Annotated in this window: 61 protein-coding genes; 5 read left to right on the top strand and 56 right to left on the bottom strand. The window is 29.4% G+C overall.

Translation table 11 applies throughout. The annotated features are described in order from the left end of the window. The 35 genes from spo0A to dapF all read right to left on the bottom strand — a co-directional run. Positions 1 to 784: sporulation transcription factor Spo0A (gene spo0A / locus J418_RS0110970; protein ID WP_017895576.1), on the bottom strand; the 784-nt coding region annotated here is incomplete at its 3' end. A gap of 176 nt (positions 785 to 960) precedes the next feature. Then, entirely contained in the window at positions 961 to 2154 is a 1194-nt protein-coding gene (spoIVB, locus tag J418_RS0110965) for a SpoIVB peptidase (protein ID WP_017750751.1), read from the bottom strand. 196 nt (positions 2155 to 2350) lie between these two features. Then, on the bottom strand, positions 2351 to 4048 hold the full coding sequence (recN, locus tag J418_RS0110960; RefSeq protein ID WP_017895575.1) for a DNA repair protein RecN: 1698 nt from the start codon (positions 4046 to 4048) through the stop codon (positions 2351 to 2353). Positions 4049 to 4060: 12 nt separating this feature from the next. Continuing rightward, positions 4061 to 4513 (bottom strand): arginine repressor, encoded by a 453-nt coding sequence (locus J418_RS0110955; RefSeq protein WP_017750752.1) that lies wholly within the window; start codon positions 4511 to 4513, stop codon positions 4061 to 4063. Further along, the gene (locus J418_RS0110950) at positions 4500 to 5363 is read right to left on the bottom strand and encodes an NAD(+)/NADH kinase (RefSeq protein ID WP_017750753.1); all 864 of its coding nucleotides are present in this window, start codon (positions 5361 to 5363) and stop codon (positions 4500 to 4502) included. The genes J418_RS0110955 and J418_RS0110950 overlap by 14 nt, the downstream gene beginning before the upstream one ends. Then, positions 5360 to 6184: a TlyA family RNA methyltransferase gene (locus J418_RS0110945; RefSeq protein ID WP_017750754.1), complete on the bottom strand. Its 825-nt coding sequence runs from the start codon at positions 6182 to 6184 to the stop codon at positions 5360 to 5362. Before J418_RS0110945 ends, J418_RS0110950 begins: the two co-directional genes overlap by 4 nt. Beyond that, entirely contained in the window at positions 6171 to 8054 is a 1884-nt protein-coding gene (gene dxs / locus J418_RS0110940) for a 1-deoxy-D-xylulose-5-phosphate synthase (RefSeq protein ID WP_017895574.1), read from the bottom strand. Before dxs ends, J418_RS0110945 begins: the two co-directional genes overlap by 14 nt. 149 nt (positions 8055 to 8203) lie before the next feature. Next, positions 8204 to 9094 (bottom strand): polyprenyl synthetase family protein, encoded by an 891-nt coding sequence (locus J418_RS0110935; RefSeq protein WP_017750756.1) that lies wholly within the window; start codon positions 9092 to 9094, stop codon positions 8204 to 8206. Positions 9095 to 9123: 29 nt separating this feature from the next. Then, positions 9124 to 9336, bottom strand: a complete 213-nt coding sequence (locus tag J418_RS0110930) for an exodeoxyribonuclease VII small subunit (RefSeq protein WP_017750757.1) — start codon at positions 9334 to 9336, stop codon at positions 9124 to 9126. 12 nt (positions 9337 to 9348) lie between these two features. Next, on the bottom strand, positions 9349 to 10557 hold the full coding sequence (xseA, locus tag J418_RS0110925) for an exodeoxyribonuclease VII large subunit (RefSeq protein ID WP_026142648.1): 1209 nt from the start codon (positions 10555 to 10557) through the stop codon (positions 9349 to 9351). A gap of 5 nt (positions 10558 to 10562) precedes the next feature. Continuing rightward, positions 10563 to 10970 (bottom strand): transcription antitermination factor NusB, encoded by a 408-nt coding sequence (gene nusB, locus J418_RS0110920; protein ID WP_017750759.1) that lies wholly within the window; start codon positions 10968 to 10970, stop codon positions 10563 to 10565. Between the two features lie 129 nt (positions 10971 to 11099). Next, positions 11100 to 11501, bottom strand: a complete 402-nt coding sequence (locus tag J418_RS0110915) for an Asp23/Gls24 family envelope stress response protein (RefSeq protein WP_017750760.1) — start codon at positions 11499 to 11501, stop codon at positions 11100 to 11102. 89 nt (positions 11502 to 11590) lie between these two features. Beyond that, positions 11591 to 12121 carry a SpoIIIAH-like family protein gene (locus J418_RS0110910; protein ID WP_017750761.1) on the bottom strand — a complete coding sequence of 177 codons (531 nt, stop codon included), beginning with the start codon at positions 12119 to 12121 and terminating at the stop codon, positions 11591 to 11593. Between the two features lie 55 nt (positions 12122 to 12176). Further along, positions 12177 to 12803 carry a stage III sporulation protein AG gene (gene spoIIIAG / locus J418_RS0110905; protein WP_017750762.1) on the bottom strand — a complete coding sequence of 209 codons (627 nt, stop codon included), beginning with the start codon at positions 12801 to 12803 and terminating at the stop codon, positions 12177 to 12179. Positions 12804 to 12827: 24 nt separating this feature from the next. Then, complete coding sequence (gene spoIIIAF, locus J418_RS0110900; protein ID WP_136710687.1) at positions 12828 to 13412, bottom strand: stage III sporulation protein AF; 585 nt, start codon at positions 13410 to 13412, stop codon at positions 12828 to 12830. Between the two features lie 21 nt (positions 13413 to 13433). After that, the gene (gene spoIIIAE / locus J418_RS0110895) at positions 13434 to 14657 is read right to left on the bottom strand and encodes a stage III sporulation protein AE (RefSeq protein ID WP_017750764.1); all 1224 of its coding nucleotides are present in this window, start codon (positions 14655 to 14657) and stop codon (positions 13434 to 13436) included. 8 nt (positions 14658 to 14665) lie between these two features. Then, positions 14666 to 15052 carry a stage III sporulation protein AD gene (spoIIIAD, locus tag J418_RS0110890; protein WP_017750765.1) on the bottom strand — a complete coding sequence of 129 codons (387 nt, stop codon included), beginning with the start codon at positions 15050 to 15052 and terminating at the stop codon, positions 14666 to 14668. Positions 15053 to 15061: 9 nt separating this feature from the next. Next, positions 15062 to 15259, bottom strand: coding sequence for a stage III sporulation protein AC (gene spoIIIAC, locus J418_RS0110885; protein ID WP_017750766.1), 198 nt, complete (start codon positions 15257 to 15259; stop codon positions 15062 to 15064). A gap of 33 nt (positions 15260 to 15292) precedes the next feature. After that, positions 15293 to 15811, bottom strand: coding sequence for a stage III sporulation protein SpoIIIAB (spoIIIAB, locus tag J418_RS0110880; protein ID WP_017750767.1), 519 nt, complete (start codon positions 15809 to 15811; stop codon positions 15293 to 15295). Beyond that, positions 15804 to 16730 carry a stage III sporulation protein AA gene (gene spoIIIAA, locus J418_RS0110875; RefSeq protein WP_017895571.1) on the bottom strand — a complete coding sequence of 309 codons (927 nt, stop codon included), beginning with the start codon at positions 16728 to 16730 and terminating at the stop codon, positions 15804 to 15806. The genes spoIIIAB and spoIIIAA overlap by 8 nt, the downstream gene beginning before the upstream one ends. Positions 16731 to 16887: 157 nt before the next feature. Next, positions 16888 to 17292, bottom strand: coding sequence for a CD1247 N-terminal domain-containing protein (locus J418_RS0110870; RefSeq protein ID WP_017895570.1), 405 nt, complete (start codon positions 17290 to 17292; stop codon positions 16888 to 16890). A gap of 83 nt (positions 17293 to 17375) precedes the next feature. After that, on the bottom strand, positions 17376 to 17936 hold the full coding sequence (efp, locus tag J418_RS0110865) for an elongation factor P (protein WP_017750770.1): 561 nt from the start codon (positions 17934 to 17936) through the stop codon (positions 17376 to 17378). A gap of 345 nt (positions 17937 to 18281) precedes the next feature. Next, entirely contained in the window at positions 18282 to 19358 is a 1077-nt protein-coding gene (locus J418_RS0110860) for a M24 family metallopeptidase (RefSeq protein ID WP_017750771.1), read from the bottom strand. Positions 19359 to 19557: 199 nt separating this feature from the next. Then, positions 19558 to 19962 (bottom strand): hypothetical protein, encoded by a 405-nt coding sequence (locus J418_RS0110855; RefSeq protein ID WP_017895569.1) that lies wholly within the window; start codon positions 19960 to 19962, stop codon positions 19558 to 19560. 12 nt (positions 19963 to 19974) lie between these two features. After that, a complete protein-coding gene (locus tag J418_RS0110850; protein WP_017750773.1) occupies positions 19975 to 20436 on the bottom strand; it encodes a hypothetical protein in 462 nt (153 codons plus the stop codon). Then, positions 20433 to 21101 (bottom strand): hypothetical protein, encoded by a 669-nt coding sequence (locus tag J418_RS0110845; protein WP_017895568.1) that lies wholly within the window; start codon positions 21099 to 21101, stop codon positions 20433 to 20435. Before J418_RS0110845 ends, J418_RS0110850 begins: the two co-directional genes overlap by 4 nt. A gap of 41 nt (positions 21102 to 21142) precedes the next feature. Beyond that, a complete protein-coding gene (locus J418_RS0110840) occupies positions 21143 to 21466 on the bottom strand; it encodes a hypothetical protein (RefSeq protein WP_235806999.1) in 324 nt (107 codons plus the stop codon). A 68-nt stretch (positions 21467 to 21534) separates the two neighbouring features. Continuing rightward, on the bottom strand, positions 21535 to 22023 hold the full coding sequence (locus J418_RS0110835) for a prepilin-type N-terminal cleavage/methylation domain-containing protein (RefSeq protein WP_017750776.1): 489 nt from the start codon (positions 22021 to 22023) through the stop codon (positions 21535 to 21537). Further along, positions 21992 to 22453 carry a type II secretion system protein gene (locus J418_RS0110830; RefSeq protein WP_235806998.1) on the bottom strand — a complete coding sequence of 154 codons (462 nt, stop codon included), beginning with the start codon at positions 22451 to 22453 and terminating at the stop codon, positions 21992 to 21994. Before J418_RS0110830 ends, J418_RS0110835 begins: the two co-directional genes overlap by 32 nt. Continuing rightward, entirely contained in the window at positions 22434 to 22886 is a 453-nt protein-coding gene (locus J418_RS0110825; protein ID WP_017750778.1) for a prepilin-type N-terminal cleavage/methylation domain-containing protein, read from the bottom strand. Before J418_RS0110825 ends, J418_RS0110830 begins: the two co-directional genes overlap by 20 nt. 27 nt (positions 22887 to 22913) lie before the next feature. Beyond that, complete coding sequence (locus J418_RS0110820) at positions 22914 to 23318, bottom strand: type II secretion system protein (RefSeq protein WP_017750779.1); 405 nt, start codon at positions 23316 to 23318, stop codon at positions 22914 to 22916. A gap of 16 nt (positions 23319 to 23334) precedes the next feature. Then, positions 23335 to 24426, bottom strand: coding sequence for a type II secretion system F family protein (locus J418_RS0110815; protein WP_017750780.1), 1092 nt, complete (start codon positions 24424 to 24426; stop codon positions 23335 to 23337). Between the two features lie 29 nt (positions 24427 to 24455). Next, the gene (locus J418_RS0110810) at positions 24456 to 25865 is read right to left on the bottom strand and encodes a GspE/PulE family protein (protein WP_235806997.1); all 1410 of its coding nucleotides are present in this window, start codon (positions 25863 to 25865) and stop codon (positions 24456 to 24458) included. A 179-nt stretch (positions 25866 to 26044) separates the two neighbouring features. After that, a complete protein-coding gene (locus J418_RS0110805; RefSeq protein WP_017895567.1) occupies positions 26045 to 27106 on the bottom strand; it encodes a hypothetical protein in 1062 nt (353 codons plus the stop codon). Beyond that, positions 27106 to 27927, bottom strand: coding sequence for a diaminopimelate epimerase (dapF, locus tag J418_RS0110800; protein ID WP_017895566.1), 822 nt, complete (start codon positions 27925 to 27927; stop codon positions 27106 to 27108). The genes J418_RS0110805 and dapF overlap by 1 nt, the downstream gene beginning before the upstream one ends. Positions 27928 to 28074: 147 nt before the next feature. Between dapF and J418_RS0110795 the strand changes: the two genes are divergently transcribed. From J418_RS0110795 to J418_RS0110780, 4 genes are all read left to right on the top strand, one after another. Further along, positions 28075 to 29811 carry an Rqc2 family fibronectin-binding protein gene (locus tag J418_RS0110795; RefSeq protein WP_017750784.1) on the top strand — a complete coding sequence of 579 codons (1737 nt, stop codon included), beginning with the start codon at positions 28075 to 28077 and terminating at the stop codon, positions 29809 to 29811. A 170-nt stretch (positions 29812 to 29981) separates the two neighbouring features. Then, the gene (gene pyrR, locus J418_RS0110790; RefSeq protein WP_017750785.1) at positions 29982 to 30527 is read left to right on the top strand and encodes a bifunctional pyr operon transcriptional regulator/uracil phosphoribosyltransferase PyrR; all 546 of its coding nucleotides are present in this window, start codon (positions 29982 to 29984) and stop codon (positions 30525 to 30527) included. A 16-nt stretch (positions 30528 to 30543) separates the two neighbouring features. Further along, positions 30544 to 31842, top strand: coding sequence for a uracil permease (gene uraA / locus J418_RS0110785; RefSeq protein ID WP_017750786.1), 1299 nt, complete (start codon positions 30544 to 30546; stop codon positions 31840 to 31842). 29 nt (positions 31843 to 31871) lie between these two features. Continuing rightward, complete coding sequence (locus J418_RS0110780; protein WP_017895565.1) at positions 31872 to 32633, top strand: exodeoxyribonuclease III; 762 nt, start codon at positions 31872 to 31874, stop codon at positions 32631 to 32633. Between the two features lie 34 nt (positions 32634 to 32667). On the opposite strand, the gene J418_RS0110775 is transcribed toward J418_RS0110780, so the two are convergent. The 21 genes from J418_RS0110775 to mraZ form a co-directional block, all read right to left on the bottom strand. After that, the gene (locus tag J418_RS0110775) at positions 32668 to 33579 is read right to left on the bottom strand and encodes an RluA family pseudouridine synthase (RefSeq protein ID WP_017895564.1); all 912 of its coding nucleotides are present in this window, start codon (positions 33577 to 33579) and stop codon (positions 32668 to 32670) included. Next, positions 33569 to 34024, bottom strand: coding sequence for a signal peptidase II (gene lspA / locus J418_RS0110770; protein ID WP_017895563.1), 456 nt, complete (start codon positions 34022 to 34024; stop codon positions 33569 to 33571). Before lspA ends, J418_RS0110775 begins: the two co-directional genes overlap by 11 nt. Before the next feature lie 28 nt (positions 34025 to 34052). Further along, complete coding sequence (locus J418_RS0110765) at positions 34053 to 34745, bottom strand: 5'-methylthioadenosine/adenosylhomocysteine nucleosidase (RefSeq protein WP_017895562.1); 693 nt, start codon at positions 34743 to 34745, stop codon at positions 34053 to 34055. Positions 34746 to 34766: 21 nt separating this feature from the next. Next, the gene (gene aroB, locus J418_RS0110760; RefSeq protein WP_017895561.1) at positions 34767 to 35843 is read right to left on the bottom strand and encodes a 3-dehydroquinate synthase; all 1077 of its coding nucleotides are present in this window, start codon (positions 35841 to 35843) and stop codon (positions 34767 to 34769) included. Between the two features lie 69 nt (positions 35844 to 35912). Further along, on the bottom strand, positions 35913 to 36527 hold the full coding sequence (locus J418_RS0110755) for a DivIVA domain-containing protein (RefSeq protein WP_017895560.1): 615 nt from the start codon (positions 36525 to 36527) through the stop codon (positions 35913 to 35915). Positions 36528 to 36542: 15 nt separating this feature from the next. Further along, positions 36543 to 37319, bottom strand: coding sequence for a YlmH family RNA-binding protein (locus tag J418_RS0110750; RefSeq protein WP_017750793.1), 777 nt, complete (start codon positions 37317 to 37319; stop codon positions 36543 to 36545). Between the two features lie 6 nt (positions 37320 to 37325). Next, the gene (locus J418_RS0110745; protein WP_017750794.1) at positions 37326 to 37592 is read right to left on the bottom strand and encodes a YggT family protein; all 267 of its coding nucleotides are present in this window, start codon (positions 37590 to 37592) and stop codon (positions 37326 to 37328) included. 18 nt (positions 37593 to 37610) lie between these two features. Next, positions 37611 to 38069, bottom strand: a complete 459-nt coding sequence (locus tag J418_RS0110740; protein WP_017750795.1) for a cell division protein SepF — start codon at positions 38067 to 38069, stop codon at positions 37611 to 37613. 28 nt (positions 38070 to 38097) lie between these two features. Beyond that, the gene (locus tag J418_RS0110735; protein WP_017750796.1) at positions 38098 to 38769 is read right to left on the bottom strand and encodes a YggS family pyridoxal phosphate-dependent enzyme; all 672 of its coding nucleotides are present in this window, start codon (positions 38767 to 38769) and stop codon (positions 38098 to 38100) included. 126 nt (positions 38770 to 38895) lie between these two features. Beyond that, positions 38896 to 39666 (bottom strand): DUF881 domain-containing protein, encoded by a 771-nt coding sequence (locus tag J418_RS0110730; RefSeq protein WP_235806996.1) that lies wholly within the window; start codon positions 39664 to 39666, stop codon positions 38896 to 38898. Beyond that, a complete protein-coding gene (locus J418_RS0110725) occupies positions 39638 to 39982 on the bottom strand; it encodes a small basic family protein (protein ID WP_017750798.1) in 345 nt (114 codons plus the stop codon). The genes J418_RS0110730 and J418_RS0110725 overlap by 29 nt, the downstream gene beginning before the upstream one ends. Before the next feature lie 21 nt (positions 39983 to 40003). Next, positions 40004 to 40729 carry a DUF881 domain-containing protein gene (locus J418_RS0110720; RefSeq protein WP_017750799.1) on the bottom strand — a complete coding sequence of 242 codons (726 nt, stop codon included), beginning with the start codon at positions 40727 to 40729 and terminating at the stop codon, positions 40004 to 40006. 12 nt (positions 40730 to 40741) lie between these two features. Further along, positions 40742 to 41518, bottom strand: coding sequence for a cell division protein FtsQ/DivIB (locus J418_RS0110715; protein WP_017750800.1), 777 nt, complete (start codon positions 41516 to 41518; stop codon positions 40742 to 40744). Positions 41519 to 41675: 157 nt separating this feature from the next. After that, the gene (gene spoVE, locus J418_RS0110710; protein WP_017750801.1) at positions 41676 to 42797 is read right to left on the bottom strand and encodes a stage V sporulation protein E; all 1122 of its coding nucleotides are present in this window, start codon (positions 42795 to 42797) and stop codon (positions 41676 to 41678) included. Positions 42798 to 42873: 76 nt separating this feature from the next. After that, positions 42874 to 43827 (bottom strand): phospho-N-acetylmuramoyl-pentapeptide-transferase, encoded by a 954-nt coding sequence (gene mraY, locus J418_RS0110705; RefSeq protein ID WP_017750802.1) that lies wholly within the window; start codon positions 43825 to 43827, stop codon positions 42874 to 42876. A gap of 18 nt (positions 43828 to 43845) precedes the next feature. Then, entirely contained in the window at positions 43846 to 45243 is a 1398-nt protein-coding gene (locus J418_RS0110700; RefSeq protein WP_017750803.1) for a UDP-N-acetylmuramoyl-tripeptide--D-alanyl-D-alanine ligase, read from the bottom strand. Positions 45244 to 45305: 62 nt separating this feature from the next. Next, complete coding sequence (locus J418_RS0110695) at positions 45306 to 46763, bottom strand: UDP-N-acetylmuramoyl-L-alanyl-D-glutamate--2,6-diaminopimelate ligase (RefSeq protein ID WP_017895559.1); 1458 nt, start codon at positions 46761 to 46763, stop codon at positions 45306 to 45308. A gap of 145 nt (positions 46764 to 46908) precedes the next feature. Next, the gene (locus J418_RS0110690) at positions 46909 to 49101 is read right to left on the bottom strand and encodes a stage V sporulation protein D (protein ID WP_017895558.1); all 2193 of its coding nucleotides are present in this window, start codon (positions 49099 to 49101) and stop codon (positions 46909 to 46911) included. 5 nt (positions 49102 to 49106) lie between these two features. Further along, on the bottom strand, positions 49107 to 49571 hold the full coding sequence (locus J418_RS0110685) for a hypothetical protein (RefSeq protein ID WP_235807000.1): 465 nt from the start codon (positions 49569 to 49571) through the stop codon (positions 49107 to 49109). 36 nt (positions 49572 to 49607) lie between these two features. Next, positions 49608 to 50537, bottom strand: a complete 930-nt coding sequence (gene rsmH / locus J418_RS0110680) for a 16S rRNA (cytosine(1402)-N(4))-methyltransferase RsmH (protein WP_017750807.1) — start codon at positions 50535 to 50537, stop codon at positions 49608 to 49610. A gap of 21 nt (positions 50538 to 50558) precedes the next feature. After that, complete coding sequence (mraZ, locus tag J418_RS0110675) at positions 50559 to 50987, bottom strand: division/cell wall cluster transcriptional repressor MraZ (RefSeq protein WP_017750808.1); 429 nt, start codon at positions 50985 to 50987, stop codon at positions 50559 to 50561. A 231-nt stretch (positions 50988 to 51218) separates the two neighbouring features. Between mraZ and ychF the strand changes: the two genes are divergently transcribed. Further along, entirely contained in the window at positions 51219 to 52319 is a 1101-nt protein-coding gene (gene ychF / locus J418_RS0110670; protein ID WP_017750809.1) for a redox-regulated ATPase YchF, read from the top strand. The last annotated feature ends 25 nt before the right edge of the window (positions 52320 to 52344 follow it).

The raw sequence follows: 52344 nt of genomic DNA, 5'->3' as shown, positions 1-52344 counted from the left end.
CTGCAACCATAGCTATAAATTCTGAATTTGTTGGTTTACCTTTATCATTATGTATAGTATAACCAAAAATTTTATTTATAGTTTCAACTTGTCCCCTTGACCACGCTACTTCAATAGCATGTCTTATAGCCCTTTCAACTCTGCTGGCTGTAGTATTATATTTTTTAGCTATGGATGGATATAATTCTTTAGTAACCGCAGATAATAACTCCATATTATTTACTACCATAGTTATAGCTTCCCTTAAATACATATACCCTTTTATATGAGCTGGAACACCTATTTCGTGTATAATATTTGTTATTTCTTGTTCTAAACTATCCGGTGTACTTTTGGAATAGCTAATTTGCGGATTATCTGACATCAATACCGTTTTCTTGCTCTCACTACTATTAGCTATATCATTATTAAACATTTGTCGTATTCTTTTAGTAAATACATCCATGTCAAATGGTTTTACTACATAATAGTCTGCTCCCAGATTTATAGCCCTTTGGGTTATTTTATCCTGACCTACTGCTGAAAGCACGATTACTCTCGGTAAAGGGTTAATATCCATATTATTTAGCCTTTCAAGAACTCCTAATCCATCAAGATGGGGCATAATTATATCCAATACTACTAAGTCTGGCCTTTTTTCCTGTATTAATTCTAATGCTTCAAGCCCATCTTTAGCAGTACCTGTAACTACAATGTCCCTTTGATTTAATAAATAATCATTGAGAATATTACAAAATTCCTTATTATCATCTGCAATAACTACACTTATCTTTGATTCTTCCATATATTTTACTCCCCTTTTATTAATAAATTCCCAGTTGTTAACAAATAATAAATTCGACAAAAGAATTTTAATTCCTTCTTAATAAAAAAATTTTTTTCCATTTTTATAAAATATAAAGAATCACAAGATAGCAAAAACTGCTATCTTGTAAAATTAAGCTAGATTTTTGGAAACAATTATTTTTCCAATAAATTTGCATCATTTAACATCCATTCTATATATATACCATAACCTACATCTGGTTTATTTACAAGTACATGTGTCACTGCACCTACAATTTTTTCATTCTGAATTATAGGACTTCCACTCATACCTTGAACTATTCCGCCAGCCTTTTCGAGCAATTCTTTATCTGTAACTCGTATTACCATACTCTTAGGTCCAGGAACATCTTGAGCAAGAAGTTTTTCAATTTTAATATCGTATGATTTTACTCCTTCTTTACCTATTGTTGTCAATATTTTCGCAGGTCCTTCTTTTATTTCGCTTCTAAGTCCTATTTTCATAGGGGCCAATTTTTTATTTTCAAGTTGATTATTTCCTTTACCAAATACTCCGCACTGGGTATTTTTATATATATTTCCCAAAGTATTATTTTCATTTACAAATATTCCTTTTAACTCCCCTGGATTTCCCTTGGCACCTTTTTTTATAGATACAATTGATGAAGATACTATTTCACCAGAATTTACTTTTAGTATAGTTCCAGTATCAATATCAGTTATAGGGTGACCTAATGCAGCAAACATATTACTTTCTTTATCATAAAAAGTAAGTGTTCCAACACCCGCAGTAGAATCTCTTATCCATAGACCTATTTTGTAACCATTATCCTCCAAACTTTTCACCGGCTTTAATATTTTTTCTATTTTTTCACCTTTTCTATCTAATAAAATTTTTATATTCTTACCTTCACTTCTATCTATTTCCTCTCTTGTTTGCTCTCCACTTTTAATAGTAACATCATTTATTTTCAATATATCGTCACCTATCTGTATTCCACTTGAAGCAGCAGGGCTTATAATTTTACCATTTTTTGTAGTAACATCAGACAGAGCTACAACTAATACACCCTGAGTATTTAATTTAACACCTATAGGTTGCCCTCCTGGATATAATAACATATTTTCTTTAACTGATTTTATAGATACTGATCCTACAGGAACAACACCTAATAAGTTTACGCTTGCATTTCTATCTGTTTTTTTATTCATGCCTTTTACTTTCAAAAACATATTTTGTTTTACAGTATCATTTTCTCTTAAAAATATAGTTGCAGGTATATTTTGAGCTTCGTAAAAAGTAATTAGCATAATAAACAGGATAGGAACTAAAATATAATATAAATATCTATTTAAAAAATTTTTCATGCTCTGTTTGCCTCCTGTCTGTATCACTTTTTTCTAAGCTTAAGTTGCCCTTTTAAATATTTTATTATGCTATTATATACTTTCATTAAAAGTAAATGTATTGATTTTTAATCTAATTTTTTCAAAAAAGCAATAAAAAATCATCTCAAAAAAGGATCTACTTCTTTTATTTGAAATGATTTGTTTTATATACCTGTTAACTATATAACTTTTTTTTGGCATCAGCCATTTTTATAAGTTCTTTTGCATGTGCCAGTGTAATTTCGGTAACTTCAGAACCTCCAAGCATTTTCGCAAGTTCATGTTCTTTCTCTTCATTATTTAGCTTTTTTATTCTAGTATAAGTGTTGTTGTTATGTACATCCTTTAGAACCAAATAATGCGTATCAGATATAGCTGCTATCTGAGGTAAATGTGTTACACAAAGCACTTGATGTTTTTTGGATATGGCATACATTTTTTCCGCTGTACGCTGAGCTATTCTTCCACTTATACCTGTATCTATTTCATCAAATATTACAGAAGAAATTTTATCTTTATCTACAAAAACAGTTTTTAATGCCAGCATTATTCTCGAAAGTTCACCTCCTGATACAATTTTTTCAAGAGGTTTCAGCGGTTGCCCAGGGTTTGTAGATATATAAAACTGAACTATATCCATTCCATTTTCCATAAATTTGTCTTGTAAATCAATTTTTATTTTAAATATGCTCTTTTCCAACCCTATAAATTTCAATTCAGCTTTTACTTTGTTTTCCAATACTTTGGATACATTACATCGTTCAACATGAATTTTTCTTGCTTGTATCTTTAATTTTTCCTGTACTATATATTGACTTTTTTTTAATTCATTTATTATATCTTCGCTGTCTATAATTTCTTTATACTCATTTGATATTTTTTTTCTATACTCTAATATATCTTTTATAGTATTCCCGTATTTTTTTTTGTATCCACTAATTTCATAAAGTCTGTTATTTATATATTCCAATTCCTTTTCGTCATAACTATTATTGGCAATTATACTTCTAATTTCATCTACAGACTCTTCTATATTATAATAGGCATCTTCAAGAAGTTTATGTATATTTTCTATTTTATTATCTATGTTTTTTATAGAACTAATATCTTTTATTATATTGCCAAGCTCATCTTGAATAGACTTTTTATTTTCAAATCCGCTGTAAAGATTTGTATAACAATTATTTAATGTATTATTTATCTTTTCTGATGAAGAAAGTAATTTAAATTTTTTATTCAACTCATTTTCTTCTTCTTCTTTCAAATTTGCAGAATTTATTTCATCTATCTGATATTTTAAAAAATCACTTATTTTCTTTCTATCTCCATTATTACCAGAAAGTCTATTTATTTTGTTTTTTATTTCATATAATTTTTTATAATTTTCACTATAATTTTCTATTAAAGCCTTGATGGAATCCTCTCCATAATCATCTACATAATTAATATGATTTTCCCATAGTAATAGATTTTGATTTTCATGTTGTCCATGTATATCAAGTATTGTACAAGTTATATCTTTTAGTTCTGCAAGTAAAATTGATTTTCCATTAACTTTTGCTATACTTCTTCCAGATTGAAAAGTTTCTCTACTTATTATAAGCAAATCTTCTTCAAACTCTATTTCTTTTGAAATTAAAATTTCTTTAGTCTTTGGATTTTCAATAGTAAAAACAGCCTCTACAAAAGTCTTTTTTTCTCCTATTCTTATTAAGTCCCTATTAAACTTATTGCCAATAATATAATTTATAGCATCAATAAGTATTGATTTACCAGCCCCTGTTTCACCTGATAACACATTAAAACCAACTCCAAAAGAAACCGTAAGATTTTCTATAAGTGCAAAATTATTTATATTTAATTGGAGAAGCATAAACAATCCTCCTTATTTATAAATCATTTTCTTCATTCTCTGAGTTATATCCCTAGCCTTTTCCCGATCTCTTGCCAATACAAATATTGTATTGTCTCCAGCTATAGTACCTACAATTCCTACAAAACTTAATGAATCTATTGCTTCTGCCGCTGCATTTGCAGATCCTGAGATTGTCTTTAGCACTACAAAATTTTCTACATTTTCAACTCCTATAACTGTTTGAGAAAATATAGATGCCAGCTTATTAGGTAAAAATTTTTCTGTATGATTTATGGTAGCATATTTGTACCTTCCACTTTCAGATAATACTTTTATAAGTTTTAACTCCTTTATATCTCTGGATACAGTTGCCTGTGTTACATTCATTCCACTTTTTCTCAACTGATCTGCCAATTCTTCTTGAGTTTCTATATCTTTTAAATTAATAATCTCAAGTATTTTTGTGTGCCTAGTCATCTTCATACTTTTTAATTTCACCTTCTTCCCTACTAAAAGTAAGTTTATTTCTGAGAGTTTTAAAAAAAGAATTGTTACTGAATCTTATTAATTTTCTAGTATACTTAGATTTAGTAATATTTACATCCACTGATCCACTTATATTAATCCATTCCTGTCCATCTACAGACAGAAATATATTTCCAGTATTTTTCCTTACTTTTGCAGTAATCAAACTATTATTATTCAATACAATAGTTCTAGCAGTTAAAAATTGAGAATACATAGGTGTCAGGCAGAAGGCATCTAAAGACGGGTAAACTATAGGTCCTCCTGCAGACAAATTATATGCTGTAGATCCAGTAGACGTACATACTATAATTCCATCTGCGTTAAAACTATTATAAAATTTATTGTCTACAAAAACATCATATTTTTCAATTCTGTTTTTGATACCTTTATATAATACTACATCATTCAATCCATGATAGTGTTTAATTCCAGATTCAGTATTAAAACTACATTCAATCATGCTTCTTTCTTCCATTACATATTCTGATTTAAAAAAGCTCTTAAGTGCAGGTTCTATACTATTTACTTCTATCTGAGTCAAAAATCCAAGATGTCCTATATTTACTCCAAGTATAGGCGTATCTGATCCCAGAATTTTTCCTGAAGTATTTAATATAGTTCCATCTCCACCAAGAACTATTATTACATCTAATTTATTGCTTTCTTCTGCATTAAGTCCAACGCAGTCCTTATAAGTTTTTATATTTACATCTCTACTTACACTATAAATATTTTTTATAATAAAATCCAGCATTTTATATTGAGGATCCTTAGTTGAATTCACATTAATTCCTATATTTTTCATAGTTCCTCTCCGTTTAACTCATGATGTGCTAGATTGACCGTATATGCCACATCCGTTTTTTTAAAGGACTCACTAAAATTCTTTTCCTTTGTAAAATAAATTAAATATTCTATATTTCCCTCAGGACCTTTTATCGGTGAATAATCAAGTCCAATTATATTGAGATCAATTTGTTTTATAAAATCTACAATTGTATTTATAACTTCAATATGAGTAGATTTTTCTCTAACTACACCTTTTTTGCCAACTTTTTCCCTGCCTGCTTCAAATTGTGGCTTTATAAGGGCCATTACTTTTCCATAACTGTCCAATAAATTTAAAACTGTTGGAATGACTTTCTCAAGAGATATAAAAGATACATCAATACTTGCAAAACCTGCATATTGTCCTATATCTTCAAATTTTACATATCTTATATTTGTTCTTTCCATACAAACTACTCTCTTATCTATTCTAAGCTTCCATGCAAATTGTCCATATCCTACATCTATAGCATACACTTTAGCAGCACCATTTTGTAACATACAATCTGTAAAACCACCAGTAGACGCTCCTATATCCAAGCATATATTATTCTTTAAATCTATATTAAAATTATTGACAGCCTTTTCTAACTTTAATCCTCCTCTACTAACAAATGGCATTTTATTTCCTCTAAATTCTATATTGGAATTTATTTTAATCTTTTGTCCACATTTATCCACTCTACTACCTTCTACAAATATTTCACCTGCCATTATGCTTGCCTGTGCTCTGTGCCTTGATTCAAACATACCCTTATTTACTAAAAGTATATCCAATCTCTCTTTATTTTGCGCCATAGTTAACTCCCTCACTTACAATTTTCAATACGCTGGTCTTTATTCCTTCAGCATCCAATCCATATATTTTATACAATATTTCAGGTTTACCATGAGGTATGAATTCATCTTTAAATCCCAAATTTATGACTTTAATATGGTTTTGCAGTGAATTTATATACTCCAATATATAGGATCCCATACCTCCCCTTACTATATTATCTTCTATAGTCACTATGTCTATATTATTCTCAACTAAAGTATTTATCATTTCCTCATCTATAGGTTTTACAAAGCAGGCATTTATTACTATTACGTCTATTCCAATCTTAATTAATTTTCTCCTAGCTAGAATAGCATATTGAATCATTTTTCCTTCAGCAATTAATGCTATTTTACCATGCCCTTCTATCCTCTCCCATTTTCCAAGCTTAAATTCTTTAATAGGCTTCAAGCATACATTATCCCCACCTCTTGGATATCTTATAGCTACCGGTCCTTCTTGTTCAAGTGCAAAATCAAGCATATATCCGATCTCATCAGTACACTTAGGGCACATTACTTTCATATTTGGCATTTGAGTCAAATACGAAAGATCAAATATTCCTTGATGCGTCTCTCCGTCTGCCCCCACAATTCCAGCCCTGTCAACTGCAAATATAACAGATAATTTCTGTATACAGACATCGTGAATAATCTGATCATACGCCCTTTGGAGAAATGTAGAATATACTGCAAAAACAGGCTTAAGTCCAGTTCTTGCCATACCTGCACATAAAGTTACCGCGTGTTGTTCTGCAATTCCCACATCAAAAAATCTATCAGGGAACTTATTGGAAAAGGATTTTAATCCTGTACCATCTCTCATTGCAGCAGTTACAGCAACTAATTTACAATTTTTTTTAGCAATTTCCATAAGCTTATTTCCAAAAGCCTTAGAATACGTCTCTGTAGAAGATACTGCTATTTCACCATTAGAACAGTCAAATGGTCCTATTCCATGAAATTTTCCTGGATTCTTTTCTGCAAATTTATATCCTTTTCCCTTTTTTGTAACAACATGTATCACTACAGGTCCATTTATTTTTCTTGCCATAGTAAATACTTCAACCAAATCTTTAATGTTATGTCCATCTATAGGTCCTAAATATTTAAGTCCGATATCCTCAAAAAACATTCCAGGTACAATCATTTGTTTTATTCCATTTTTAAACTTTTCTAAATATTTTGCCATTCCCGGTCCTATATTAGGTATCTTTTTAAGTGCATTTTCAACATCCTGCTTTAATTTATTATATTTAGGATCAAGTCTCAATTTATTTAAATATCGTGATACGCCGCCTACATTATGTGCTATAGACATTTGGTTGTCATTTAATACTATAATCAATCTTGTCTTCCTGTATCCTACATCATTTAAAGCTTCCAGTGCCATTCCACCAGTAAGAGCACCATCTCCTATAACTGCAATAACATTATAATTTTTATTTTGAATATCTCTTGATCTTGCCATTCCTAAAGCTGCTGATACAGACGTACTACTATGACCTGTTTGAAAAAAGTCATATTTACTTTCAGATGTTTTTGGAAATCCACTCATTCCTCCAAACTGTCTTAAAGTATCGAAACCACCTTTCCGGCCTGTTAATATTTTATATACATATGATTGATGTCCAACATCCCAAACTATCTTATCCTTATTAAAATCAAATACGTCAAATAAACACATAGTAAGCTCTACCACACCTAAATTTGATGATAGATGCCCACCGGTTTTAGAAACTTTATCTATTAGAAACCTTCTTATTTCTTCAGCCAATTGTATTTTTTCTTTAAATCCCATATTTTTTATATCATTTATGTCTTTATATTTATCTAGCAGATTATACATATATACATCTATCCTTTTTTTAATACGTTGGTTAAAAATCATTCCTATATAATAAAAACCTGAAGCTTCATGTAAAAACCTTCAGGAGAATATACCACAGTTAATTATTATATCACAGCTGTTTTTTTTATTCAAAATAAATACTAAAATCAATTTTCCCTGTTTAGCAGAAACACAGTCAATCTTTCCAGGTCATGGGTATCTCTATTTATACCGCGTAATACTTCTACACAATCACTTGTAATGGAATTACACATTTCCATACACTTATTTAAACCATAAGTAGTTATAAAATTTGTTTTATTGTTATTTGCATCGCTTTTTACTTTTTTCCCTAATTTTTTGGTATCCCCGGTTACATCCAATATATCATCTTTTATTTGAAATGCCAATCCTATTTTTTTACCATAATAACTTAATTTGTCTATTTCATCTTCACTGGCACCGACATATACTGCTGCTGACACAATAGCAGCCTTTATAAGAGCTCCTGTTTTTTTGCTGTGCATATAGTATAACTGATCTATAGGTATTTTAGCACCTTCACTTAGTAAATCCACAGTCTGACCACCCACCATACCTTCAACTCCCGCACTCTCGGCAATAATGCTGCACGCATTTACTTTATTTTTATTAGTATCCTTTAAACAATGCTTAAACATAAGGCTCATTCCCTCATTTAAAAGGCCATCTCCTGCAAGCACTGCAATTCCTTCTCCAAAAACCTTATGATTGGTAGGCTTACCACGTCTTAGATCATCATTATCCATAGATGGAAGGTCATCATGAATTAGTGAATAAGTATGGATCATTTCAATAGCTGCAGCTATTTCCATAACATTTCTATATTCTTTTTTATAGATCATATAAGTAAGTAAAAATAATATTGGCCTTATCCTCTTTCCACCTGCATCTAAACTATACTGCATTGCTTCATATATTTTTTTATTATAAGACCCTTTTCCAGACATATATTCATGTAAATATGAATTCAGTTCTTGTCTTAAATTTTCAATCATATCATTATTCCCTTTTTTCATAATTGAATATCTCCTATATAATCTTGATTTTATTTGTCAAAGTCCTTTTCTCCTTGTTCTGTGAGGATATTTATTTTTCCTTCTGTTTCTTTTAATATTTCATACATCTTGTCACAAAGCTTTATTCCGTCTTCATATTTTTTCATACTGTCTTCCAACGACATATTATTTTTATCCATTTCATCTACTATATTTTCAAGCTTTGTCATCATATCCTCATAACTTTGAGCCTTTCTAGGCATATAGCATCTCTCCTAATTATTTTTTTCCAATCTTGAAATATCAAATCCAGCTTTTCCATCTTTCATAATTATATTAACTTTACTTTGTTTGTCTAGCTCTTTTATACAATTTACCACTTTGCCATCCTCTGCCTGTATTATAGAATATCCCTTGCTCAATATGTTAAGAGGATTATCAATATCTAGCAGTCCTTTCAGTCTGTTAAGTTTTTCCATGTTGGATAGAATTACCGACTTCATCTTTATATTCATTATATTCCTTAACTTTTCTATATTTGCATATTGATTGACCACATAGACTAAGGGACTGTTTGAGTCAAGCCTTTTTCTAGAAGTCGTAAGCCTAAGTCTTTTTTCTTCCAGAATATTTAATATATGCTTATTTAAAAAATTTTTATAATTCACTATCTTTTCCAGTAAATTATTCAAATCAAAGACTGCAATTTCTGCTGCTGCAGATGGTGTAGGTGCTCTTCTATCAGACACAAAGTCAACTATTGTATAGTCGATTTCATGTCCTACACCAGTTATTATTGGTTTCTTAGAATTATATACAGCATCAGCTACTCTTTCATCATTAAAGCACCATAAATCCTCTATGGAACCTCCACCTCTAGCTAAAATTATAACTTCTATATCATCCCTGGCATTTAATACATTTATTCCATTTATTATATCCTCTGCAGCATCTAACCCTTGAACTAGAGAAGGATAAATAACAAGATCAATACATTTATTTCTTCTTTTAGTTACATTTATTATATCACGTACAGCTGCTCCTGTAGTTGAAGTAACTATTCCTATTTTTCGTGCATATTTAGGTATATCTTTTTTATGGTTTTTATCAAATAATCCTTTGGCCTCAAGTTTTGTTTTCAATTTTTCAAAAGCTATGTACAATTCACCCAGACCATCCAATTTCATTTCATCACAATAAAACTGATATACTCCTTCTTTTTCATATACTGAAATTCTGCCCTGTAAGATTATTTTCATGCCATTTTCAGGAACAAATTTCAAACTTTTTGCAGAGCTTCTAAACATTATACAATTTATCTTGCTGGATTCATCTTTTAAAGAAAAGTATATATGACCACTGCTGTGAAACTTTATATTTGAAATCTCACCTTTTACAGAAGCATTGTTAAGTATAAAATCATTATCAAAATTTCGCTTTATATAATTATTAATATCAGATACTGTTAACACCTTTATATGCATATCAATCATTCCTTATTTATATCTTTAATCATGTTTCCAAGTACTCCATTTATAAAAGATGCAGATTTATCTTCTCCATATATCTTTCCAAGTTCTACTGCCTCATTTATAGACACATTCTTAGGTATATCCTCTTCATATAGAAATTCATAGCAACAAATTCTTAAAATTGTAATATCAATTTTAGATATTCTATTTAACTTCCAATTTTTCAAATACTTTTGTATTCTTTCATCTAATATATTCTTATTATTTTCTATTCCATTTACAACTCTTTTTAAATAATCCATATCAATATCTTTTAAACTTGAACTTTCTCCTAGAGCCTCTATGGTATCATCAAAATCCTGCTTGTTTATTGTCATCTGGAATAATAATTTCATTGCCAGTTCTCGTGATTTCTTTCTGTTCATCTTGACCTCCATCTGAATACATGTAATTTATCTCATTTCAGATATATTATACTTAAACTATTATACCAGTTCAAGTAAATAATCAGTATATAACAAAAAACACCCTCTTTAGAGGGTGTCATATTTATTTTACTCTTCTTCAATTTCTTCTATATCCTCATCTTCTTCAGACTTTGGAATTATAACATTCTGAACATGTATATTTACTGCAGAAACTTCTAATCCTGTCATTGACTCAACTGCTTTTTTAACATTTTCCTGAACCTTTAATGCAACATCTGGAATCCTAACTCCATATTCCACCACCACATAAAGATCAATAGCAGCACTACTTTCTCCTACACTTACTTTAACGCCTTTTGAAAGATTCTTCTTGCCTCTTAATATTTTTGTAATACCACCTACAAGATTTGCACTCATGCCAACTATTCCATTTATTTCTGTAGTAGCAAGTCCTGCAATTACTCCAACTACTTCATCGGATATTTTAACAATGCCCACATCGATTTCGCCACTCGTATTTTCTTCCATTACAGCACCTCCTAGTTTTCATTTATTGAAAAACTATACACTTGTATTATATCAAATGGTAAATTTTTTTACAAATAAATATGTTTTAATTATTTTTTTACTTCTATTTCTACATCACTTATTTTAGAAATACTCATAACTATGTCTTTTATTTCTCTAGTATTTTTATCTGTCAAGTCATCACTTTTTTTAATTATTACTCTAGCCTTAGTATCTTCTATAGAACATATAACATCGTCATAGCCTTTGCTCTTTAGTGTAGTTTCTATTTTTGATTCATAATCAGTATTCATAGCCAGACTTGTATATTTCTTTTCAGCTTCTATACGATTCTGTTGGGATACATTTTTATCATCAATTAGATTTTTTAGTTTCTGAAGAGTTTCTGCATCCTTTTGATCCCTATTAAGTCTTGCTTCCTCAAAGAATTGCGACTTAGAAGTTTTATTGTCGTTACTATTAAATGATACAGCACTTTTTCCACTGTTGCTGCTAATATTTGTACCATCTGTTGTATTTTCTGCAACACTAAAAGGACTATTTACCTTTGTAGCAAGCACTCCAACACAAACGATTAATGCTAAAAGAGTTACAATAATTATAGCCTGCTTTTTGTTCATTTTTATTCCCCCTTATCTTTTCTTTAAAATATATGCTATTTATCGCTTATATATACTATTTTTTCATAGGATATACATTTATCTTGTCATCAGTTATATCAAAAAGATCCATCACCGCTTTGGATATTCTAAGCTCAGTTATGTTATCTTCTGCACCCTGAGCTACTACTACTATTCCTGAAACCTTTGGTTTGTATGTTTTTACAATTAATGGTTCAGATTTATCACCATCATTTTTCATGACTACTGTACTTCCATTATTATTTTGAGTTGTATTTCTTGTTCCTCCTGAATTATCCTTTTCATTGGTAGTATTCGTAGAATCATTTACATTCATTGCAGGAACTTTTTCCTCTCCACTTTCAAAATTTATCATTACCTCCACTTTTCCAACACCATCTATCTTTTCCAAAGTGCTTTTTAATTTATTTTCCATATATTTTTCATAAGTATCCTCTGATTGATTTTGAGGGTTATTTTGCTGATTCTGAGTGTTAACATATTTATTGGCATTGGCAGTAGTAGAGCTATTGGAATCCGGGGTTTTAAAAAAACTTACAACTATAATCATGAGAATCCCCAATAAAAAAATTATCATCAGATTTACTTTATTGTTTTTATTTTTTAAGTTTTTCTTATCCAGCATTTTATTAATTTCTGAAAACCACTTTTTAAAATTCATAGTTTTTCACCTATCCATTCTAAATTAACCTTTTTTTACATGAATAATATTTTCAGATATATCTAATTGACTACCTAAATATGACCTTATTTCTTGTCCTTGTTTACCACTCAATTCATCAGAATTATCATAGTTTTCACCTTCTGTATTTATGGTTACCTTTTGTACTGTATCAACACTTCCGTCTTTAACTGTTACATATATGCCAGTTATATATATATTTCCACTTTCCTTATCATACCTGGCATTTGCTTTTACAGAATATTTTCCATCAGGATATTTTTCATCCAGCTTTTGCTTGCAATTATTCTGTAAGTTTAATTTAAACTCCTCAATAGTGGAATTTAAATTTTCCTCCTTGTACTTTTCCATATCATTTGAATTCTGATTTTTTTCAAATTGTTGAGATAATTTCAAGCTATATGAATTAATATCAAAATTCTTATTAAATAAACCCACAATTGGATTTATAAAAACAGTAATCAGTATTAAGCCAAGTACAAATTTTGAATATTTTTTAAAACTATTATTTGGCAATATCATCTCTATTGCTGTTATAAAGAAAACTGCAGTACATATTTTTATCAACCAACTTCTTAAGTATTCCAAAAGCAACAAACCACCTTTTATCTAAATCATCACTTTGCCAGAAGCAGCAATAATAGCTATCATTATAAAGAACATTGTAGAAATACAAATAAGACACGCAGTTATAAGTGTAAGGGAATCCCCTGCAGAATTTATACAATTAACCATACGGCTATCACTTATAGGTTCTATCAAGGCAGCTGTAAGTTTATACAATATTATAAGTATTCCAAGCTTAATTACAGGAAATATCAATACAAGGATCAATATTACAAGTCCTACACTACTAAGAGAATTTTTTATAAGCAGTGAATAACCAGCTATAGTAGATACAGCATCAGAAAGACTTTTCCCAACTATGGGAACGAAATTGTCAACTGCAAATTTAGCAGTCTTTGCAGTTACCTGATCTATAGTATTGGATGTAACTCCTCTTATTGTCATTATTCCTACAAATATGGTCATAATTATTCCTTGAGCCCAAAGTGCTGATTGGTTTAACAGTTTTGTAAGTTTATCTATCTTATACTCTGAGGATAGATTGTTTACAAATTGAAGAACAAATGACATACATATAAGTGGTATTATAAAATTCATAAATATTTGTGCGCTTATATTTATGGTTCCTATTACAATAGGGTCCATGACAGTTGCTTCTACTACACCCCCAACAGTAGTCAAAAGCATTATAAGTATGGGTACAAGTGCCATCATAAAATCCGTCAGGTCTTTTATAGTTGAACGCGCCAAATCAACTCCTATATAAAAACTTCTAGCCATTATTATTATTAGCAGTGAATAACATGCAAAATAAGCTATATTGGATAATCCCTCTGAACTAAATGCTCTTTGTAAATTTGTTATCAAAGCACATATTATAGCTATGATCACCAAAATTGCCAGAAGTTTTATAGAGGCAGCAAGTTCCCTTAATAAATACATGATACATGCATTTATTATTTTTTTTACTGATATTTTTCCATCTCCTGATTTCATGAAGTTTTTTACGTATTCTTTAAAATCTATATCTCTCAGCATCTCATTTTTTGTTTTCATGGTAGATATATAGTCATATAACTTATCTACTTGATCTTTCTCATAATTTACTTTGTTCTCTACATTCTCATCCCCAGTTTTTTTTATTATATTTCCTGAATTATTTATATTTGAAGTATTTGTATCTACGTTAATATCTGAAGTATCAGAAGCTTGTACGTTAAATCCCAATATGAGTACAATAAATAAACCCAATATAACATTCTTCATATGAACACCTACATAATCTTTAAAATTGACTGTAATACAGCCATCAGTATAGGAATTGCAAGACCTAATATCAAAATTTTCCCTGCAAATTCAACTTTTGCTCCTAAATTATTTTCTCCTGCATCTTTACATATCTCACTGCAAAAAGATGCCAAATATGCAATAGCGAGTATTTTAAATACAGTATTTAAATATACAAAATCTATATTTGCCTTCACCGCCAACTGTTGTATAAATTGTATTACTGCAGTTATTTTTGTAAACATAAATATAAATATTAATACACCAGCTGCAATGCTTATATAAACAGCAAAATCATCTCTTCCCTTACCCTTGAAAATAAGAGCTATGAACAATGCAATAAAAGCGAATAAAACAATTTTAATTATCTCCATAAATTCTCCTTAAAATTGAAACATAGTTCTCACTGTAGTAAACAACTTATTTACAACAGTGACAACCATTGTAAGTACTATTACAATTCCAACTATATTAATTACCACTGCATATTCACTTTTACCACTAGTTTCCAAAACCTTGTTTATTACTATTACAACTATCCCAACTGCCGCTATTTTAAATATCAAGCTTATATCTAACATATCAGTATCTCTCCTTATATTCTTTGTTAAAAGTTAAATTAGAAGTATTACTATAACAGCACCCACAGAAAATCCTAAACACCTGTACATCTTTAGATTCTTTTTTAAAATTGACTCGGATATTTTTATCTGTTTTTTCATATCTTCAATTGTTAAAGAGAATACAGCCTTTTGTCCTTCTATATCAGATTCACCTAAAGATTTAGAAAGATCTAAAATAACATCTATATCTTCATCTTTCAAATTAAGTATTTCCCTTTGTTTTAAAAAAGCATTTTTAAATGCCTGGTAAACATTATCCACCTTGTTTTCATCTAACATATGAAAAATTTCCATAAGCAGTGTTGAAATAGGTTGCTCCGCCTTGGATGCTACATTTGATACAGCTTCTGGCAATGGAGTATGAGTATATATTATATGACTTTGAATCTCATATATACATCTCTGCAATTCTTTAAGCTCTTTGGTCCTGTTTTTCAACTTCTCACCATAATTAAACCCAAAAGCTGTAGCAGAACAAAGTATCATAATACACCCTATAAGCTTAATCAATATATTCACCTATGATCTTTTTTTTATTAGGAAAATCATATACATACTCTATTGTGCCTGCTCCATTTCTACCACTTAAAACTATAGCTCTTCTAAATACTTTGTTCTCAAGTATTGTTTTAAAAACAGGTCTGTTTTCCAAATCCTGTACTCCATAACCATGTATTGTTGTTATCAGGCTTACTCCAGAATTAAGTGCTGTAACTATGCTGTCCATATCTTTATAGCTTCCGATTTCATCGCAAACAATAACATCTGGTGACATGCTTCTTATTGCCATAATTATGCCTTCGCTTTTTAAACATCCATCCAATACATCAGTTCTCATTCCTATATTCAATTGTGGAACTCCACATGAACAAGCTCCAATTTCACTTCTTTCATCTACTATGCATACCTTTTTTCCTTTAAAATCCATAGCTTTAATTCCATTTGATATATTCTTTGTTATATCTCTTATAAAAGTTGTCTTGCCACATTTAGGAGGAGAAATTATTATAGTATTTATGATTTTATTTTCACTAGCAATAAATTTCATTATCTTATTAGAACATCCAATAATTTCTCTACATATTCTTATATTTAAAGATGATACGTCCTTGATAGTTTTAACTTCGCCTTTTTCGATTACACATCTTCCACAAATTCCTATTCTATGTCCACCACTTATAGTTATATAACCACGTCTCATTTCTTCTTCAAAAGCATAAATAGAATAATTGCTCATCCTTTTAATTATTGTACTTAAATCTTGTATGCATGCCACATATTTGCATATGATTTCTCTATTTCCCACTTGAAGTATTAGCGGTTCATTTATTTTAATTCTTATTTCTTGCAACTCCTTATCCGTTATAAAATCCCTGATTTCATTTTTTAATCTTTCTGGCAGTATATTCAGAATTTCTTTAGTATCCATATTTTTTATCTCTCCTTTCTTTATATTAATTTCTATTTTTATTTACATAAAATTATTCCAGATAATCAGAAAAAAATTGCAAAACAAAAAAAGTTATTTAAATAAAATTATTTAAATAACTTTTTATACATAATTAATAATATATTGATTTATTGATTTAATTATCTTTATTATCTTTATTATCTTTAATTGGCAGTGATATTTTTCCATGACAGCTGGGGCACACTATTGCCTCTTTACTTCCCATAATATCTTTATCTACATAAACAAGATCGCCGCAGTTAGGGCAGTCCACCTCCTGAAAATTATCTTCAATATCTTCTAAGGTTTCATAATCATCATAGTTTACATTGTCCACTAAATCAGATAAATCTTCGTGAATATCGTCTAAATATTCATTCATTGTTCTCTGATTTCTAGACACTTCAGAAATTTCATCAGACATATCATAAAGTAAATTTATAATTTCTAAAAGCACCTTGCCTTCTTTACTGTCTTTGTCTATTTCAAGTCCATTAACTAATCCTTTAAGATAAGCCACTCTCGAAGTAATAGAATTCATAATATCACACCCTTAAAATCATCTTTTCTATAGTATACCATAAAATATAAATATATATTCTTCAGATATATCCAACCTGAATACTATTGAACTCTCTCCATATATTCTCCAGTTCTCGTATCAACTCTTATAGTTTCACCTTCATTTACAAATATAGGTACCTGAACAATTGCTCCAGTTTCAAGTGTAGCCGGCTTTAACACATTAGTAGCTGTATTTCCCTTTACTCCAGGTTCTGTATGTGTTATTTGAAGTTCAACAAAATTTGGTGCTTCTACAGAAAATGCCTCATTTTTGTAGAATTTTATTGTGGCAAACATGTTTTCTTTTAAGAACTTTATTGCGTCTTCTACCTTTTCATGTTCCAAAGGGATTTGTTCAAATGTTTCCTGATCCATAAAGTAGTAAAGTTCTCCATCAGAATACAGATATTGCATTTCCTTTCTCTCTATAACTGCTTCCTGAAGTTTTGCAGTTGGATTAAAAGTAGTCTCTGTAACTGCCCCAGTTATAACATTTTTAAGTTTTGTCCTTACAAAAGCTGCTCCTTTACCTGGTTTTACATGTAAAAAGTCTATTACAGTATACACTTGTCCATCTTGCTCAAAAGTTGTTCCTTTTCTTAAATCTCCTGCTGATATCATATAAATACGCCGTTATGCAAACTATAAATATATTAAAGTTTACTTCCTCATTCATAATACTTGATTTCACATCTAAAATGCTAATTATCTTTGGTCTAGTACTCCTGAGGCTTAAATTCGGATATAATTACACCCTAATTACCAACATAGAATAAAAAAATTATATCATATGCTGGTTAACGACATTTGACCCCTTTCTTGTTTTTTATTTGACCTGTTAAATTATATTTGAATATATTAGCAACACTTACTCAAATAGAATATTCTATACTAATTATCTTTCCAATATATGAAATAATTACTTAAGACTATCAATAAGTAGTGTTATAACCTAACTATAAAATATTAACCTATGCAAATCATTTCTTTAGGTGACTTTGATAATACTTTTCCTCCATCTTTGGTAACTACTAATAGATCTTCTATCCTTAGCCCTCCAAAATCTGGTATATAAATTCCCGGCTCATCTGTAACTACCATATTTTCTACTAGCTTGCTTTTATTTCTATATCCAATTACTGGTGACTCATGAATCTCTCTTCCAACTCCATGACCGAGGCTATGGCCAAAATACTCTCCATATCCCCTATTGGATATATAGTTTCTTGCAACAGCATCTACTTCCATAGCTGGTACACCAGGCTTATACTCTTTTAAAGCTAATTTTTGTGCTTCTAACACTATACTATACATTTCCACCATTTTATCAGATGGTTTTCCAATTACCAAAGTTCTTGTCATATCAGAACAATATTCTCTATATATACATCCAAAATCCAATGTTAAAAACTCGCCTCTATTTACAACTTTATTGGTAGCTTCACCATGTGGAAGACTAGATCTAACTCCAGAAGCTACTATGGATGGGAATGACAAATCCGAAGCTCCCAGCTTTTTCATATAAAACTCTAATTCCAATCCTATCTGTATTTCAGTCATTCCAGGTTTTATATAATCAATCATATGTGCAAAAGCTTTATCCGCAATTTCAGCTGCACTTTTTATTAACTTTAACTCTTCGTCATCCTTTATTATTCTTATTTTTTCAACTATACCATGCATGGGAATAAAATCACAATTTACTTTGCTCTTATAAAGTTTATAGATGCTATAGGTAATTATATTTTCCTCAAATCCTAATCTTTTAATAGATGTTTCTTGAACTAAATCTGACAAAAAATCTACAAAAGAACCGCTTTTACTATATTCAAGAACTTCATAATCTTCAACTTGCTGTTTAGCCTGTTGTGTAAATCTAGAATCTGTTATAAAAAAAGCCTGATTTTTTGTTATCAGAGAATAACTTTCATTTCCTGTAAATCCACTTAAATAATTTCTATTTGGATCTCCCAACAGTAAAACTCCGTCTAAGCCTTTTTGGTTCATAGCTTCTCTTAATTTTTCAATTCTACCTTTAAACACCCAAAATTCCCCCTAATAAGTTTTAGCAAGGTCTTTATAATTTATTCTTTCCATTTTAATACTTATTATTCTCCATAGAGGTAAAATAAATTAATAAAAATAAATATATGCTAAACAATGTTATTTTATCAAAACTTATGCTTATTTGCAAATACCATAATAAACATCTATACCTGGAAAATATCCTAATATTTTTAATTTATTTTGAAAAATTAATATTAATAATGTGACCTAAATTTTTATCTGTATAAGTATCAACTTTTATACTATCTACGCAATAAAAATTTTTTATCATTTTAATTTTTTCAAATGTGTTCTTAACTTTGTTACTATCCTTTAATGTAATACTTGCAACTGCAATATATCCTTTATTATTATTCATAAAACTCAATATTTTGATTCCTTCTATATTCTTCAAACTATTTATTGTATCGCTGTAGCTTGTTTCTTTTTTTATATTTAACCTATTAAATTTTCTCTCTATTCTAATGAGTTCATCTTGTTTTTCATTTATACTTCTTATTATATAAAAATTTTTTACAATAAATATAAAACACAGTACACTCATAGAAATTATTATATATATATATTTTGAATACTTCATAACTTTCCCACCTTATAATTTAGACTTTAATTCAATTTGCCATAAGTGCTTATCCTTATTTTTACTTTCTTCCAATGAATTTATATTAACTATTGTAAATTTATTAGAATTTTCAACTGCTTTAATGAATTTAGAAAATGAACTATCGTTTCCTACAAACTCTAATTGAATATTATTATTTTCTACACTTACATTTCTAAATTCTTCATATACATGAAAGTTGCTAAAAAAATTTAAATATGTATCCATGGACTTAACATTCTGGTTTATATTTTTACTTTTCTTCAATGTATATTGCTGTCTTTTATCCATTAAATTATTTTGGAGACTTTCCAATTTACTTTTTTGAAAAATCATACTATGAAATAATATTATATTCATGATAAAAAATACTAATATTATAAGTTTAAGCCTCTTATATTTTTTAAGTAATTTATCCTGCAAATACCACTTTGGTAAAAAATAAATATTCATATACTTAATTCTCCCAAATCATTACAATTATAATATTGCGATAATTCTTCCAATAATCCTTTATATGGCAAATTTAAAATTTCTATATGCTTAAATTCTATCCTTGGGACTAAAATATTTAACCTTAATCTAAATTCCTCAATGCAATATATTACATCCTCTTTAGATTTAACTTCAAACACATCATTAAATATAATTTTATTGTTATAACATGCAATTATATAGGCAATATTTTTGAAAAACGTCAAAAATATACATTGTTTTTTATATATCTTCTTATTATATTTTTCTAAAGCATACAACTGTACAGGAATTACCCCTTTAACATCAACTTTACTTTCAGAAAGCTTTTTAAAAAGCTCAAAATTATCCCAATTCATACATAATACATCTACATTTAACTCAAGTTTATTGTGTGAATTTATATTATAAGAGAACATTATATTATCTAATTTCTTAAACCTGTTTCTCAACTTTTCTTCTATTAATTCATATATACTCTTTTTTCTTATTTTAGGTATAATCATATTTTCTACATATATTTCTTCACCATGTACCAATATAATTATTTTTTTAGATTTCAAATTCACCTTAATTCTTTGCAATTCAGCAATCTGTAAAGTTTTATTTTTGGAGTTTAACTCAAAAATATCAGTTTTCCACATCTTATATTATCTCCTCTACAAATAAACTTATATTTTTATTTTCAATAAGAATAATTTATACATCCATATTTCATTTGACCTTTTTCTATTTTATATTCATATGATTCCTCTCTATATGGCTTGTTATTTATAATATATTCCAACTTAAATATGTCATTATCTTTATCATAATAGATATAACTTTTTTCATAATAGATTCTGAAATCCTTTAAATTTAAAAAATGTTTATTTATATCCCCCTCACTTTGATATTCTATGCTTCCATTAATATATAGATTTAATTTTGTAAGCAAATTTTCTCTACATTGTTGAATATCCTCTACTTTAAAAGCACTATTATAATTACTCATATTACTTGACTTCACAAGAGTCTCCATATTATAGCAAGTTATAGAAATAAGTACACATATAAGTCCTATAAATATAGCATAAATCAGTACAAATCCTTTCTTAGCTTTTTTCGTTCTATCCCAAAACATTTTTTATACACATTACCTTTCTCAGTTTTTATTTGCATATAACATACATTTTCCATTTGAGTAATTTTAAAATCTGATATATGTTTTAAAATTCTATTGTTTGTATAATAGTTGTTGTATCCATAAGAAAGCACCAATGTTGAATTTTTATTTTTTATATAATCCCATCCTCTGTTATCATATCTATTTAAAGCGATCATATTATCCTTAATTTCTATATATTTTGCACTATCAATTTGATTTTCTATTATCATGAAAGCCTCATCGATATAAAATTTTTCTCTGCTTGAACTTATTTCCATCCTGTTTAATTTCATATATTTAAGTATAGCTGTAATTTCAACTGTAGTTATTATTGATATTATCGATATGGTTATTAATATTTCAATAACAGTAAAACCTTTTTTTGCATTACCTTTCAAAGTTTCCTTTATAAAATTCACACTCCCTTACTCTGTTGATTCCATATAAATTTTGATTTGATTTCAATTTAATCTTAAGTATTTCACCTTTCTCTATATTTATTTCTATATAACTCCCTTTTGGTTTTATACGTGAAAACAAATTTAAAATATTATCACTTGTATAATTAAATTTCAAAAAATTATTTACTTCCATATATTTCATATTATTAGAATCCAATTTCAATATATCATCATAACTTAAATTATAAATCATGTTGTTTTTTATAGATTCTACTGTATAAGTACAATCATTTATGCTTTTATTGTATTTCTGCATTTTAAATACATTAAGTTGTATTCTAAAAGCTGTAGTAAACAGCATTATAAATATACATATACTACATAAAACTTCTATCATAGTAAAACCTTTTTTTATCTTTATACTGAATTTAATATTTGATATCTGCATAGAACGTTCCAACATTCACTGTAATACAGTGCATTTCCCCCTTTCCATCCTGAAATTTTATACTAAACGCATTTTGTATCATACCATCATTATTTATATGAACTTTATTATCTTCTGTATTGATACTTAATTTAAATTCTTCAGGCAAATTCATTTTATAGACTCTAGTTAAATTATTATAATAGATAATATTATTATTGTTTTGGTCAAAGCGTATATATCCAGATGAGTCCTTATCTTTGCAATACATTTTAGATTTAACTATAAAACTAAGTATTTTGTTATTTAATTCATCCACATATATCCTATCTTTCAAACTATTAAATCCATTAAACTTTATTAAACTAAAGCTAAATATAACAGATATGATACTTATAACAATCATTAACTCAATTAATGTAAAACCTGACTTTTTTAAAATTTTAACATTCACAATAAACAACTCCACATTATAATAAATCTATTTAGGATATATTTGAGATCCATTTTGATCCTTTACTGTATAATTATTTTCCAGTGCATCTATATAAACTGTATAATCCTTATCATCACTCTTATAATTTATACTTATACTTTGACCTTCTAAACCATTATCCAATACTTTTGGTTCTTGAGCAGAGGTCAGTTCATCTATACATTTTTGTACATCTTCTTTTAGAAACTTTCCATTATTATCACCATAACTTGCTACAGCAGCTGTTTGAAGTTGTTTAGCTGTATTTACAGCTTTAGTAGACTTCACTTTATTTTCGTATGATGAAAATTTAGGCACTAAAAATCCCATGAGAATTAAGATTATAGATACTACCAGCAATAATTCTATTAAAGTAAATCCCTTAAGCTTTCTTATATTTTTATTATTCATTGTTACCTCCTCATTCCTATGAAATTGAATCCATAATACTAAATACAGGCATAATTGCAGCTATTACAAAAATACCTATAAAAATCGATAGAAATACTATCATAACAGGTTCTACAAATTTCATTAATAAATTTAAACTTCTTTTTAGATTATCTATATATATTAGTTGTAATTTTTCAAACATTAAATCTAATTTCCCTGTTTTCTCACCTATCTCTATCATGGATACAAATAACTCATTTCCTATTTTTTCATTAGAGAATGCACTATTTATACCCTCACCATCTTTTATTCTTTTAACACACGAATCCATTTTCTTTTCCATAATATTGTTATTAAACGTTTTTGACGTTATATCCAGCGCTTTTAAAATGTTCACTCCTGCAAAATTAAGTATTTTCATGGAGGAAACTATTTTCAGAAGTATTATTTGATTATATATTCTTCCAAAGTAAGGCGTTCTCAGCTTTATTTTTTCTATAGTATTTATTCCCTTAATACTTTTAGAATACCTATATCCAGCAATAATACCAATTATGATAAAAATAATAATGTGAAAAGTATATTCTTTAGAAGCTTCAAATATTTTTATGATTAATTTAGTTAAAAGTGGAATTTCTGCATTATTCAAAGCAAGCAAATCAATAAATCCCGGCATTATACTGCTCATTAAAAATATAATAATACATATAGCTGTCGTAAACGTTATTACAGGGTATATAAGTGCAGACTTCAAATTGGAATATATTCTATGCTGATATTCATAATATTTAGATAACTCTTTCAATACGTCTTCCAGTCTTCCTGCTTCTTCTCCAATACCTATCATCTCTATCATATAGCTAGGAAATACTTTTCTAAATTTTTTCATACTGTAATATATACTATTTCCACATAAAATTTCGTATTTTATATCTCTCAAAATATATTTTAAATAAATGTTTTTTGTCTGTATTTCAATATTATCAAATATTTTAGATATACCTATACCTGAACTAAACATTATACTCAATTTACTGCATAGAATAGCTACAGTAGATATATTGGGTTTCATAAATGGCAATTTTCCACATATAAATCTAAAATCCAATTTTTTTAATAGTATCATACATATCCTTTCATTTGTATTTTATATAATTAAAGATTTAACTTGTCAATTTCAGCATAAGTGGTAATTCCTCGCTTTACTAAATTTATGGAATTTTCTTTAATTGAACATGTATCCTTATCATTATTCTTAATAAAATTTATTTCATATGTTACTGTCCTGCCCATATATCCTGTATAATTACATTTTTCACATCCATTACTTTCATATATGATTTCACTTTTTGAATCTTCATTACTTTTTTTCATGCAGTGTGGACAAAGCTTTCTAACCAATCTCTGTGATATTACTCCTATTAAAGAATCTTTTATTAGATATGATGGAATGCCCATATTCTCAAGTCTTAATATTACTTCATGTGAATCATTGGTATGAAGAGTACTAAGAACTAAATGTCCTGTTATAGCTGCTCTAATTGCTATATTCGCAGTTTCTTCATCCCTTATTTCCCCAATCATTATAATATCGGGATCCTGACGAAGCACGCTTCTCAGCACATTTGCAAATCCAAAATTTATTTTGTTATTTACATTGATCTGGTTTATACCATCCATTGTATACTCTACTGGATCTTCTATGGTTACTATATTCTTTTCATATCTATTAAAATTATCCATAAGTGAATAAAGCGTAGTTGTTTTACCTACTCCGGTTGGACCTATAACAAGAAGTATTCCATTTGGATAATTTATCATATTTTGTATTTTTATTATATCATTTTCGAGAAATCCCAATTTAGAAAGCTGCTTCATATTGCTGCCTTTGTATAATATTCTAAGAACAAATTTTTCTCCATATATGGTTGGAATAGTAGATACCCTTATATTGTAATCTTTTCCATCCTTAGTGTATTTTATATTGCCATCTTGGGGAATTCTCCTCTCTGCTATATCCAAATCCGACATTATTTTAATTCTAGTACATATAAGAGGATATATCTTATTAGGCATCTTTATATACTCATATATTACTCCATCTATTCTAAATCTTACATTTATACTATACTGAAATGGTTCTATATGGATATCACTTGCCCTATCCTCTATTGCTCTGTCAATTATATGATTTGCTGTCTTTACTACGGGAGAATCTGATACTTCAACCTCATATTCTTTTTGTCTGTTTCTGTCTATAAATTCATAATTTTGATTAACATACTTTATTCTTTCTTTACAATAATATCTTTCTATGAGTCTTAAAATATATTTTCGTTTTGCCTTGAAAAAAACTATATTCTTTTTTAAAATAAATTTTAATTTTTCTACAACTTGAAAATCAGGAATTTTATCTACAGCTGCATACACTTTATCTTCAAATTTTTTAAATACTAAAACACAATTTTCTCTTGCTATTTCTTCTGGTATCATTCCTATCAATTTCGTATCAAATTTAATATTTGGCAAATCTAAATTTTCAGTTTCTTTGCACTCCAAAAACATTCACCTCTTTTTATATACTATATGTATCTAACATTATTTCCACAAAACTGATTTTTAAACATAATTTTATTCTTATTTTAGATTTTTATAAATAATCTGTATATTTTCTATATTGAAATTATTAAGATCGTAAGAGCTGTCTCAAAATTTTGAGACAGCTCTATTTCATAACAATACAACTAGTTTTCACTTCCATATATTTTATATAAAGACTCATGATTAGATAAAAGATTTATAGACTTTTGTTTTATATTATACATATAGACATCCATATTGTTTTCATTTTCCTCAGTATCATAACCTGTAAAATAAATATTTTCATCTCTATCTTCTGCAATTCCATAAGATGCGCCTATAAATTTAGGAAAATCATAAGTAATCCTGTTTAAAGTAAGATTTTCATAAGAGAATTCATATAATGCACATACATTATTTCTCTGTTTAGCTATAAAAAATATCTTTTTTCTTTTATCATCTTTTATAGATTTGTATATTCCTGTTATATTTTTGTCTAAAACCCTGGTAGTATTATTAGTCTTGTCATAGTAATAAAGAAATTGATTATCTCCAATTCCTGATACATACAATATATTATTATTTACAGGAAAAACATACATGCAATATCCATTTATATTGTCATAATACTGACTTTCTTTATTATTCTCTATATTGTATGCATATATTTTAGTAGAATTTTTTTCTCCTGCCTTACTACCATAATAAATTATTCTATTTTCATCCAACCATGCATATAGATTACCTGAGACCAGTACATTAGATTTTAAATTTATATATTTATTATTTTTTATATCATATATTTTCATTCCCTGTGCACTGGATGTAGAATCTGTTTTATAAATTCTAAAAGCAATTTTATCTCCAGATTGATTTAATTTTATATCAGATGCAGAAAAAAAATCATTTAATTCTATTTTAGAATTTTTGTTAATTATTTGAATTTTATTTTCATTACCTTTTTTACTCAATAAATATACATAAACAGATTTTGACAAATTATAGTTTAAATCCAATATATCCACATAAGAATTATTTTCGTTTAATGCATCATTTTCTATATTAAAAATTCTCTTTTTACCTTTATTACTTTCCAGTACAATTACATTAGAATATTTAGGCACTGAAAATTTATCAATTTCTTCCTTTTTGACTCCACAGCCAACCAATATCAACACCGCAAAAAATACAATTATTAAAAGCATATTCTTTACAAAGTCTTTCATTACATTTTGCATTCCCCTTTAAAAGAAATAACTGCAGAACCGGTCATAAAAATCCCGTCATCTTTTATCTCAATTAATAGTTTGCCTCCAGGTGCTTTAACTAAAACCTTATTACCTGTAAATCCCAACTTGTTTGATGCAATTGCCGATGCACAACATCCAGTACCACATGCAAGAGTTGCCCCTGCACCTCTTTCCCAAGTTTTTATCTTGATATTTTTATCATCAATCACTTCACAAAAATTCACATTACTACCTTCTGGAAAAAGGCCATATTTTTCAATAACTCTTCCTTCCAATACATCATAATTTTTTAATTTTCCAAATACTATTGTATGAGGCACTCCCATAAGCATAGTTGTAATGGAATACTGTTTACCATCTATATTTACTTTTTTGTCTATTATTTCTTCACTGCAATTTGCCGGTATATCTTGCGGCTTAAAGGAAGGTGCTCCCATATTTATGGTAACTTTGTCCACTATTCCATCCTTTAATGTGAAAAACGCTTCTTTTATTCCATCTCCGGTTTGAATTTTCAAAGGATTATCTTTTATTATTCCCTCATCGAAAACATATTTTGCAAAGCATCTTATACCATTTCCACACATAGCTGCATAAGAACCATCAGAATTAATTATTACCATTTCAATTAATGCCAGCTTACTTTTTCTTATTAATAAAATACCATCTGCACCAATTCCAAAATGTCTATCACAAAGTTTTACTGCAAGCTTTTCCTCCTTTCCTAAAAATTTATTTTCTCTATCATCAATTATTATGAAATCATTCCCGCTGCCTTGAATTTTAGTAAATTTCATATATTTAATTTTCACCCTTCCTCAAAATTTTATTTGGTTTAAGTTTACTACTGTAGTCACCTTTTATCAATAAGTTTATAATAACTTTATTTTAAAAATTTAAAATGATATAATTTATAAATATACAGATATGAAAGGATGAAATATATGGCTTTAGACGGTATTTATATATATAGCATACTAAATGAGTTGAGAACTACTTTAGTTGGTGGTAAAGTTGAAAAAATAAATCAACCAGAAAAGGATGAAATAGTTCTAACTATAAAAAACAATAGAAAAAATCACAAACTTTTAATAAGTTCAAGTTCTGTTTATCCTAAAATACATCTCACTGAAATAAATAAAATCAATCCTAAAAAGGCACCTATGTTCTGCATGGTTCTTAGAAAACATATAAGTTCAGCACGTCTAATAAATATAAGGCAATTAGATACTGACAGAATACTTTTTATGGATTTTGAAAGTTCAGATGAAATGGGATTCAACAGCATATACACATTAGCAGTTGAAATTATGGGAAGGCACAGCAACATAACTCTTATAAGAAAAAGGGATAATTTAATTATGGATAGTATAAAACATCTTACTCGTGAGATAAATTCGATTAGGTCCATATATCCCGGCATAGAATATGTATTTCCTCCAAATTCAAATAAATTAAATCCTCTAAACTATGATAAAAACAATTTAGAACAATTTATTCAAAAAAACTCACTTGTATTGGATGATAAGATTTTTTCAAACATTTTTACTGGAGTAAGTGGTATATTCTCCAAAGAACTATACATGAAATTTATCAACCAATATAGTGACTATGCTAAAAACTGGATTGATTATATGCTTGATTTCTCCAAAAGAACATTTGAACAAATTATTGACAATAAATTTCACTTTAGTTCATATTTAAAAAACAATAGAATAAAAGATTTTTATTGTTTGAAATTAACATATGTATATAATTCTGAATACAAAATATATGAATCTCCATCCAAGCTTCTTGAAGAGTTCTATTTTGAAAAGGATAAGGCTGACAGATTAAATAGCAAGAGTTCTGATCTTCAAAAATTAATAAACGTCAATTTAGAACGATGTGAAAAAAAGAAAAAGATTCTTATGAATGATCTAAAAAAATCTGGTGAAAAAGACAAATATAAAATAATAGGTGAGTTGTTAACTTCTAATATATATGCAATAAAAAAAGGCGATAGTTTCGCACATATACAAAATTTCTACAGTGATAAACTAGAATATGTAGACATAAAACTAGATGAAAATAAAACCCCTTCTGAAAATATACAAAAATATTTTAAAAAGTACAATAAGCTAAAGAAAACAGAAAAAGCTGCAGCAGAACAACTTTCTCTTACGGAAAAAGAATTAGAATATTTAAATTCAGTTTCCTCAAATATAAAAAATGCAGACAGCTATGAAGATATAGAGGAAATAAAGAGAGAATTAATGGAAAGTAGATATATACGATTTAAAAAGTCATCCAAATCCAAGAATTCCAAACCATCTAAGCCTATGAAATTCATATCAAGTGATGGCGTTGAAATATATGTAGGTAAAAATAATTTGCAAAATGACAATTTAACTTTAAAATTTGCAGAAAAGAGAGATATATGGCTTCATACAAAAAAGGTTCCAGGCTCCCATGTAATAGTTAAAAACTTTGGAAATGTTCCTGATAGTACTTTAGAAGAAGCTGCCGCACTTTCTGCATATTACAGCAAAGCGAGAAATTCATCTAAGGTGGCAGTAGATTATACTAATGTAAAAAACGTACACAAACCAAATGGTTCAAAACCTGGTATGGTAATCTATTATACAAATAAGACCATATATGTAGATCCTGTAAAACCTGATATTAAGCAGTTACAATAAATAATTTCTTGAAATTGATTGCAATATAGTATATACTATACTAGAAATTTATATATCCTTTAAAATGGTCCAGTGAGGTCATAAGGTATTTTTGAACGTTATTGCTATGTCCTTCAATACCATGGGGGACATTTTTTATTTACAATATATGATGAATGGTGGTGAAAACTTTGAAATTAAAAGCTATGATTTTGGATGAAAAAGCAATGAAAAGAACTTTAACCAGAATATCTCATGAAATTATCGAAAATAATAACGGCATAAAAGATATTATTCTTGTTGGTATAAAAAGACGGGGCTATCCTATAGCTAAAAGATTGTCTAAAAATATAGAAAACATAGAGGGCATTAAATTGAAAGTCGAAAGTGTGGACATAAGTCTATATAGAGATGATTTAACCAAAGTTTCTGACAATCCTCTGGATCTTCCTATGATAAAAGCTGCAAATTTAATAGATGTAGAAGATAAAAAGGTAATCTTGGTAGATGATGTGATTTATACAGGTAGAACAGTAAGAGCTGCAATAGATGCTCTTATACATTTAGGTAGACCAAGATTAATACAATTAGCTGTTTTAATAGATAGAGGACACAGAGAACTTCCAATAAGAGCAGATTATGTAGGTAAGAATATACCTACATCTAAAAGCGAGATAGTTTCTGTAGAAATATCAGAAATTGACAAATCCGATTCAGTTAAAATCTACGAAATATAAGGAGTATACTAAACATATGAAAAAAATAGTTGATGTAGAAGACAAATTACCTATAGGAATTACAATACCATTAAGTTTTCAACATCTTTTTGCCATGGTAGGAGCTACAATACTTGTTCCTATATTAACTGGAATGAGTCCTGCAATAGCACTATTCTGCAGTGGAGTTGGAACACTACTATACATAATATGTACAAAAGCTAAGCTTCCAGCATACATAGGCTCTTCTTTCGCATTTATAGCACCTATGCTTGTAGCATCCAAAAATTATGGTTCTCAAGCAATGCTGTCAGGTGTAATAGCAGCAGGATGTGTATACATAATAGTATCAATAATAATAAAACTTTGTGGAATAAACTGGCTAAATAAGGCACTTCCACCTGTAGTCGTGGGTTCCATAGTTATAGTAATAGGGCTTGGGCTTGCAAGTACAGCCATAAACTGGGCAGGCTTTAATCCAAACTTTACTACAGATCAGTTGAAAAATGTACCTAGATGGTCCTGGATGACTGTATCTATAATAACACTTGCTGTAGGTGTGCTTGGAAGTATGTATTTTAAAGGTTTCTTGGGAATAATCCCTATACTAATAGCTATAATCGTAGGATATATATCTGCCATAGTTTTAGGAGTATTGCCTGAACAAACATTTCATAGCATAATTACTACTAAATTATTTAAATTACCGCCTTTTATGACTCCAAAGTTCAATATAAATGCTATGATGCTCATGGCTCCTATCTCCTTTGTAACTTTGGCTGAACATGTAGGTCATATTTATGTAACAAATAATGTAGTAGGAAGAGATTTTACAAAAGATCCTGGCCTCCACAGATCAATACTCGGAGATGGAGTAGCTACCATATTTGCAGGTTTTGCAGGAGGACCTCCAAACACAACTTATGGAGAAAACATCGGTGTTATGGCTATAACTAAGGTTTACAGTGTCTGGGTTATAGGAGGAGCTGCAATAATAGCAATAATCCTATCATTTATGGGTCCTATATCCTCATTAATTGAAAATATGCCTATGCCTGTAATAGGTGGAGTAAGCATACTTTTATTCGGAATAATAGCATCTTCAGGTTTTAGAATATTTGTAGAGGATAAAATAGATTTCAGCAAAAACAGGAATTTAATACTTGCTTCTGTTATAATAGTCATAGGGATTGGAGGTGCTTCCTTAAAATTTAATTTAGGAGGATCACCAGTTGAAATATCCGGCGTTGCTTTAGCAACAATTATTGGAATAATATTAAATCTCATACTTCCTAAAAACAGTGCTTCTGAATTGGAAGATTCAAAATCAATATAGCAGTTTGTATATGGAGATGAACCGTACATATGAAAATATACTCTTGGAATGTAAATGGATTAAGGGCAATTTCAAAAAAAAATTTCTTTCAATGGATAGATGATGAAAATCCAGATATATTGTGTATACAAGAAACCAAACTTCAAGAAAACAATCTGGATGAAAAATTAAAGTGCATAGATGGCTATTATTCATATTTTAGTTTTGCTGAAAAAAAAGGCTATAGTGGTACTGCAATTTATACCAAATTAAAACCATTGTCAGTTAAACATGGTATAGGGATTCAAAAATTTGATACAGAAGGAAGAATACTCATACTGGAATTCAAAAATTTCACTATATTAAACATATACTTTCCAAATGGCCAGATGAACGATAATAGATTACAATATAAATTGGATTTTTATGATGCCATCCTGGATTATTGCAACAAGCTTGTAAATATAAATAAAAAACTCATAATATGCGGTGATTATAACACGGCACATACTGAAATGGATATAAAAAATGCAAAATCAAATTCTAGGAATTCAGGATTTTTACCTATTGAAAGAAAGTGGCTAGACAAATTAATTCAAAATGGTTACACTGACACATATAGATATATAAATCCCGATAAAATTGAATATTCGTGGTGGAGTTATAGATTTAAGGCCAGAGAACGAAATGCTGGATGGAGAATAGATTATCACTTTGTTTCAAATAATCTAATTGATCAAATTAAAGATGCTAAAATATTGACAGATATAAAAGGATCTGATCACTGTCCAATTATGATTGAATTAGATTAAAATACAGCCAACAGATACAATCTGTTGGCTGTATTTATTTATTATTTTTCATGATATCTATTATTTTTTTAAAGTATAGTGGTAAATCTGTTTCAAACTCAATATATTTTTCTGTAGATGGATGTATAAATCCAAGTTTTTCTGCATGCAAGAGCTGTCCATTTAAATTAAATTTCTGTTTTTTATACCCATACACAGGATCTCCTACGAGTGGATGCCCTATATATGCCATATGTACTCTTATCTGATGGGTTCTTCCAGTTTCAAGTATGCATTTAACAAGAGTATTATTCTTGAATCTTTCAATAATCTTATAATTGGTAACAGCTCTTTTACCTCCTTGAACTACAGCCATCTTTATTTTATCTCTAGGATGTCTTGCAATTGGCTCATCTATAGTTCCAGAATCTTGTTTTAATACCCCTTCTACAAGAGCTATATACTCCCTTGTCATGGAATGATTTTTCAACTGCTCAGCTAACTTGTTATGAGCAAAATCATTCTTAGCTACTACAAGTATCCCCGAAGTACCTTTATCAATTCTATGAACTATTCCTGGACGTGTAATTCCGTTTATGCCGGATAAATCAGTACAATGTGCCAAAAGCGCATTTACAAGTGTACCATTTTGGATAGAGGATGCAGGATGAACAATCATTCCCTGTGGTTTATTTACAACTATTACGTCTCTATCCTCATAAAGTATATCAAGTGGTATGTCTTCAGGAACTATACCTGAATTAACAGGCTTCTTTATATTTATGACAATCTCATCTTGAAATTTAAGTTTATAATTATTTTTTCTTGCTATATTATTTACAAGAACGGATCCATCTCCTATTAATTTCTGTATATGCGATCTGGACTTATCAGGAAAATATTTATGCAGAAACAAATCCAGTCTTATATCCCTATTTTCATCAAATACTATTTTTTTAGTTTCCATGCTTTTCTTCCTTCAACAAATATAATACAAGTAATAAAGTACCTACTACAACCATAACATCTGCAAAATTAAATATAGGGAAATAGTAAATCTCCTTATAATGTATCGATATAAAATCTACAACATATCTATACTTTATTCTATCAATTAAATTTCCCAATGCGCCACTTATTATAAGAGATAAACTTATTTTTACAAGCTTATTTTTAGGCTTATTTTTTATAATGTAATAAACTATAAAAATCATTACAATTATGGATGCTATAGTTAAGAATATTGTTTTATCCTGAAATATTCCAAAAGCTGCGCCTTTATTTTGTATATATAAAAGTGAAAAGAAATCCTTTATTATAGTAATCTCAGAAATTTTGGATAAACTGTTCATAGCCCATATCTTGGTAAATCTGTCTATTATCAATCCTATTACTATTATGAATATTGTCATGTATACCTCCTGAATATTAAAGTATATACTAATGTTTAAGAAAATATTCCAATATATTGGTAGAATTTTTTATTGCAATAGGTGCGAATTTTTCATATTCCATATGTGCCCCTGTATTGGCATTATCAGATATAGATCTTATCACAACAAAAGGTACAGAATTCAAATAACAAACTTGTGCAATACTTCCACCTTCCATCTCACAGGCCAATGCTTCAAATTTCTCTACAAGCCATTTACATTTATCTGGTCCTGATATAAATTGATCTCCTGTAACTATCCTTCCCACAAAACTGTTTTTGTCTTTCAATACACTGTCGCAGGCATCTTTAGCCTTTTTTACAAGTGTATTACTGGATTTAAAATCATATGTATTTAATCTTGGAACCTGACCCAATTTATCACCAAATGCTGTAGCATCCATATCATGCTGTACTAGATTATCAGCAATAACTACATCACCCGGGCATACATTTTCTCCCAAGCCACCTGCTATACCTACATTGACTACAAGATCAGCTTTAAAATCATCTACAAGTATTTGAGCACATACCGCAGCATTTACCTTTCCTATACCACATCTTACAACAACTACTTCTTTATCATATATTTTTCCCATATTAAATTTCATATTTGCCTTTTCACAAACTTTTTCAATATTCATTTTAGACAATAAAATCTCCAATTCTTCATCCATAGCTCCAATTATTCCAACTACCATAAATAATTCATCCTCTCTTTTTTAACTGTCAATTGATTGACCAAGTGCTTTTTTAATTTCAGCTTCAGTTACTTCTACTTTTATCTTGTAATCTCCCATAGACTTTTCAATTAATACAAATCTTATATTTTCATCATTTTTCTTGTCATGTTTAATAGTATCTAAAAATTTACAATAATCTTCAATCTTATATCTTGTAGAAAGCCCAAATCTCTTTAATATATATTCTACAGATTTATATACATCTTCAGATATATTGAATTTATGCTCAGATATCTTTAGTGCCGCCAAGGTTCCAAGACCTACTGCTTCACCATGAGAAATACTGAATTTCGAAGATATTTCTACTGCATGACCTATTGTATGTCCAAAATTCAATATATTTCTAAGTCCAGTATCTCTAAAGTCTTTTTCAACTACATTCTTCTTTATATCCAGACATTTTTCTATTATATGCAAAAGACATTGTGTATCCTTGTGCAATATTTTGGAATAATTACCATCTATGTAGTCGAAAAACTCTTGAGAATCAATAACTCCATATTTGACTAGTTCTCCTAATCCGTCTTTGAACTGATGGTCCTCCAAGGTTTTTAGGAAATGAGGACACACGTATACTAAATCCGGATTAAAAAAATTACCTATTAAATTCTTTATTCCATCATAATTATATCCAACTTTTCCACCAATGCAACTATCTATTTGAGATAACATGGTTGTAGGAACATTTACAAATTTAATTCCTCTCATATAAGTTGAAGCTGTAAAACCTACTATATCTCCAACTAATCCTCCACCTAATCCAATTAATATACTATCTCTATTGGCATCATTTTTCAAAAGAAAATCATATATTTTTAATACGGTATCTATACTTTTATTCTGTTCCCCATGATTAAAATAAAAAACACTGCAGTTAATTTTTTCTTGTAAATTAATTATAGTATTTTTATATAAATTGTATACAATGTCTTCAGTAACTAGGAAAATTTTATTCTTACCATACTTTTCTTTAACTAAATTACATAAAGTATCCAAATTGTCCTTTATATATATTTTATAATTGCTATTTATTGACCTTACAAGTATGTCACTCACAATTTTCACCACCTATAATTTTCACTTAACTACCTTGAACAAAAAATCCACTCCTAAGAGTGGTATTTTTTACCCTTTTATAAAGAAATTTTTGATTTCCTCTAATTCATCATCATTAGTAGATATCTCCTCTTGCTTTGGCATATTTTCAATTTCCTTTGCAACTAATTTTTTATCATCTGATTTTCTATCAGAAACCTCATTGGTTTCACAGCCTATATTATAATTTTTTATAAATGTTTTCTCCATGTCATCAAACATTTCCAGTTGTGATTCCATAAAATTTCTATATTTTGATCTAAACTTAATAAATTCCTGTTTAACCTTGTCATATTCACTATTAATAGCAAGAACATCACTATGAGCCTTATCTATTATCCTTTTAGAAGTTTCATTTGCACTCTTTATTATAAGTTCACTCTCTTTTTTAGCATTTTCTTTTGCCTGCTCAGAAGCATTTTGAGCTAAAAGAAGAGTATTTTGTATAGTAGTTTCCATTTTATTGTAATGGTCTACCTTTTCCTGTATTGATTGCAACTTATCCTTTAAATTAGAATTCTCTCTATTCAACGCTTCATAGTCAGATGCTATTTGATCTAGAAATTCATCTACTTCATCTATATTATAACCTCTAAGTACTCTTTTAAATTCCTTATTAGTTATATCTACAGCTGTTATTGCCAATTCAAACACCTCAAATCAACTAAATTTTTTTATAAGGAGTTTAATTCTTCCTTTTCCTGTATTTCCTATTTTTCCTGCAAGTTTAAACTTCCCATATCCTTGGACTATTACAGTAGAAGTATCTTCTATAATTTTATCTTTTCTCAAAGTTTCGAAATAATCAACCTGAACTTTTCCTTTTTTTACAAGTGCTTCACCTTTAGATCTGGATATATTACAAAGTGAACTAACTATACAATCAATTCTCATGGAGGAAACATTTAAGGATAGAGTATTAAAATTATAGTTTGGAATTTTAGAAATACCCAAATCTAAAATATCTAAACTGCAATTTGCTTTACCTACACTTGTAAAATTTGAAGTTACATATTCACTTATATCACTAGAACAAGCTAAATAGCATTCTTCATTTTTCTTTAATATTAGATCCCCAAATTTCTGCCTTTTAATACCCAATGACATAAGTGCTCCTAAAAAATCTCTATGACAGGGTTTGGAAAATTTAGAATTCAACTGTATTCTCAGCAAATCCAATGGATAATTTTTAATATCTTCATAGAAAGAAAACAAAAGCATTCTTCTCTCGGCATCTTCAAATATTCCATAACTATAAACGTTTATCCCAAGTTCACTTTGCATATTTTCAATCTTGTTCCATATATTAGGTGTATAAAATTCATTGGTATAAACATCTATTCCTGTTTTTTTTGCCAATTTTATTTTATTGTATATATTAGATATAATACTTTCGTCATTAAAATCAACTCTTTTTATAAAACTATTCTTATCCATATTTAACTATAATATAGAAAATACAATTCCTCTTATTATATCTATAATAATAAAAGCAATTATAGGTGAGAAATCTATCATAAGACCTGGAATAAGTTTTTGTTGTAGTTTTCTTCCGGGTCTCATAAATGGTTCAGTAAACACATGGAGCAAATTCACGAAAGAATTCCCTCCCCTTGGCATTACCCATGATAATATTACATCTAAAAATATAGCGCCTTCCAAAAATCTAAAAAGTAATGATAGTGCAACTGCTAAAGTACTTGTTATCATTTTTTCCTCCAATACATTCTACTTCCAATTAAACAAACCTTTGCCTGAAAGCTCATTTTTCAAATCATTACTTACTTCCACACTTGCCGGTGAAAGTATATACACACCTTTTTCTATTTCTTCCAAACTTCCACCTAAAGAATAACTTGATCCTCCCATAAAGTCAAGAAGTCTTTGAGCTACCCTGTTTTCCAAACCTGTAGTATTTATAACCACAATCTTTCTATTTTTCAATTCATCACATATATCGGCAGCTTCTTCATAAGTAGTTGGTTTAACTATTCTTATTTTAGCCGAAATAGTTGTATGTATACTTACAACTTTATTTTGCCTTTTTGAATTTATTACAGGTTCCACCTCTTCAAAATCATTTACAGCTTTTTTATTATCTGTTTCTTCAAATTCTTCAACTTCATCTTCCAAGTCATCTTCAAGTCCTAAAAAACCCATCATCTTATTTAACATCTTGCTCGCCATAGTAATACCTCCTACGTTTATTATATTTTTATTTTACATGTATTGAATAATCTCTTTTACCAAATATTCCTTCCCCAATTCTGACTAAATTTGATCCTTCCTCAATGGCTATCTTATAGTCATGGGTCATCCCCATGGATAATACATCCATCTTTACATTTTTAAAACTTTTTTCTCTCAAATCACAGAATATATTTTTTAACTTTTTAAAATAATATCTGCATTGCTCTTCGTTTCCTTTTGGAATCACTGACATAAGCCCCTTAATTTTTACATTTTTACATTCCTCACAAGCATTTATCAACTCTTGTAGATGTTCTACATAAACACCTGTTTTACTCTCTTCTTTTCCAATATTTATTTGAATTAGAGCTTGTGCCATTAAATTTTTTGCCTTATAATGTTTTTCTATCTCTTTAAGAAGTCTTATACTGTCTAATGAATGAATTAAATAAACTTTTCCTACAATATATTTAACTTTGTTTCTCTGGAGGTGACCTATTAAATGCCACCTTATGTCATCTGGAAGATTGGGCTCTTTATCCATTAATTCCTGAACCTTATTTTCTCCAAAATCCCTTATTCCAAGCTCATAGACCTGCTTTATACTATCTATAGGCTTAGTTTTGGAAACAGCCAATAATGTAACACCATCTTTTACATTTTTTCTTATTTCTTTTAAATTTTCCTCAATTGACAATATTCCTCGTCTCCTTTATCAATTAAGCTTAAATACTTATTAATAATATTCTTCATTAATATTGAAAATCCTTCAAATTTTAATTATTTTTTTATATAAATAATAATTAAAAAATAGCTGCAAATATTATTTGTCTTCTTTCATAAATTCTAAATTGTAATCACCATTATAAGCGGGTATATATACTTTATCCATTTCATTTATATTTACAACTATCTTTCTCATGATCATTAATTTCAAATAGTTCTCATTAGACATCATATAGCTATTAATAACCTCTTTATTACCTATGGCATATATTAAAAAAGGTGATGATATTTTGATTCCATTTACCCTTAAAAATGGTCCACTGCAATAGATTTCAGATCTATCTATTATTCTGTGTCCGTTTATTGAAATAGCTTCTGCACCAGAATTTTTTAAATCATTTATAACTTGGATAATATCAGTATTATGAACAATTCTCATCTGATATTGGAATGCATCCATACCGTCATTTGTAGGTCCATCGTTTATTTCCAACTTTATTCCCTGTCCCTCTAAAGCAGTTTTACCAAGTATTATTTTATCCTGCTGTAATTCCTGGCTTATACTATTTTTTACCTGCACTTGATTTTTATCATCATTCTCGTATTTTTTTAGTTTATTGGAGTACTCATTATATTTTTCCATTTCACCAAGTATTTCACTTCTAAGCTTATTTCTAAGATTATAGGCATCCTGATATTGGGCTGTACTCAAAAATACTTTCTTGTTTTTTAAAACATTTCCTTTAGATATACTTATATTCATTGACAACAGTATTCCAATTATTAGAGCTGCTATAAAAAGAAATATATTGGCTTCACTGCTCTTCATATAATACACCTCATCTTCTATGAGATTTTGCTTTTTCAAGTAATAATCGCCTTACTATTGCAAAATTATCAAATATTCTTCCTCCAAATACTATAACTGCCGCAAGATATATAGGTACTCCCAATTTATCTCCTAGATATGCCAGTGCCACTGCCAGAACTGAATTTCCAAAAAAGCCTGAGATAAATATATCTAATTTGAAATTTTTAGATAGATTGGCTCTCATAGCTCCAAATACCGAATCCAAGCATGCTAAAATTGCCACAGACATATAAGGTGAAAATTTATCTGGAATATTTACATTCCAAACAACACCTACTATTATTCCCAATATAAGACCTATAAAACCTATCATATTTTATCATCACCCCCTGAACTAATCTTTAACTGGCTTAGCATATTCAAATTTATATGTTTTATTATATTTTTTTATAGATATATTATCTGACTTTTCATATTTAATATCAGCTATATCCTTAAAATCTGCAAAGACTTCTGGAAAGCTCATATCACCATACAGTAAATTTTTATCGCCAATGGCCTGAATAACTATCCTGCTTGAAGGTGATATTTTTTCATCATTTATCAATATATAACTTCCAGCTGTTCTAATACCAGTTTCTGATACAATTCTCATATCATTTATAGATATTGCTTCAGCTCCTGCAAATCTCAATTCATTTACTATGTAAACTAGATTTTTATCTGTTATAGTATCTGACGTACCAGTTAAATTGCTGCCAAACATTTTATTATTAGGATTAATATATATGACTATACCCTGTCCCTTGACATCTACATCTCCCGTTAACATTCTAGAATTGTCCAGTTCATCTACAAGATTTTTTGTAGCCGTGCTCTTATTGGCAGCTGCATCTTCATAGGTTTTGACTTTACTTTGTAAATCATCTACTTTTTTTTCAAGTTGTTCTTTTTCTTTTTTATATTGTTCTATTTCAACTGTAATATCTGTATTGTTATTATTTGTAGTCAAATTTAAAGTGCTTTCCTGATTCATAAGAACTTTAAATTGGTATGCAACCATAAATCCCAATATGCCGCATACCAAAGCAACACTTAACTGTGCCCTAAATCTATGCATAAATCTATCCTCCTAGTTATTATATATATAAAATACAGGATTACCATCGAATCTTACATCCACATATCCTTTGGCAGCACTCAATTTTTCTTGTTCTATTATATTTAGTGCTTTATTTAGCTTGTTTTTCATATCATCAGCACTTCCAAGTTTTATACACATATCTTTTTTATAAGCTTTTATATCTAATGAATTAGAAACATCCAACGTATCAATACCAAACATTACATTACTTTCTTCAATTAATGAGCCTATATTTTTTATTCCATCAATTTTTCTATTGTCCCTGGTTTTTATGATCTCTCCAATTTTAGAACTTGTTAGGTTTATTCCATTTAATTGAACAAGATTCATATTATCTATATTACTTCTTTTCTGAAGTAATATACCGGATTTATCCACTATATAAAATGTATTATCCATTTTTATATAAAAAATAGCATTTCTCTCTGCTACATTTATATTTATCTGAGATGGCAATTTTCTAGTTATCTTGACACTTCCTATATATGGATTTCTCAATATGTTTTTTTCTGATTTATTTATATTTATGTAAAATATATTATTCCCCATATTTATTTTTGAAAGCGACTTAATCTCATTTACATCTATGCTTTTATTTCCATAAACTTTTATGTATTTAATATTAAAATATGGAAGTTTTATAGAAAGTACAAAAAGTACTGCTAGAAGAAATATAAATAATAATATACTGTTTTTTATTCTTTTTTTTCTTCTTCTCTTCAAAATAAGTTCATTTTTAGTTTTATTAATTAAAGTATCATTCATATTCACACCAACTCACAATAATCTAGCTTACATCATATATATTAACACTTAATTTGATTAATTTCATTAAAATTCTCATTAATTTTTTATTAATTTCCAACCAATAAAATGCAGTACTGTATTTTATTACAGTACTGCATTTCAATAAATAAAGTTTTTATTTTATATTATACTGATTATTTTGCCGTGATATATTGAGAAGTACACCCATCGCCAGCATATTGAATAATAATGAGGATCCTCCATAACTTATAAATGGAAGTGGAACTCCTGTTACTGGCATGGAACCAGTTACAACAGCAATATTTATTATTGCCTGAACTGCTATTACAGCAGTTATTCCCGTTGCCAGAATAGTACCATAAGTATCACTTGCTTTTATAGCAGTTACAATTCCTCTCCATATGAATACTATAAAGAGAATAATAATTATTATGCATCCTATAAGGCCAAGTTCTTCTCCTATTATGGAAAATATAAAATCATTGTGAGGTTCAGGGATATAATAGCATTTTTGTCTTGACTTTCCAAGGCCTACTCCCCATATTCCTCCTGAACCAAGTGCTAAAAGAGATTGAATTATCTGGTATCCCTTTCCTTTTGGATCTGCCCAAGGATTCAAGAAACTTGTGAATCTAGCCATTCTGTATGGCTCTAAAATTATACCTGCAACTCCTCCCAATGCTACAAAAAGTACTATACCTATCATATGAACAGTCCTAGCCCCTGATGCATATAATACTATAAGTGTAACTATCATGATTACTGCAGCTATACTAAGATTTTTTTCTGCCAATACCAGCCCAGCATAAAATCCTGAAACTAGAAGATATGGGAAAACGCCATACAAAAAACTTCCTATTTTCCTGCCACCCTTGGTTTCTATACTTTTTGCCATATACAGTACAACTATATATTTTGCTATTTCAGAAGGCTGAAATCCTACAGATCCAAGCTTTATCCATCTTTGAGCACCCTTTGTAGCTGAAAAAGCAAAAACTATAAGCAGAAGTACTACTGAAACAACCATAAACAATTTAGTATATTTTTTCAACTTATGGTAATCAAATTTTATAGCTGCAAACATAAATATTGTTCCAATTATAGCCCACAACCCCTGTCTTTTAAGATAATAGGTACTGTCATGCAAGTTTTTATCATAAAAAGCCATATATGAACTTGCACTATATACCATAACAACACCTATGGCTATAAGCAGCATTATAGTTGAAAACATCATAAAATCTATAGATCCCATTTTTTTATTCAGTTTATACATAAATCATAATCCTCCTACCCAATTACTCATTCACGCTGCCAAAAAACCGAGGTTTACAAGCTAATACTTTTATACATTAAAATGATAAGAATCCTACCAAGCATAATACTACAGTAATTATACAAAATACAGCAACGACCTTTGTTTCATGCCAACCTGAAAGTTCAAAATGATGATGCAGCGGACTCATCTTAAATACTCTTTTACCTGTAAGTTTAAAACTTGCAACTTGAATTATAACAGATGCAGTTTCTATAACATATATCCCACCAACTATTATAACCAAAAATTGTAATTTTAATATGATTGCCGCAGCTGCAATTGCGCCGCCCAATGCCAATGAACCTGTATCCCCCATAAAAATCTGTGCCGGGAACACATTATACCTTAAAAATCCAAGGAGGGCACCGGCTGTAACTGCGCAAAAAATAGCAAGTGTAATATGTCCCATGGCAAATGCAACTAATGCAAAGAAAATCATTACAAGTATAGTAATGGATGTAGCAAGACCATCTAATCCATCTGTTAAATTTACTGCATTAGTAGTAGCTACAAAGAAAATAACTACAAATGGAATGTAAAACATCCCTAGATTTAAACTTTTATGCACAAACGGCACTATTATAGAAGTACCTATATTGGGATTATTAGCGGCATAGCATGCAAAGACAATAGATACTATAAGAAGTAATATCATCTTTTGATAGGCTCTAAGTCCTAGATTCTTTTTCCTTATTATTTTAAGTGCGTCATCCAATCCTCCAATTATACCAAATGCTATAAGTGCATATAGGGCAATCATGGCTTCATCTGTTGGTTTCCTGACTATTATAAACATTGTTATTAAAGAAGCTAATATAAATATTATTCCTCCCATAGTTGGGGTTCCAGCCTTCTTTTTGTGACTTTTGGGCCCTTCTTCTCTTTCACTTTGTCCAAACTTAAGTTTATGTAATATTGGAATTATAATTGGTCCTTCTAAAATTGCTATAAAAAATGCTATTAATATTGAATAGATTAATCTATACATTTTATTTGAACCCACCTCCTAATCATTGATATTCTCTTTTAATTTTTCTACTATACTCTCAAATCTCATAGTTCTTGAAGCCTTAACCAGTAGAACATCTCCAGTTTCAATATAACTGCCAGTTAAAAAATTTACTGCTTCATCGTAATTTTTAAATTCCATTATTTTTCTATTATTTATACTAAGTTTTTCAAAACCTCTTTTATAATATATGCTATATTCTCCAAGTGCAATTAATAAATTCACACCCAGTTTTGATGCATATTCTCCAATTTCTTCATGAAGTTCCTGTGACTTTTCACCAAGCTCCCCCATAGTTCCCAAAACTGCAATTTTTCTATTTCCATCAAAGTCAGACAATACATCTATTGCTGCCTTCATAGAATCGGGATTGGCATTGTAGCAGTCATTTATAATTTTAAACTTTTTTCCCTGTATAATTTCAAGTCTCATCTTCGTAGTTTCTAAATTTTTAAATCCAAGTCTTATTTCATTATATGTAAGCTTAAACAATCTAGCACACATAACAGCTAATAGAGAATTTATCACACTATGTTTTCCGGGCGCCATAACATCTATTTTTTCATTTATATCAAAGTCATTTTCCTTTACAGAAAACTCTATAGAATTTTCCATCAGTTTTATATTAAAAGCACTTAAATTTGATCTATCATTAAGTGACACTGTATTTATTTTAAATTTATTGCTCTTTACTGTAGATAATAAATCATTGCCATTATTTAATACAAGTATATTTTCACTAGAAAAGAAATCCGTTATTTCAAGTTTTGCTTTTAATATGTTTTCCCTTGATTTAAGTCTTCCAATATGTGCCGTACCAATGTTAGTTATAACTGCTATATCAGGCTTTGCCGCCTTTGCCATATTATGTATCTCACCTAAATTGTTCATTCCCATTTCCAGTACTGCAATATCATAGCTATTATCCAGTTTGAATATCATATGTGGAAGTCCTATTTCATTATTAAAATTTCCTTCTGTCTTAAATACCTTGAATTTATAACTCAATGCTGCAGCCACCAAATCCTTAGTGGAGGTTTTACCTACAGATCCAGTAATACCTATAACCTTGATATCAAGTATACTTCTGTAATATTGTGCCAGATCAAGAAGTGCAGATCTTGTATTTTCAACTTTTATTATGGTAGTATATGGTCTTATTTCACTATCATCATAATTTATCTCATCTACTATGCATATAGATGCTCCCTTTTCACTTGCCTGTTTTATATAGTTGTTCCCATTAAAATTTTCACCTTTAAGAGCTATAAATAGATCTTTCTTTTCTATCTTTCTCGTATCAGAATTCACATTGTTGAATCCTTCATATATTCCTTCAAATATAATTTTTCCATCTATTGCTTTAACAATATCCTTAAGGCTTATATATTCCAAGAATTACACTCTCCCTTTTGTTCAATTAACAATTACAATACACAGTTCACAATGGTGAACTGCTAATTGCCAATTGCCAATTGTTTTATAATGTCTGCTACAATTTCTCTTTCATCAAAATGTATTGTTCTGTCTTTTAAGATCTGATAATCTTCATGTCCCTTACCTGCAATGACTATAACATCACCTTCTTTTGCTATTTCCATTGCCTTTTTTATAGCTTCTCTTCTATTTTCAATAACTATATAATCCTGTTTTTCTATTCCAGAAACTACTTCATCTATTATTTCCATAGGATCTTCTGTTCTTGGATTATCCGATGTGATTACGGCAAAATCAGATAGATCTGTTCCTATTTTGCCCATTATAGGCCTCTTGGTATTATCTCTATCTCCTCCACATCCAAATACTGCAATTAACTTGCCATTTGTAAATTCTCTAACACTTTTCAATATATTTTCGAGTCCATCTGGAGTATGTGCATAATCTACTATAACTTCATATCCTAAATTATATCCATCCGTTACCAGTTCGCATCTGCCTGGTACAGCCTTTAATTTTTCAAGTCCGGATTTTACAACATCAAGTTTTATTCCTTCATTTATGCAAGCTCCTATACTTCCAAGTGCATTCAGCACATTATATTTTCCTGGTATATTTAAATTTATATGTTTTTTTTCACTTTTATATGTTACATCAAATTCTACCCCCCGGGAATGCATATTTATATTGTCAGCTTTTACATCTGCCGGTTTTTCAATGGCATATGTTACTTTGTTTCCTATAGCATCTTTATATACCCTTGCTCCATACTTGTCATCTATATTTATTATTGAGTTAAGTGTATTTTTAAATAGTATAAGTTTTGCTTGATAATAGTTTTCAAATGTCTTATGAAAATCAAGATGATCCCGAGTTAGATTTGTAAATATTGCTTCACAAAATTCTACTGAATATACTCGGTTTAGATAAAGTGAATGAGAAGATGCTTCCATAACACAATATTCAACTTTTTCATCCACCATTTCCTTAAATAATCTTTGAAGTTCCAATGACTCTGGTGTAGTTCTTTCAGAATGCAATTTTTTATTTCCTATATAATTTGCTATTGTACCAACTAATCCAACTTTATACCCTGCAGACTCCAAAATAGATTTTATCATAAATGTAGAAGTTGTTTTACCGTTGGTTCCTGTTATTCCTATAATTTTCATCCTGCTGGAAGGATTTCCATAATAATTTGACGATGCTTTTGCAAGTGTTTTTCTGCCATCCTCCACTTTTATAGTGGTACACTCTGGTAATGATTCTATACTTTCACTATATATTATTACTGATGCACCATTTTTAAATGCATTATCTATATAATTATGTCCATCAGTTTTATATCCTTTAATACATATAAATACATCTCCACTTTTAACCTTTCTTGAATCATATTGAATCTCATTTATATCCACTCCATCTGATCCACTCGTTATCTCATAATCCATACCACAAAGTATATCTTCCAGTTTCATATCAACACCCCTATCTAAAACATTATTAAACATAGTAATTATACACATATATAGTTCCAAAAGGAATATATTTTTGAATTTTTAATCATACAAACACAGCATTGGCATGCAATTCACACTTTTTAGTGCAATTGCATGCCATAATTTAATCTCCAATGAGTTCAGTACTAATATTTATAGTTGTCCCCTTTTCAACCTCCTTACCTGGTTCTACATCTTGATCAGATACCATTCCATTTCCATGGACATTAGCTTTTAATCCCAGGCTATTAAATACACTTATTACATTTTCAGGGCTCATGCCATTTACATCCGGTACTGTTACTACCTTATTGTAAGCCTGACTTTGTGATGTATGAAGCACAACTTTACTTCCCTCTTTAACAGTGTAACCAGGTTTAGGATTCATGTCTACCACATACTCACCATTAGTATCAGATTCCGGCACTAAATTCATCTCTTTAAGTTTACTTTCAACATCAGCTACTTTCATTCCTCTAACATCAGGAACCACTACATTTTTAAGCATGCTCCTGGCAATTTCTTCAGAACTTCCATCACTTTTCATCCCAAGATAATTGAATATATCCAAAAATAATTGCCTGGCTGCAGGAGCTGCAGTCTGAGCTGCATAGTAATTGGAGGAATCCGGTTCATCAATGGATAAAAGCAGTGTTATTTTAGGATTGTTAGCTGGAGCCATTCCCGCAAAAGAAGATACATATTTTCCTGACTGATATCCACCTACACCAGCTTTTTGTGCAGTTCCAGTCTTACCTGCTATATGATATCCATCTATAAATGCATTTTTTCCTCCACCTTCTGAAACTACCCTCTCAAGATATGTCCTAAGTTGTGCTGCCTTACTGGAATCTATAAGTTTTTTCTTATTTTTCTCATTTAAATTATATTTTTCATCAACTACTTCTTCATTTTTGCTTTCATTATAGTGATCTATCTCTTTCATGACATGAGGTGTTATGAAATATCCTCCATTGGCTACAGTATTGAAAGCTTTTAAATACTGCATCATGTTAACCGTATTTGCCTGTCCAAAAGAAATGGTAGCCAAATCTATGTCACTTATATCCTTGGTCCTTTTTATAATACCCTTTGCCTCTCCTGGAAGGTCTATTCCCGTCTTTTGTCCAAAACCAAATTTTTGTATATATTGATTTAATTTTTCTTTTCCTATCATCTTTCCAAGTTGAGCAAAGCCTACATTACATGAATTCTTTAATATATCGGGAAATTTCTGTACCCCATGTCCTCCTGACTTCCAGCAATGTATGGTCTTATTTCCTATAGTTATGCTTCCATTACAGGAAAAGCTATCATTGTTTACATCTACAGAATTGGTTTCAAGAGCAGTATCTGCTGTTACAACCTTAAATATGGAACCTGGTTCAAAAGTATCACTTACAGCCCTGTTTCTCCAGCTCTTCTGAAGTTCATCATAGGTCTTTCCCTTTACCCATGGATCATTTGGATTATAGTCTGGTTTGTTTACCATAGCCAATACTTCCCCATTATTTGGATCCATAACTACTATACTTACAGCTTTTGCTTTATTGTCCTTTAAAGCCTGATCTGCTGCTTTCTCAGCAAAATGCTGAATCATGCTGTCAATTGTGAGTTCGACATCTTTCCCATCTACAGGTTTTGTGAATTCAGATATAGTATATGGAAGATCCTTGCTCTTGCTGTCAGTTTCAGTAATTCTTCTTCCTGGAGTTCCAGAAAGCTGTTTATTATAATAAAGCTCTACTCCTGTAAGTCCCTTTCCATCTGAATTAGTATGCCCAAGCACATGTGCCAAAAAATTATTATTTGGATAATATCTTTTTGTATCCGCCGAAACAAGTACTCCATTTAAATTCAGTCCTCTTACTTTATCTGCTTCAGGTTTTTCTATCCTTCTCTTAAGTGTGGCTGATCCAAGTGGCAGTCCCCCTGGAAGCCTCTTTCCAAGAGTTTTTAATACCTCGCTCTTATCCATAGAAAGGGCTGAAGAAATCATTGTTACCACCTGATCCTGGGAAAGTTTTTTTTCTTTCATGGTGTCTCTTAAAGTATTCATATCCAAATCCACCCTATATACATTTGCACTTATAGCCAGTTCATTTCCATTTCTATCTAGGATTCTGCCTCTTTTTGCATCAATTTTAACATCACTTGTCCATTGTGCCACTGCCATAGCTTTTAGCTTTGGAGATTTGTAGACCATAACATAGAGCATTCTGCTAATTAGTACAAAAAAAGTTATAAACAGAAAACTAAAAACAATTATCATTCTTTTTCTAGTTATAACTCTATCCCTGTATTCCCTTTTAGGCAATTATACTACCTCCATTTAAATTGCTTTACCTTATCCAAGATACTATTAATTTTCTTTTTATCTTTTGAGGGATCTTCTTTTATAATTGTCTTGTTTAAATCTGCATATACAGCTGAACTTTTTTGAGGTTGTATCATATGGAGTTTATTTATTGCAGTGTCCTCTATGTACCCAAGATTGTTGTACTTAACCAATTCTACTGTTAGATTTTCATTTTGTTTATTTATTTTATCCACTCTATTCTGAGTAGAATTCAACTGCATCTGCATGTTGTATATAATAGAGTATCTAGCTATTAATACAACTCCAATCACAAAAACTATTCCTATATTTCTCATAACTTTAATCTTGTGTTTAGTTTGTTTCTTTCTATTATTCTTCTTGACTTTAACTTTTTTTACAGTAGGTTTATATGTCTCATATTCCGGCTGTATTGCATTGTTTCCACTTATGATTTTATCCTCATTCATCACTATCAATTTATTCACCCCATTCAAATTTTAGAACTAAATTTTCTCTGCTACTCTGAGCTTAGCACTTCTACTTCTAGAATTTTTTTCTCTTTCATCTTCTGTAGGAATTATAGGCTTTCTAGTTATAATTTTTATTACAGGAACCTTTCCACATACACATATGGGAAAATCTGGTGGACAGGTACATGGATTCTGTAAATTTTTAAATTTCACTTTTATTTTTCTGTCCTCCAATGAATGAAATGTTATAACAGCTAATCTTCCACCTGATTTAATACGTTTTACACTGTCTTCCACTGCTCTGTCCAATATACTAAGTTCCCTATTTACTTCTATCCTTATTGCCTGGAAAGTTCTTTTAGCTGGATGTCCATCATTTTGAAATCGCATTGGCACAGCTTCTTTTATAATATCCACAAGCTGAAAAGTAGTTTCAATAGGTGCTTTTTCTCTTGATTCTACTATAAATTTTGCTATTCTACGTGAAAATCTGTCTTCACCATAGTTCTTTATAATTTTAAATATCTCATCTAAACTATATTTATTTACTACATCATAGGCTGTTAAACTTTGATCTGTATCCATTCTCATATCCAAAGAAGCATTTCTCATATAACTAAATCCTCTTTCTATATTATCCAGTTGATAAGAAGAAACTCCCAAATCCATAAGTACGCCATCTACATTTTCAATATCCAGTTCATCCAGTATCTTATCTATATTATAAAAATTATCATGTACATAAGTTACATTCTTATATTGTTCAAGTCTTTTTGAGGCTGCATTAAGTGCATCTTTATCCTGGTCTATTCCTATGAGCCTTCCTTTTTGTCCAAGTCTTTTCAATATTTCACTAGAATGTCCCCCTCCTCCTAAAGTACAATCTACATATATTCCATCTTCTTTTATATCAAGTGCACTTATAGTTTCCTCTAAAAGTACAGGTTTATGATTGAATTTCATAAAATAAATCCTCCAATTTTGTTATATTCCAAGGTCACTCATTTTCTCTGCTATATTATCAAAATCTATATTTGAATTATTGTATTCTATCCAATTTTCCTTGCTCCATATTTCAATTCTATTGGATACTCCTATACTTACTACATCCTTTTTTATTATTGCATATTCCAAAAGAGACTGTGGTATAAGAGCTCTTCCCTGTTTATCAGTATTTAACTCATTGGCTCCTGAGAAAAAGAATCTTACAAAAGCCCTGGCACTTTTATTGGTAAGTGGAAGCTTTTCCATTTTCTTCTCCAATATGTGCCACTGTTCTTTAGTATATACGTAAAGACATTTATCTAAACCTTTTGTAAGTATAAAATTACTTCCAAGACTTTCTCTGAATTTAGAGGGTATAATTATTCTATTTTTACTATCCAGGGAATGCTCATATTCACCTATAAACATAATTACACCCTTTTCCTATATATTCACTCCACTTATCACCACTTTAAACCACTATTTTTATTTATTCTATATACACATAAAAATTCCTGCATGTTTTATGCATATTTAATATATTTTTAAAAGAGATTAAACTTAATCCAGTTATTATTCAATTTATTGAAATGATGTCTGTTGTAGAGTATAATTTAAAATGAATTTTATACTAGATATATAGGAAAGGACTGTACATAGATGAAACTTGGAATCGTGGGTTTGCCTAATGTTGGCAAAAGCACTTTATTTAATGCTATAACAAAGGCAGGAGCCGAATCTGCTAACTACCCTTTTTGTACTATAGAACCAAATATAGGAGTAGTAAGTGTTCCAGACAGCAGAATTGATGTGCTTGAAAAAATGTATAAATCTGAAAAGAAAGTCTATACAGCTATAGAATTTTATGACATAGCTGGTTTAGTAAAAGGTGCCAGCAAAGGTGAAGGACTTGGAAATAAATTTTTATCTCATATAAGGGAAGTTGAAGCCATAGTCCATGTAGTCAGATGTTTTGAAGATGAGAATATAGTCCATGTTGATGGTTCTATAGATCCTATTCGTGACATTGAAACTATAAATTTGGAATTAGTATTTTCAGACATGGAAGTAATGGATAGAAGAATAGAAAAAATAGTAAAATTAGCCAAAAGTGGTGCTGACAAAGATGCAAAAGCTGAATATGAATTGATGTTAAAGATAAAAAAGCATTTAGAAGAAGGCAAACCTGTAAGAACTCTAGATCTTACAGAAGATGAGTCTGAAAAAGTCAAAGGATACTTTCTACTTACAACTAAACCAGTATTATATGTAGCAAATATTTCAGAAGATGACTTGATCTCAAATAATACCAATAATAAATTTGTTCAAAAAGTAAAAGATTATGCAACTACTGAAAATGCAGAAGTTATAACAATCTCTGCAAAAATCGAGGAAGAACTTTCAACTTTAGATGAAGATGAAAAGTCAGAAATGCTGGAGGAATATGGTTTAAGTGAAGCAGGTCTTGACAAATTAATAAAAGCAAGCTATAAACTCTTGGGACTCATGAGTTTCCTGACAGCCGGAGTTAAAGAAGTAAGAGCATGGACAATAGTAAATGGAACAAAAGCTCCTCAAGCAGCCGGTAAAATACACTCAGATATTGAGAAAGGATTCATAAGGGCAGAAATCATATCTTATGACAAATTAGTCGAGTGTGGATCTGAAGCTGCTGCCAAAGAAAATGGTTACTACAGGCTAGAAGGAAAAGATTATGTAATGCAAGATGGGGATGTAGTAAACTTTAGATTCAATGTATAATTAATTATTGATGGAATGAGGATAC

It is taken from the genome of Clostridium tyrobutyricum DSM 2637 = ATCC 25755 = JCM 11008 (genome assembly GCF_000359585.1).
Taxonomy (GTDB): Bacteria; Bacillota; Clostridia; order Clostridiales; family Clostridiaceae; genus Clostridium_B; species Clostridium_B tyrobutyricum.
The sequence above is the reverse complement of the archived record's forward strand: the minus strand, read 5'-3'. Positions and strand labels throughout refer to the sequence as shown.

Excerpts from the sequence above, each read along its gene's own strand:
- spoIVB (WP_017750751.1), bottom strand. The coding sequence starts at position 2,154 with ATGAAAAATTTTTTAAATAGATATTTATATTATATTTTAGTTCCTATC.
- recN (WP_017895575.1), bottom strand. The coding sequence starts at position 4,048 with ATGCTTCTCCAATTAAATATAAATAATTTTGCACTTATAGAAAATCTT.
- J418_RS0110955 (WP_017750752.1), bottom strand. The coding sequence starts at position 4,513 with ATGAAGATGACTAGGCACACAAAAATACTTGAGATTATTAATTTAAAA.
- J418_RS0110950 (WP_017750753.1), bottom strand. The coding sequence starts at position 5,363 with ATGAAAAATATAGGAATTAATGTGAATTCAACTAAGGATCCTCAATAT.
- J418_RS0110945 (WP_017750754.1), bottom strand. The coding sequence starts at position 6,184 with ATGGCGCAAAATAAAGAGAGATTGGATATACTTTTAGTAAATAAGGGT.
- dxs (WP_017895574.1), bottom strand. The coding sequence starts at position 8,054 with ATGTATAATCTGCTAGATAAATATAAAGACATAAATGATATAAAAAAT.
- J418_RS0110935 (WP_017750756.1), bottom strand. The coding sequence starts at position 9,094 with ATGAAAAAAGGGAATAATGATATGATTGAAAATTTAAGACAAGAACTG.
- J418_RS0110930 (WP_017750757.1), bottom strand. The coding sequence starts at position 9,336 with ATGCCTAGAAAGGCTCAAAGTTATGAGGATATGATGACAAAGCTTGAA.
- xseA (WP_026142648.1), bottom strand. The coding sequence starts at position 10,557 with ATGCATATAAAGGTGTTAACAGTATCTGATATTAATAATTATATAAAG.
- nusB (WP_017750759.1), bottom strand. The coding sequence starts at position 10,970 with ATGAACAGAAAGAAATCACGAGAACTGGCAATGAAATTATTATTCCAG.
- J418_RS0110915 (WP_017750760.1), bottom strand. The coding sequence starts at position 11,501 with ATGGAAGAAAATACGAGTGGCGAAATCGATGTGGGCATTGTTAAAATA.
- J418_RS0110910 (WP_017750761.1), bottom strand. The coding sequence starts at position 12,121 with ATGAACAAAAAGCAGGCTATAATTATTGTAACTCTTTTAGCATTAATC.
- spoIIIAG (WP_017750762.1), bottom strand. The coding sequence starts at position 12,803 with ATGAATTTTAAAAAGTGGTTTTCAGAAATTAATAAAATGCTGGATAAG.
- spoIIIAE (WP_017750764.1), bottom strand. The coding sequence starts at position 14,657 with ATGAAGAATGTTATATTGGGTTTATTTATTGTACTCATATTGGGATTT.
- spoIIIAD (WP_017750765.1), bottom strand. The coding sequence starts at position 15,052 with ATGGAGATAATTAAAATTGTTTTATTCGCTTTTATTGCATTGTTCATA.
- spoIIIAC (WP_017750766.1), bottom strand. The coding sequence starts at position 15,259 with ATGTTAGATATAAGCTTGATATTTAAAATAGCGGCAGTTGGGATAGTT.
- spoIIIAA (WP_017895571.1), bottom strand. The coding sequence starts at position 16,730 with ATGGATACTAAAGAAATTCTGAATATACTGCCAGAAAGATTAAAAAAT.
- J418_RS0110870 (WP_017895570.1), bottom strand. The coding sequence starts at position 17,292 with ATGAATTCTATTACTTCGAGAGTGGCTTATCTTAAAGGATTAGTTAAT.
- efp (WP_017750770.1), bottom strand. The coding sequence starts at position 17,936 with ATGATATCAGCAGGAGATTTAAGAAAAGGAACAACTTTTGAGCAAGAT.
- J418_RS0110855 (WP_017895569.1), bottom strand. The coding sequence starts at position 19,962 with ATGAAGTATTCAAAATATATATATATAATAATTTCTATGAGTGTACTG.
- J418_RS0110850 (WP_017750773.1), bottom strand. The coding sequence starts at position 20,436 with ATGAATATTTATTTTTTACCAAAGTGGTATTTGCAGGATAAATTACTT.
- J418_RS0110845 (WP_017895568.1), bottom strand. The coding sequence starts at position 21,101 with ATGTGGAAAACTGATATTTTTGAGTTAAACTCCAAAAATAAAACTTTA.
- J418_RS0110830 (WP_235806998.1), bottom strand. The coding sequence starts at position 22,453 with ATGCAGATATCAAATATTAAATTCAGTATAAAGATAAAAAAAGGTTTT.
- J418_RS0110820 (WP_017750779.1), bottom strand. The coding sequence starts at position 23,318 with ATGAATAATAAAAATATAAGAAAGCTTAAGGGATTTACTTTAATAGAA.
- J418_RS0110815 (WP_017750780.1), bottom strand. The coding sequence starts at position 24,426 with ATGATACTATTAAAAAAATTGGATTTTAGATTTATATGTGGAAAATTG.
- J418_RS0110810 (WP_235806997.1), bottom strand. The coding sequence starts at position 25,865 with ATGTTTTTGGAGTGCAAAGAAACTGAAAATTTAGATTTGCCAAATATT.
- J418_RS0110805 (WP_017895567.1), bottom strand. The coding sequence starts at position 27,106 with ATGAAAGACTTTGTAAAGAATATGCTTTTAATAATTGTATTTTTTGCG.
- dapF (WP_017895566.1), bottom strand. The coding sequence starts at position 27,927 with ATGAAATTTACTAAAATTCAAGGCAGCGGGAATGATTTCATAATAATT.
- J418_RS0110795 (WP_017750784.1), top strand. The coding sequence starts at position 28,075 with ATGGCTTTAGACGGTATTTATATATATAGCATACTAAATGAGTTGAGA.
- uraA (WP_017750786.1), top strand. The coding sequence starts at position 30,544 with ATGAAAAAAATAGTTGATGTAGAAGACAAATTACCTATAGGAATTACA.
- J418_RS0110780 (WP_017895565.1), top strand. The coding sequence starts at position 31,872 with ATGAAAATATACTCTTGGAATGTAAATGGATTAAGGGCAATTTCAAAA.
- J418_RS0110775 (WP_017895564.1), bottom strand. The coding sequence starts at position 33,579 with ATGGAAACTAAAAAAATAGTATTTGATGAAAATAGGGATATAAGACTG.
- lspA (WP_017895563.1), bottom strand. The coding sequence starts at position 34,024 with ATGACAATATTCATAATAGTAATAGGATTGATAATAGACAGATTTACC.
- J418_RS0110765 (WP_017895562.1), bottom strand. The coding sequence starts at position 34,745 with ATGGTAGTTGGAATAATTGGAGCTATGGATGAAGAATTGGAGATTTTA.
- J418_RS0110750 (WP_017750793.1), bottom strand. The coding sequence starts at position 37,319 with ATGGATAAGAATAGTTTTATAAAAAGAGTTGATTTTAATGACGAAAGT.
- J418_RS0110745 (WP_017750794.1), bottom strand. The coding sequence starts at position 37,592 with ATGATAACAAGTACTTTAGCAGTTGCACTATCATTACTTTTTAGATTT.
- J418_RS0110740 (WP_017750795.1), bottom strand. The coding sequence starts at position 38,069 with ATGGCGAGCAAGATGTTAAATAAGATGATGGGTTTTTTAGGACTTGAA.
- J418_RS0110725 (WP_017750798.1), bottom strand. The coding sequence starts at position 39,982 with ATGATAGGTTTTATAGGTCTTATATTGGGAATAATAGTAGGTGTTGTT.
- J418_RS0110720 (WP_017750799.1), bottom strand. The coding sequence starts at position 40,729 with ATGCATAGATTTAGGGCACAGTTAAGTGTTGCTTTGGTATGCGGCATA.
- J418_RS0110715 (WP_017750800.1), bottom strand. The coding sequence starts at position 41,518 with ATGAATGATACTTTAATTAATAAAACTAAAAATGAACTTATTTTGAAG.
- spoVE (WP_017750801.1), bottom strand. The coding sequence starts at position 42,797 with ATGTATAAACTGAATAAAAAAATGGGATCTATAGATTTTATGATGTTT.
- mraY (WP_017750802.1), bottom strand. The coding sequence starts at position 43,827 with ATGTATAGATTAATCTATTCAATATTAATAGCATTTTTTATAGCAATT.
- J418_RS0110695 (WP_017895559.1), bottom strand. The coding sequence starts at position 46,763 with ATGAAACTGGAAGATATACTTTGTGGTATGGATTATGAGATAACGAGT.
- J418_RS0110685 (WP_235807000.1), bottom strand. The coding sequence starts at position 49,571 with ATGAATGAGGATAAAATCATAAGTGGAAACAATGCAATACAGCCGGAA.
- rsmH (WP_017750807.1), bottom strand. The coding sequence starts at position 50,537 with ATGAAATTCAATCATAAACCTGTACTTTTAGAGGAAACTATAAGTGCA.
- mraZ (WP_017750808.1), bottom strand. The coding sequence starts at position 50,987 with ATGTTTATAGGTGAATATGAGCATTCCCTGGATAGTAAAAATAGAATA.
- ychF (WP_017750809.1), top strand. The coding sequence starts at position 51,219 with ATGAAACTTGGAATCGTGGGTTTGCCTAATGTTGGCAAAAGCACTTTA.